The organism is Klebsiella sp. BIGb0399 (genome assembly GCF_003752615.1).
Lineage (GTDB): Bacteria > Pseudomonadota > Gammaproteobacteria > Enterobacterales > Enterobacteriaceae > Klebsiella > Klebsiella lignicola.
The window spans coordinates 776,807-834,477 of record NZ_RKHT01000006.1 but is presented as its reverse complement, the minus strand read 5'-3'; the positions used below and the strand labels follow the sequence as shown (position 1 = coordinate 834,477).

Genomic DNA, 57,671 nt, shown 5'->3' with positions numbered 1-57,671 from the left:
TCGCTGTCAGAATCCGAATCGCTGTCGGAATCCGAGTCGCTGTCAGAGTCCGAATCGCTGTCGGAATCCGAGTCACTGTCAGAGTCAGAGTCGCTGTCAGAGTCAGAGTCGCTGTCCGAGTCGGAATCACTGTCGGAATCCGAATCGCTGTCCGAGTCGGAATCGCTGTCAGAGTCGGAGTCACTGTCAGAATCCGAGTCGCTGTCCGAGTCGGAATCACTGTCAGAGTCCGAGTCACTGTCAGAATCGGAGTCGCTGTCAGAGTCGGAGTCGGAGTCACTGTCAGAATCCGAGTCACTGTCAGAATCAGAATCGCTGTCCGAATCAGAATCGCTGTCCGAATCCGAGTCGCTGTCAGAGTCCGAGTCACTGTCAGAGTCAGAATCACTGTCAGAATCCGAGTCACTGTCGGAATCCGAATCGCTGTCGGAGTCAGAGTCGGAGTCGGAGTCGGAGTCACTGTCTGAATCCGTGTCGCTATCGGAATCCGCATCCCCCTCTTTCACACCGCCATCTGTATCCGAGTCAGCATCTGAGTCACTGTCTGAATCAGAATCAGAGTCATCAGGAAATGAAGCTGCCGAATGATGATCTTTATCAGATGCGCCCGCAAACATCGCAGCAATGCCAAGCAACGCAGCCCCAGCCATTACCCAACCAGAAATACTGTTGCCAGCACTCCCCGCAGCTAAAACTTCAGAAAGGTCACTAATTAGTGAGTAATGGGCCTCATTAGTGCCAACCCCCTCCAGCCACCATAACGCCCCAGTATCATCCTGAAGAACTAAATCACTGTGTAATCCATGCTCGTCAACGACGAAGAAATTTTTGATAGTTAAGGTATTACCATCATTAAATTTCAGAACAAGATCATTACCTTCGCGGGTGTAAGAACTAACATCCTCTCGCTTAATGTGCAAAAGCACTACTGACTGCGAATTTAAACTCATTTGATCGCCATTGACGGTGTATTTAACACCTGTCTCTTTCACTGTCACATTTATGTTTTTCATCAAGAGGCACCCTTGAGATGAGTCGCAGTCAGATGTGTAGGATAATTCTTAATTATGCATCTTATTAGATATACCAGAACATGCAGGCTCGCAAGAATGGATTGACACAAAATAGTCACACTTGGAAATAAACATAACTAACTGATTTCAATGAAAACAAAATAACAAAGTTACATTTTGATATGTTTATTTTTTTAACAAAAACCTTCCGACGCAATAAATCCAGTCAAAATCTAAAAATCATGAATCATTAGATTTTCATATCTCAACCATGATAATTTTCATTGAAATTATAATATCCGTGATGTTCATCATAAAAATCACATCGAAAAAAACGAATTTTATTTTATCATTTAAAATTTTTTTTAAAATACCCATACCAACACTTTATGCATGGGTATAAGTTGTTAAATATATTCATTGCCGATTTTTTTGCTGCTATACAAAAAATGGTAGGTATTCTATTACAGGCATATATCCCCACCAGATGCATGGGTAAAATATTATTTACCCTCTCCTGTTGATTTATCTGTCGGAGCAAATGAAGAAATATTTCACCAGACATGAAATACGAAATGAGATGGGAGAGACGATAAAACAGCTCTTAGTCCATAAAACGTCAGACTGAGTAAGAGCTGTTTGGTAGGATGCGAATCTTTTATTTACCTCGACAAACCCAGGCGCGGAATTTCAATCGCCGGGCAGCGATCCATCACCACGTTTAGTCCCGCCTCACGCGCCAGCACGGCAGCCTGCTCGTTAATGACGCCCAGCTGTAACCACAGGGTTTTGGCGCCAATCGCGATGGCCTCTTGCGCGACGCCCAGGGCAGCATCTGAGTTACGGAATACATCAACCATATCCACCTTCTCCGGCACGTCGCCGAGCGTAGCATAGCCTTGCTGTCCCAGTAGCGTGGTGCCGGCGACTTTCGGTGAAACCGGGATCACGTGATACCCCTGCTCCAGAAGGTATTTCATCACCCGATAGCTGGGCCGGTCGGGTTTGTTACTCGCTCCCACCAGCGCAATCGTCTGTGTTGAGTTCAGAATGGCTGCGATATCGTTCTCTTTCATTTTATCCTCCCGCTATTTAGCCCAAGTGTAAGCTAATCCAGGCGAACGGGCCATCCATCCTAACTTACGGATGCGTCAAAATTTTTCGCCCAGACGCTTGCAGCAGCAGTCACTTCCAGTAATCTGTCTGCAGGTCAAAATGTGGAATGAAATTATGGAACTGACGACACGTACGTTACCGGCACGCAAACATATCGCGCTGGTTGCTCACGATCACTGTAAAGATATGCTGATGAAATGGGTTACGCGCCACCAGCCGCTGCTGGCCCAGCACGAACTCTATGCAACCGGCACCACCGGTAACCTGATTTCCCGGGCGACCGGGCTTGAGGTAAACGCGATGCTGAGCGGCCCGATGGGCGGCGATCAGCAGGTTGGCGCGCTGATCTCGGAAGGGAAAATCGATGTGCTGATTTTCTTCTGGGACCCGCTCAACGCGGTACCGCACGATCCGGACGTGAAAGCACTGCTGCGCCTGGCGACGGTCTGGAACATCCCTGTCGCTACCAATGCGTCAACGGCCGACTTTATTATTCTGTCGCCGACCTTCAATGAGCCGCTCGATATCCTGATCCCGGATTATCAACGTTACCTCGCCGAACGTCTTAAGTAAGTCCGGCTGGCGGCGAGTCCGCCAGCTTCTTACGGTTTTCTCGCCACCGGCACATCAAGCGCTTCTAACATTTCGACGAAAGGTGAAGGCTGGGCTTTGTTGAACAGCAGCCAGACGCGCAGCCGCGCGCGCGTCATCGCGACATACAACAGACGTCGTTCTTCGGCATCAGGGAAATCCTCCGGCTGCGGCAATAACGCCTGCTCCATGATCGATTCGCGGGCTGGTGCCGGAAACGCATCGTCGCCCTCCTGAAGCCCCAGAATAATCACGTAATCCGCCTGCTGGCCTTTGCTGGCATGAATAGTCATGAAATCAAGCTGCAGATGCGGCCAGCGCGTGGCGGCTTTTTCCAGCGCCTCGGGCTTCAGGTGATGGTAACGGGCCAACAATAGGATCCGCTGTTCCGGCTTTGCATAGCCGCTGAGCTTATCCAGCAGATCGTCGAGCTTGTCGTCTGCCAGCAGGGTCACCGCCTTTTTATCTCCGGCAGTCAGGCTGTTCAACGGTTTACTCATCTGGTGCGGGTTTTGCTGGATAAAGCCGTTCGCCACCTCGCCAATGCGACCGTTAAATCGGTAGGTAGTATCCAGCGCACAGCAATCGCCCTCACCAAAATAGTGGTTGAAGGCCGTTGTCAGAGAAAGCTGCGCTCCGCTAAAGCGGTAAATGGCCTGCCAGTCGTCGCCAACGGCAAACAGTGTGGTCTGGGCATTCTGGCGGCGTAAAGCGGCAAGCAGCGCGGCACGCTGGGGCGAGATATCCTGAAACTCATCCACCAGGATGTGCTTCCACGGACTGACAAACCGACCTTTATCCAGAATATTCACTGCCTGGTGTATCAGCCCGGAAAAGTCGACCGCATTTTCCTCTTTCAGCGCCGTTTTCCACGCTTTCAGCAGCGGTGCCATCAGCTTAACGCGCTTGCCGAACAGATCGCGCACCGCTTCTGGCGCCCCGGCGATCATCTCGGCTTGCGAACCTCCGTGCATGCGCATCAAACTGACCCAGCGATCGAGGCGGCTGGCCATCCGCCGTTGTATTTTCTTGTCCTGCCAGAATTCGCCGTCCGGCACCTGCCAGTCCATCTCTTCTTCCAGCCACTGGCGCCAGCCTTTTGCCTGTGCTTTTTTCTCCTGGCACTGCAGACGCCAGTTTTTTAACAGCAAGGTCTGACGCGCGGAGCTATCGCTCTCCAGCTTGCTGATGGCGGGTACTTTTTTGCTGCCTTGCTGAATAATATGCAGCGCCAGCGAGTGAAAGGTGCGTGCTGTAATATCGTCAGATCTCAACCGCTCGCGGATGCGCTCGTCCATTTCCTGGGCGGCCTGGCGACCAAACGCCAGCAGCAGGATCTGGTCGGGAGCGGCTTCGCCTCGCGTCAGCAACCAGCCCGCGCGGGCAACCAGGACAGACGTTTTTCCGCTTCCGGCACCGGCCAGTACCAACAGCGAGCGCTCGCCGTTTACCACCGCTCTGGCCTGCGCCGGGTTAAGCGGTGAGGATTCTATCCCGGCAAAAAAGCCGCTGTACTGTTCCAGCATCGCCTGAGTAAACGCCTGGTTATGGGCAAGGCGCGCGGTTTCGGTATCGGCCAGCCAGCCCTGGCACTCCTGCCACAGCTCACGGCAGTTATCAAAAGCATCGAGGCGGCTGGTCGGTATCGGCAGTCCGGCGAGCGCCCGACGAATTTTTCCCTGTACTTCAACAACCTGTTGACGAGTCAACCATTTGCCTTTTGCGCTGGCGCGACCCGCATCCACCAGCAGCTGGCGAAGAACATCGGCGGAAATGTTGCTCATTTCCGCACTCCACTGCTGCCAGAGCGTATTCAGGTGATGAAAGAAACGTTGCGTCTCATTCCATTCGGTTCCGTGCAAACGCACCACTTTGCTGTCCGGCAGAACGAACTCCAGCTCGCCCCACACCAGGCCTCGCTTGCAATGAATGGACAATAACTGATTGAAAGGTATGATATATTCATGGTTATCACCAGAAACCTTTACTCCGGCGTTGAGCAGTTGCACCCTGTCGTAAGGATGCTGTGCCATGCGCTTGCCTAATGTTGTCGCTTTAAGTTCCATATAATGCCGAATATCAATCAGGTTGGATGTTTTCAAGTTTAACCGCCTGCGACCAGGTGCTCCAGCGTAAAAAACGTTACAATGGTCGGGTCTTATACCCGGCATACTGCAAGTTGCAGCACAGCGGCAGGTGGGCGAACCCCGATGAGCGTACTCAGGTCAGTCGTTCCGGTAAGCGAGCATCGCCAGCGCACAGGCAGCCTGAAGTATGACGGGGATATTATCTCCAGGACTGAACTGAGGGTTTATGCGTACCATTCTGAATATTTTGAACTTTATCCTTGGTGGTTTCGCAACCACCCTGGGCTGGCTGCTGGCAACACTGGTCAGCATCATTCTGATCTTCACGCTGCCGTTAACCCGCTCCTGCTGGGAAATTACCCGACTGTCGCTTCTGCCTTATGGCAATGAAGCGATTCATGTTGATGAACTGGAACCGCAAAGAAAAAGCGCGCTGCTCAACACCGGCGGTACGCTGTTAAATATTCTGTGGTTTATCTTCTTTGGCTGGTGGCTTTGCCTGATGCATATCTTTAGCGGCATCGCACAATGTGTGACCATCATCGGGATCCCGGTTGGTATCGCCAATTTTAAAATCGCCGCCATTGCACTGTGGCCGGTAGGACGCAGAGTGGTTTCCGTCGAAACTGCCCGCGCTGCGCGTGAAGCCAATGCGCGCCGTCGCTTTCAGTAACCGGACGGAAGAACCCCATGCTTAGCCCCTTGCTACGTCGTTATACATGGAACAGCACCTGGCTATATAACGCCAGGATTTTTATCGCACTTTGCGGCACAACCGCCGTTCCGTGGTGGCTTGGCGAAGTTAAACTCACCATTCCTCTGACGCTGGGAGTGGTTGCTGCAGCCCTGACTGATCTCGATGACCGTTTGACCGGCCGACTGCGCAATCTGGCCATTACGCTGGTGTGCTTTTTTATTGCATCTGCGTCGGTGGAATTGCTTTTTCCGTGGCCGTGGCTGTTTGCGCTCGGCTTAACGGTCTCGACGACGGGATTTATTCTGCTCGGCGGTCTGGGGCAGCGTTACGCCACTATCGCATTTGGCGCGTTGCTGATTGCCATCTATACCATGCTGGGGACCACGCTCTACGACCGCTGGTACCTGCAGCCTCTGTTTTTGTTGACCGGTGCCGTCTGGTACAACGTGCTGACGCTCGCCGGACATATTATTTTCCCGATTCGTCCTCTCCAGGACAATCTGGCACGTAGTTATGAGCAACTGGCGCGCTATCTGGAACTCAAATCTCGCCTGTTTGACCCCGATATCGAAGATGAAAGTCAGGCGCCGTTATACGATCTAGCCATTGCGAATGGCCAGTTGGTCACCACCCTGAATCAGACAAAAGCCTCGCTGCTGACTCGTCTGCGGGGCGACCGTGGCCAACGCGGTACTCGCCGGACGTTGCAGTATTACTTCGTGGCCCAGGATATTCACGAACGCGCCAGCTCCTCCCATATCCAGTATCAAACGCTGCGCGACCATTTCCGCTATAGCGATGTGATGTTCCGCTTTCAGCGAATGCTGTCGATGCAGGCCCAGGCGTGTCAGAAATTATCCCGCGCTATTTTGTTACGTGAGCCCTATCAGCACGATGCCCATTTCGAACGTGCCTTTATGCATCTTGATTCCGCCCTCGATCGCGTACGTGCCAGTGGCGCCCCGGCCGAGCAAATCAAGGCGCTGGGCTTTCTGCTTAATAATTTACGGGCGATCGACGCCCAGCTGGCGACCATTGAGTCAGCGCAAACCATCGCACCTTCCAACAGCAATACCGAAAGTTTGCTGCTGGACGACAGGCTAAGCGGCTTCAGCGATATATGGCTGCGCCTGCGTCGTAATATGTCGCCTGAATCCGCGTTGTTCCGCCACGCGGTGCGAATGTCGCTGGTGCTCTGTGCAGGCTATGCGTTTATTCAGTTTACCGGGCTGAATCACGGCTACTGGATACTTCTGACCAGCCTGTTTGTCTGTCAGCCAAACTATAACGCCACGCGACACCGGCTCGCCCTGAGGATTATCGGCACCCTGATTGGCGTCGCCATCGGCCTGCCTTTATTACTGCTGGTGCCCTCCGTGGAAGGCCAACTGCTGTTGATTGTCCTGACTGGTGTCCTGTTCTTCGCTTTTCGCAATGTGCAGTATGCCCACGCGACCATGTTTATCACCCTGCTGGTCCTGCTCTGTTTTAATCTGTTGGGCGAAGGATTCGAAGTCGCGTTACCGCGTATCTTCGATACGTTAATGGGCTGTGCTATCGCCTGGGCGGCAGTGAGTTTCATCTGGCCTGACTGGAAGTTCCGTAATCTACCACGCGTGCTGGCTCAGGCAATCAACGCCAACTGCCGCTACCTGGATGCCATTCTTGAGCAGTATCACCAGGGACGCGACAATCGTCTGGCATATCGTGTCGCGCGTCGCGATGCCCATAGTCGGGATGGCGAACTTGCCTCAGTGGTATCTAACCTGTCCACAGAGCCACGGGCTGACGCCGCACTGCGCGAAACCGCATTCCGTCTGTTGTGCCTGAACCATACGTTTACCAGCTACATTTCCGCTCTGGGCGCACACCGGGAGAAACTCACTACCCCGGATATTCTGGCGCTGCTTGATGATGCCGTCTGCTACGTTGATGATGCGCTGCACCACAGGCCTTCCGACGAACATCGGGTGCAGCAGGCGCTCAATAGTTTGCAGACCCGGATCCAGCATCTTGAGCCCCAGCCTGACAGTAAAGAGCCGCTGGTGCTCCAGCAGGTTGGCCTGCTGCTGGCGCTGTTGCCGGAAATATGCCGCTTACAAAAACAGGTTGCGGTTCAACCGGAGTAGCCCTGGATATCACGGTGCTGGCCGCCAGCCCATTCTGCAAGCTCCCGCCGACGTTGCGCCGGGAGCGCTGCAGCATGCACACCGACAATCGCGCCCTCTAATGCATAAAGAAAATTCAGAGAGAGGGCTTTATTTGATTCGCGCAATTTTAGCCAGACGTCCTGAGCCCCCAAATTCCGCAGCGTCTGCTCATCGGTTACGCCGACATGAATTAGCATTAGCTCCATTTGGAAATTTATATTTGGCAGGTCTTTCAACCGCCCTGTTGCACGCAGCTGGTTTTTTTCATTTCGCGCGGTTTGCAATGAAAACACGGATAGTTTGAGCAACATTTTACTGTCACGCCAAAGCGCTTCATCAATTTGATAATATTTCAATAAAACCGGGCGACCGTTTTTTCGCATAATCAAAAGAGGGGCAGCCTTTACTACATGATAGCCCGCGCTTTGCTCACAGAGTTTGAGGTAGACTTCACCCTCTGTTGCCATGGCAAAAACAGTATTTTCTATCGCCAGACTATAACCACCAAAAAGCGGCCGGCAACGTATTTTCCCGAGTGATGATAAACATTCTTGAAATTGATGGAACCGTTGATGTGTGATTTTCTTCATGATTATTCCTTTGTTAATCATGTGAATGGAATTTATTTTTTAACGGAACCGTTAATACTGAAAATAAGTGACTTCGTTTATTGCAGCAAGATGATTTTTAGATTCTGTTCAATTAACGTATCGTTTTGCGAGGGGCTTTCAGAAAATTATCGCCAAAAATAGAGGATGCCATGAAGAATCTCCCCGTTCCCTGAAGCCTGCATCGCCCGGTAAGATCGCGTCAGGACACATGTACGATTTTCAACCACAAAAATGATAAATGAGGTTGATCTTTTCTTCAGGTAGATATACTGTACATTCATACAGTAACTCACAGGCGGGATAGACTATGTTCACTTCAGCTTACGCAAACCGTTCATCACTGACTTCTGCTTCCGTACGTCGCCATTCGCAAGACGTCACCGAACAACCAGCCAGCGGGCTGATTAGTGAAATTGTCTACCGCGAAGATCAGCCTATGATGACGCAGCTACTCCTGCTACCTTTATTACAGCAGTTGGGGCAGCAGTCTCGCTGGCAGCTCTGGCTCACGCCGAAACAGAAACTGAGCCGCGAGTGGGTACAGTCTTCCGGTTTACCGCTAACCAAGGTTATGCAGATCAGCCAACTGTCGCCGTGCAACACCGTAGAATCGATGATCCGCGCGCTCCGTACCGGCAATTACAGTGTCGTCATTGGCTGGTTGTCAGATGAGCTCACTGCAGAAGAACATGAACGTCTGGTCGTTGCTGCAGAGGAAGGCCATGCTATGGGTTTCATCATGCGCCCTGTTGGGAATATGAACCTGGGTGGCAGACAACACAGCGGGCTAAAAATTCACTCTAATTTGTATCATTAAGCCAAATTAGGATGAATCCTAGAATTTTTTTTGATCACACCAATCCCATACTCTGAACAGGGCCATTTTTGCTGGAATGCCTGTCTGATGCGGTTTCGCAGCTTTTTTTACCGAACGAAAATCAACCATATTTGTTAAATATTGTGTATACAACCCTTTTTTTTCATATGCCTGACGGAGTTCACACTTGTAAGTTTCGAACTAAGTTGTAGACTTTACATCGCCAGGGGTGATCGGCTTACGCTGCATGTATCAGCATAGTTAACAACAAGTCACGCCCCGGGTGAAGGATTTAACCGTGAGGTCTTTTGTACCTTCATGGCGAATTTTGGATGATAATGAGGCGCAAAAAATGAAAAAGACAGCTATCGCGATTGCAGTGGCACTGGCTGGCTTCGCTACCGTAGCGCAGGCCGCACCGAAAGATAACACCTGGTATGCAGGTGGTAAACTGGGTTGGTCCCAGTTTCACGATACCGGTTTCTACGGTAACGGTTTCCAGGGCAACAATGGTCCTACCCATAACAGCCAGCTTGGTGCTGGTGCGTTCGGTGGTTACCAGGTTAACCCGTACCTCGGTTTTGAAATGGGTTATGACTGGCTGGGTCGCGTTGCATACAAAGGCAGCGTAGACAACGGCGCATTCAAAGCTCAGGGCGTTCAGCTGACCGCTAAACTGGGTTACCCGATCACTGACGATCTGGATATCTATACCCGTCTGGGTGGTATGGTTTGGCGTGCAGACGCTGATGGCAACTACGGTTCTACCGGCGTTTCCCGCAGCGAACACGACACTGGCGTATCCCCGGTATTTGCTGGTGGTTTAGAGTGGGCTGTTACTCGTGACATCGCTACTCGTCTGGAATACCAGTGGGTTAACAACATCGGTGATGCAGGTACCGTTGGCGCGCGTCCGGATAACGGCATGCTGAGCCTGGGTGTTTCCTACCGTTTCGGTCAGGACGATGTAGCTCCAGTTGTAGCTCCGGCTCCGGCTCCGGCTCCAGAAGTTACTACCAAACACTTCACCCTGAAGTCTGACGTACTGTTCAACTTCAACAAATCTACCCTGAAACCGGAAGGTCAGCAGGCTCTGGATCAGCTGTACACCCAGCTGAGCAACATGGATCCGAAAGACGGTTCTGCAGTGGTTCTGGGCTATACCGACCGTATCGGTTCTGACGCTTACAACCAGCAGCTGTCCGAGAAACGTGCTCAGTCTGTTGTTGATTACCTGGTTTCTAAAGGTATCCCGGCTGGCAAAATCTCCGCACGTGGCATGGGTGAATCCAACCCGGTTACCGGCAATACCTGTGACAACGTGAAAGCTCGCGCTGCACTGATCGACTGCCTGGGCCCAGATCGTCGCGTAGAGATCGAAGTTAAAGGTTACAAAGACGTAGTATCTCAGCCGCAGGCTTAAGATTACTACCTATAAAAAACCCCGCTGATGCGGGGTTTTTTTTTACGCTAAATTCAGGTATCGAAGTAAACGGCCACCCGCCACGACACGACACGACACGACACGACACGAGCACACCCTACCCTTAACATCACTCTTTACCGAGCAGTACCTGCAAATCGTGCTTCAGGCTGGACATTTTGCTGGCATATTTCTCTTTATGCTCCGCGTCCTCGATCAACTGCACGATGGTTTCTGACAATGTTTTGCCACGTCGATGCGCTAACCCAGCCAGACGCTGCCAGACGATAAACTCCAGGTCGATCGACTTTTTGCGCGTATGTTGATGCTCCGCGTTAAAGTGACGCTTGCGACGCGCCCGGATAGTCTGCTTCATGCGGTTGGTTAATTCCGGATTCATATGCTGCTCAATCCAGGTATGCACCAGAACCGGTTCATTTTCGAGCGTCAGTAAGACATCGACCGCGGCTTTTGCTGCGCTGGCTTCAATATGGCGGGTAATCAGCTCACCTTCCCGGTGCTTCTTTACCAGATAATTCCATTTCCAGCCGCTTTCAAGATTTTCCAGTTGTTGATATTTCATTGCGATCTCAATGTGACCGTGTAACTCATTTCAGGATATCAGTTTTTTCCCGATGTGCTGAGAATAAATCATCATTCGTGATGCAGGTAACCCGCTTATCATCACTGCACATGTAATCCTCCGTGTGCTCGGACGCAGCATAAGGTATAATCGCGCGCTTTACATCTGACTAAAAACAGCGACTTTGACCATTACGAAACTGACCCGAAAAGACCTTGCTCCTGATACGGAAAGTTATCAGGCGCTGTTTGCACAAGCTGATTTAGCCCATGCTGAGGAATCCCTCGCAGGCGAGCTGCAGCCCCGTTTATTCTATGGTCTGGAACAACTTCTTGTGACCCCGACCATCTCGCCATTCATGCTGGTTAAAGCCCCTGAAGAAGCGGAATACCTGCAATGGCTGGCGACAGAAACCCGCACGCTGTTTGAACCGACGGACCCACTGTACGGCGTTCGCTACCAGGTCAACGGCGGAAACGTCACCCTGACACCGGCAACGCACGCTGACGATAATTTTGCCAGCACCGCCCCGGTTGAAACTGCCGATTGGGTCGAAGCAGAGCAGCTGTTTGGCTGCGTACGGCAATTTAACGGCGAAATCTCGCTGCAGCCGGGCCTGGTGCATCGCACAAATGGCGGCGTCTTAATTATTTCTCTGCGTGCATTACTGGCACAGCCACTGCTGTGGATGCGCCTGAAAAGCATGGTTATTCGCCAGCGCTTTGACTGGCTGTCCATTGACGAGTCCCGTCCTCTGCCGGTCAGCATTCCCTCAATGCCGCTCAACCTGAAGGTCATTCTGGTTGGTGAGCGTGAATCACTGGCTGATTTCCAGGAGATGGAGCCTGAGCTCTCTGCGCAGGCGATTTACAGCGAGTACGAAGACAACCTGCAAATTGCTGATGAAGACACCCTGAAGCAATGGTGTCAGTGGGTCTGGAAAAATGCGCAGCAGCTCGAGCTGCCTGGCCTGGCGGCGGACGCCTGGCCCTTGCTGATTCAGGAAGCGGCCCGCTATACCGGTGACCAGGAGATGCTGCCGCTGTGTCCGCAATGGATCGCTCGTCAGCTGCGTGAGGCCGCCGCCTTCTGTGAAGGTGAGCAGATCACCGCCGAAGAGATGCAAACCATGCTGGCACGCCGTGAGTGGCGTGAAGGCTATCTTGCCGAGCGTATCCAGGATGAAATCCTGCAGGAACAGATCCTGATTGAAACCGAAGGCGAATGCATTGGTCAGATCAACGCCCTGTCAGTTATCGAATTCCCGGGCCATCCTCGCGCATTTGGCGAGCCATCGCGCATTAGCTGCGTCGTACACATCGGTGACGGTGAGTTTATCGACGTGGAGCGCAAGGCGGAGCTGGGCGGTAATATTCATGCCAAAGGCATGATGATCATGCAGGCGTTTCTGATGTCCGAGCTGGAGCTCGAACAACAGCTGCCTTTCAGCGCCTCACTGACCTTCGAACAATCCTACAGTGAAGTGGACGGCGACAGCGCCTCAATGGCCGAGCTGTGCGCCTTAATCAGCGCACTGGCAGGAGTCCCTATCAATCAAAGCATCGCCATCACCGGTTCCGTAGACCAGTTTGGTCGCGTACAGCCGGTTGGCGGGCTCAATGAAAAAGTCGAAGGCTTCTTTACCATTTGCCAGCAGCGCGAGCTGACCGGCAAACAGGGTGTGATCATTCCTGCAGCGAACGTCCGCCATCTGAGCCTGTCCGCAGAGCTCCAGCAGGCCGTCGCCGATGAGCAGTTTTTCATCTGGGCAGTCGAAGATGTCACTGAAGCAATACCCATTTTGACCCAGTTGCTATGGGATGGCGAAGGGCAAACGTTACGGCAAACCATTCAGGAACGGATTGCACAGGCGACGCAGCAAGAGAGTCGCCACCGTTTTCCGTGGCCGCTACGCTGGTTAGGCGGTTCAGGTTCGAACTGATCGGACTTGTTCAGCTTACACGTGTTAGCTATCCTGCGTCCCGAACTCAAAATAAGGCTTACTGAAAACATGGTAGATAAACGCGAATCCTATACAAAAGAAGATCTTCTTGCCTCTGGCCGTGGTGAACTGTTTGGCGCGAAAGGCCCGCAGTTACCAGCGCCAAATATGCTGATGATGGACCGCGTCATCAAAATGACCGAAACCGGTGGTAACTACGATAAAGGTTTTGTTGAGGCAGAACTCGATATCAACCCGGACCTGTGGTTCTTCGGTTGCCACTTTATTGGCGATCCGGTGATGCCTGGCTGTCTGGGTCTGGATGCCATGTGGCAGCTGGTTGGTTTTTATCTGGGCTGGCTCGGCGGCGAAGGCAAAGGCCGCGCGCTGGGCGTAGGCGAAGTCAAATTCACCGGCCAGGTTCTGCCAACGGCGAAGAAAGTGACCTACCGTATTCACTTCAAACGTGTCGTTAACCGTCGTCTGATCATGGGCCTGGCGGATGGCGAAGTGCTGGTTGATGGTCGTCTGATCTACACCGCAAACGATCTGAAAGTGGGCCTGTTCCAGGACACATCTGCGTTCTGATAAGCAGAGATAAGTTATAAAAGGCGAAGCCCCCGCTCGGCGGAGGCTTCTTTTTTTAAAGAGACAGTCAGGCAGTTTGTACCCTGTCCTCCATGGCTTCTCGCCAGCCTCCTAGCCAGTAGGACCTTTGGTTCAAGGTCTGGTAGGGACACATTTCTTTCGATCTACCGGTGATGCCGGCCTGATATCCACGTTGATGTGCCCGTTCCAGGCGATCTCGTTTTTGTCTCTTCATGCCTCGTTTCCCTCATTATTTGATCTGGTGGAAAAGAAAACAGTGGTCACTAAATATGCAACCACGGTTAACGAATACCGCGAATCAGAGGTAACGTCAATGCGCAAAATTCACGCCATTGTCATAATTGTGAGCTATATGAAAGTTCATTTGTACAAAAAATGTGAACCGGCACAAGTAACGGCCTGACAAGGCAAATAAAAAAGCCGCGGGTGTTTTTCGACCTCCGCGGCTTTAAATCTGTATTCATTTTACTTATGGCAAGCGATTCAGCTCACTGGCAATTGCCGTCGCTTCCTGAGACCAGGCCTGCGCCATCGTCTTCACCATCGCGTCATAACCGTCCTGCTGCTGCTTCAGTTCGATATTGAACGGACGCTTGATCAGCTGTCCCTGATGCTTCAGCAACCACTCCCCGCTGACAATCACCCGTCCATCGTAACGCCCATGGAAACCATTTATTGCCACGTTGAGGGTATCCTGGTCGCTGCCCAGAGGCTGCGAAGAAACCACCCAACCCGGCAGTTGAATACTCAAATTGGCCACCAGCGTGGTTCGCAGCTGCTGATCAAGCGGGCTCGCCCACAGATTATTGCTCGCAATCACATACTGCACGTCCGTCGTCTGATAGACCACGCCGTTGCCCGCCAGATAATCCGGGATGCTCACCTGCTCAACCCACAGCAGGTTTTTGCTTTGGTGAGCGGCGCTTTGCGCGCCACCCTGTGCAACCGGAAGCTGATAGTAGGTTTTATTTTCCCCACTGCTGCTGCACGCCGCCAGCGCACATGTCGCGGCAACCACTAACCATTTTTTCATTATTTCGCTCCCTTCGGCTGAGGATCTTTTTTATCCTTGGCCTCAAATACCAGCGCGTTGCTCTTATCATTGAGCGTTTTCAGTACGGGTTGCAGTTCGCGAAGAACCTGATCCAGTCGCTGCATATCCGCAACCATCTTGTTGTATGCCGCAGAACCAGGCTGGAAGCCCTGCATACTCCGGTTGAGTTCACGCAACGTATTCTGCATATCTCCCGGCAGCTGCTGCATTGACGGGCTTGCCGCAATCTTATTCAGGCTATCCAGTGTCGTCTGAACACGCTGCATGGTTTTTTCACTCTGCGCCAGCGTGCTGGTCGCTTGCTCCAGCAGCGGGTTAATCGGCAGATTGTTGATCTTATCCAGAGCCTCCATCAGGCGCTGCTGGATCTGGGCCAGGCCACCGCTAATGGTAGGAATGATCGGATAACCGCCAAACTCCAGAATTTTGCCACGCGGCGGTGCTTTCTGATAGAAATCGAGATCGATGTACAGTGCGCCGGTCACCAGGTTACCGGTTTTCAGCGATCCGCGTAATCCGCGATTGATCAGATCGTCGATATGAGTGCGAATGTTAGGATCCCCGCCCAGTTGATTGATCAAGCGCTGCGGTTCAATTCGAATCTCCACCGGAATGCGATAGTCATCATTCAGACGCTGATGTAAGCCCGGAATAAAGAACGGAACTTTACCGACGGTACCTAAACGTATCCCACGGAACTCTACAGGTGCTCCAGGTTGCAGACCGCGTACGGAATCTTTAAAGAACATCACGTAATCGATGTGCTGGGTATAGATCGAATCCTGAATGCTCTTTTGATCGTCAAAAAGATGATAGCCGGTTTTATTGGCCGCCGGCTCACCGAGGTCGAGCCCTTCCGGGATATCAAAGCTGACGCCGCCGCCAAACAGGGTTGCTAATGACCCCATTTCTACCCGCATCCCCGCCGAGGTTAAGTCGACCGCAATGCCGCTGTCTTTCCAGAAGCGCACGTTGGTCGTTACCAGACGATCGTTAGGCGCGTTGATAAACAGCTGATAGGTGATGCTGCGTTTTTGCGGGTCGAAGGTGCTGGTTTCCACCGAACCGACGCGATAGCCACGGAACAGCACCGGGTCGCCCGGAGAGAGCTGTCCGGCTTTATCGCTTTCCAGCAGCACCCGAATACCTTTTGCATCCGGTGACGCCAGCGGCGGTGAATCCAGCAGCGGATATTGTGCGGAATCGCCGCCTTTGGTGCCCGGTTGAAGCTCAATATAGGCACCGGAAAGTAAGGTCCCCAGGCCGCTGATCCCTTCACGCCCAACCTGCGGCTTCACGACCCAAAAGACCGAATCTGTATGCAGGAGCTTTTTCATGCCGGAATTGAGGCGCGCCTTAATCTCAACGTGCGTCAGGTCATCCGTCAGGATAGCGCTTTCCACCACCCCGACGTCCACGCTACGGCTTTTAATCCGGGTTTTTCCCCCTTCTATACCTTCCGCGTTGGTGGTGATCAGCGTCACTTCCGGCCCTTGATGGCTGTAGTGATAAAAAAGGATCCACGCGCCGATTAGCACAGTGACGATGGGGAAGATCCACACGGGTGACCAGTTCTTCACCTTTTGCACCTTTGCTTCTCCGCTCTTATTTTCCATGCTGCTGCATTTCCTCATGGCTTGAATCTGGTTCACGGTCCCACAACAAACGAGGGTCAAAGGTCATGGCTGAGAACATTGTCATGACAACAACGAGCGCAAACATCACCGCCCCGATCGCAGGATAGATACTCATCAACCCTCCCATGCGCACCAGCGCCGAGAGTACCGCGATGACAAAAACATCAATCATTGACCAACGGCCAACAAACTCCACTACTTCATAAATCAGGTGCATGCGCTCTGAGTCACGTTGGCCGTTGCCATTGGCGTTCCAACAGAGCCAGGCAATCGCCATCATTTTTAGCGTCGGGACCATAATACTGGCAATAAAAATCACCAATGCCACCGGGTACGATCCTTCGCTCCAGAGCAATATCACCCCAGCCATAATCGTGGAGGGTAGCTTATCCCCGAGCAAATCGGTGATCATGATCGGCAGAATATTTGCCGGGAGATACAGGACGAAAGAGGTGATCAGCAGAGCCATGGTCCACTGCAGACTATGCTTACGCCGGGCCGTCCCTTTAGTCTGACAGCGCGGACAAACCGCCTCATCAGCAGGCAAAATGGCCGTACAGCACGAACAGGAACGCAGACCCTGGCGGATCCCCGTCTGGCCAATTTTCAGCGGCTGTCTGAGGGCGGGCATCGGTGCAATGTCATCCCATAGCCAGCGTCGGTCGACGCATTGCAGCGCCCGCAGCTGGAGCATACAGAACAAACACCAGGGCACAAAGCTTAGCCCCACGCCAATATCGCCATAGGCCATCAGTTTGACAAAGCTCACCAGCACGCCGGCGAGGAAAATCTCTGCCATTCCCCAGGTCTTAAGATGGAACAGAATCCGCGCCAGAAACGCCTTGAGTCGCGCCGGCAGATGCACCCGGTTGACCAGTAACAGGATCGTCACCAGGCAAAACGCCGGCACCAGCTGCACAAAGAGGAGAAAGAAGGTGCCCAGGCTGGCGTAATCTTCGCTGAACAGAACGTCAGGAATTTCCAGCAGCTTAATCTCGCTGCGCAGACCGCCAACGCTCATATCGACGAAGGGAAACAGATTCGCCAGCAGCAGCATAAACAGCGCCACCAGCGCATAGGCCGTGGGACGCTGCCGAGGCGCGTCCCACGTGGTTGTCAGCGTCGTACCGCAACGCGGACACGCGGCTTTCTGGCGATGCTCCAGCTGCGGCAAAGCCACCAGCAAATCACATTGTGGGCACAGGATATGCCGCGCAGCATGATGATGATCGCACATGAAAACTCCTCAGCTCAGGCGCCGTTTTTTAATCCTTCGAGATATTCCCAGCGTTCAAAGGCCGTTTCCAGCGCCTGTTCCGCTTCGGCCAGCTGAGCCAGCACTTGCTGCGTATGGTCATGGGACTGGCCAAAGAAAGAAGGATCGGCAACCTGCTCCTGCAGACTCTGCAGTTGGGTTTCCAGTTCTTCAAGTCGTTGTGGCAACTGTTCCAGTTCGCGCTGCAGGTTATAGCTTAGTTTGTTAGGCGCACGTTTGACACTTTCTGCTTTCGATTGAGCAACTTCTGCAGATTTTTTAGCAGCAGTCTGTTTTAGCGCCAGATGCTGCGATTGTTGACCGCGCGCATCATGATATCCGCCGACATACTGACCAATTTTTCCGCCGCCTTCGAAGATCCAGCACTCGGTAACGGTGTTATCGACAAACTGACGGTCGTGGCTGACCAGCATTACGCTGCCCTGATAGCCATCGACTAGCTCTTCCAGCAGTTCCAGCGTTTCCACATCCAGATCGTTTGTCGGTTCATCGAGAATCAACAGGTTGCTTGGCTTGAGGAACAGACGTGCCAGCAGCAGTCGGTTACGTTCCCCGCCAGACAGCGCCCGGACCGGCGTCATTGCGCGTTTTGGATGGAACAGGAAGTCCTGCAAATAGCCCAGCACATGGCGCGGCTTACCGTTCACCAGCACTTCCTGTTTGCCTTCGGCCAGGTTATCCATCACGGTTTTATCCGGATCCAGCTCGGCGCGGTGCTGATCGAAGTAGGCCACTTCCAGCTTGGTGCCGACATGAACCCGACCGCTATCAGCCTTCAGCTGACCGAGCATCAGTTTCAACAGCGTGGTTTTCCCACACCCGTTCGGACCGATCAGCGCAATTTTGTCACCGCGCTGGATTTGCGCCGTGAAATCTTTGACCAGCACCTTACCGTCAATCTGGTAGTTAACATCTTCCATTTCGAAGACGATTTTGCCTGAACGAGCCGCCTCTTCGACCTGCATCTTCGCGCTGCCCATCACTTCGCGACGCTCGCCACGTTCACGACGCATCGCTTTCAGGGCGCGAACGCGACCTTCGTTACGGGTACGACGCGCTTTAATGCCCTGGCGAATCCACACTTCTTCCTGGGCCAGCTTGCGGTCAAACTCGGCGTTTTGCAGCTCTTCAACACGCAGGGCTTCTTCTTTCTCCAGCAGATACTGATCGTAGCTGCCCGGATAGGTCACCAGCTTACCGCGATCGAGATCGACGATACGGGTGGCCATATTGCGAATGAAGGAACGGTCGTGCGAGATGAAAATGATGGTTCCTTTGAAGGTCTTGAGGAAGCCTTCCAGCCAGTCAATGGTTTCGATATCCAGGTGGTTGGTCGGTTCATCCAGCAGCAGCACGCGCGGGCCGCTGACCAGCGCACGCCCGAGAGCGGCTTTACGTAACCAGCCGCCGGAAAGAGACGCCAGCTCGGCGTTCGCATCCAGACCCAGCTGTTCCAGCACCTCGTTAATACGGTTTTCAAGCTGCCACAAGCCCAGGTTATCCAGCAGATCCTGCAGGCGCGCCAGCTCGTTTAAATTTTTGGTGCTTGGATCGGTCATCACCAGGCGAGAGACATCATGGTATCCCTTCAGATAAGCCGCCTGCTCGGCGATCCCTTCCGCCACAAAGTCGTATACCGTACCGGCAATATTGCGCGGCGGATCCTGCTGCAAACGAGCCACAACCAGATCCTGCTCATAGATGATCCGTCCATCGTCCAGCCCCTGCTCCCGGTTGAGGATCTTCATCAGGGTGGATTTGCCCGCACCGTTGCGCCCGACCAGACAGACGCGCTCGTTATCTTCGATATGCAACTCGGCGTTATCCAGCAGCGGTGAGTCGCTAAAGGAGAGCCAGGCACCATGCATACTAATTAATGACATTCTTTATTCCTTTCAGGCTGCGGTAATCAGCCAGCAGTTGTGAATCTGACGGTTACGGGCGAAATCCTGAGACAGCGTTTTTTGCGTAATTTCTTGCGCCTTCAGCCCCAGCTGTGCCAGTCCGTCATGATCCATACGGAAACCGCGTTTGTTGTTCGAGAACATAATGGTGCCGCCTTTGCGCAGCAGACGTTTAAGATCCGTCATCAGACGCAGGTGATCGCGCTGCACGTCGAAGGCATCATCCATACGTTTGGAGTTGGAGAACGTCGGCGGATCGATAAAGATCAGATCGAACTGTTCATCGCTTTCGCGCAGCCAGCCCAGCACGTCGGCCTGCATCAGACGATGCGCACGCCCGGTCAGCCCGTTGAGGCGCAAGTTGCGCTCCGCCCATTCAAGATAGGTGCGGGACATATCCACGGTGGTGGTGGAACGTGCGCCGCCGAGGCCGGCGTGGACGCTGGCGCTGCCGGTGTAGGCGAAGAGGTTCAGGAAGTCTTTCCCTTTGCTCATCTGGCCCAGCAGGCGACGGGCGATACGGTGGTCAAGGAACAGGCCGGTATCGAGATAATCCGTCAGGTTGACCCACAGACGGGCGTTATACTCCTGAACTTCCAGGAAATCGCCCTTCTCGGCCATTTTTTGGTACTGATTCTTACCTTTCTGCCGTTCACGGGTTTTCAGCACCAGCTTGTTCGGCGCAATGCCCAGCACGGAGATCGTCGCCGCGATGATGTCAAACAGACGCTGGCGCGCTTTGTGCGCATCAACCGTTTTCGGCGGCGCGTATTCCTGCACCACCACCCAATCGGCGTAGCGGTCGATCGCCACGTTGTATTCCGGCAGATCGGCATCATACAGGCGGTAGCATTCGATCCCTTCCTGACGTGCCCATTTCTCAAATTTCTTCAGGTTTTTACGCAGGCGGTTGGCGAAATCATCCGCCATGGATGCCACGCTGCTGCCATCGGTTTCCGCCAGATGGTAGTTTTTCTGCACGCAATCCAGCGGGCCGTTTTTCGCTTTAAACTGTTTGTCCGCACGCAACTGCAGGCAGCTGAGCAGCTCCGGCGAGGCGCTGAACAGTGACAGGTTCCAGCCGCCAAACTGCGTTTTCATCGCCCGACCAAGCAGACTGTGCAGGGCAATCAGCGCCGGCTCGCTTTCCAGACGTTCGCCGTATGGCGGGTTGCTGATAACGGTCCCGTAAGGGCCTTTCGGCAGCGGATTGCTCAACTGGGCCACATCTTTGGCTTCGAAAGCGATCAGCTCGCCTACCCCGGCGCGACGGGCGTTGCTGCGCGCACGCTCAATCACACGGGCATCCACGTCAGAGCCGTAAAAACGTGACTCATAGGCAGCCAGCCCTTTACGGGCGCGGGTCTGCGCTTCGGCTTTGACTTCTTTCCACACCTCGTCATCGTGCTGCAACCAGCCGTTAAAGCCCCAGTGTCCACGATGCAGACCCGGCGCGCGATCGGTTGCCAGCATCGCGGCTTCAATCAGCAGCGTACCGGAGCCACACATCGGATCGAGCAGCGGCGTACCCTGAACCCAGCCAGAACGCATAACAATCGCCGCCGCCAGGGTTTCTTTGATCGGCGCCATGCCGGTACCATCGCGGTAGCCGCGAAGATGCAGGCCTTCTCCGCTGAGATCCAGCGAGATGTGCGCGGTCTCTTTATTCAGCCAGACGTTAATGCGCAGATCGGGTTGTTCACGATCGACGTTTGGACGCGGCAGATTTTTACGCGTGAAGCTGTCAACGATCGCATCTTTGACCTTTAACGCGCCGTACTGGCTGTTACGAATCTCGTCGTTCAGCCCGCTAAAATGGACGGCAAAAGTGGCGTCTGGGGTGAAAATCTCCGTCCATGGAATGGACTGCACGCCGAGGTACAGATCCAAATCGCTGTACACGCTACACTGGCCCAGCGGCATCATGATGCGCGAAGCCAGCCGGCTCCACATCAGGCTTTGATAGCGTACTCGCGTATCTCCCTGAAAATGGACACCGCCCTGGACTACCTGGCAGTCCAGCGCGCCAAGCCCTTCCAGTTCAGTTTTTAACAGCTCTTCAAGGCCACGAGCCGTACTGGCAAACAGAGAATTCATATCGTCACTTTTACTAAAAGAAAATTGTTGCGCATTATAGCCAATATGCGCCCCATGTCATAAAGTTAAAGGCTTATTTTTAAGCCTGGAGGCAGCGCATGCTAACGCTATCGCGACTTTTTATTCATCCCGTCAAATCCATGCGTGGAATTGGCCTGACGCACGCGTTTGCCGATATCAGCGGTCTGGCCTTCGATCGTGCCTTCATGGTGACGGAAATCGATGGCACCTTTATTACTGCCCGCCAGTTTCCTCAGATGGTCAAGTTTACCCCCTCGCCTTTGCACGACGGGATTCACCTGGCGGCGGCCGACGGCAGCAGCGCGGTTATCCGCTTTGCGGATTTTGCCCCTCAGGGCGAGCCGACCGAAGTGTGGGGGAACCACTTCACCGCGCTGATCGCGCCCGCCTCGGTGAACCAGTGGCTCAGCGGCTTCTTTAATCGTGACGTGCAGCTCCGCTGGTTAGGGCCACAGCTGACCCGACGGGTGAAGCGCCATGACGCGGTTCCCCTGACCTTCGCCGACGGCTTTCCCTATTTATTAACCAATGAAGCCTCATTGCGCGATCTGCAAAGCCGCTGCCCGGCCAGCGTATGCATGGAACAGTTTCGCCCAAATCTGGTGGTGACCGGCGCCGCGGCCTGGGAAGAAGACAGCTGGAAAGTGATTCGTATCGGCGAGGTGGTGTTTGAGGTAGCAAAGCCCTGCAGCCGCTGCGTGCTGACCACCGTCAGCCCGGAACGTGGGCAAAAACACCCCTCCGGCGAACCGCTGGCCACCCTGCAGCGCTTCCGTACCGCGCTGGATAACGGCGACGTCGATTTCGGTCAGAACCTGATCGCCCGCAACAGCGGCGTCGTGCGGGTTGGCGATGAAGTGGAAGTGTTAACGCGTGGTCCGGCAAAAGCCTACGGCGCAGGCGAGAGCGACGAGACGCTGGCGGTAGATTCGCAGCAGGATTCCGTGGTGGAGATCGCATGGCAGGGGCAGAGTTTTAACGGCAATACGCAGCAGGTCCTGCTGGAGCAACTGGAGCAAAAGGGCATTCGCATTCCCTACTCCTGTCGGGCCGGCATCTGTGGCAGCTGCCGTATCCGGCTGGAAGAAGGTGAAGTCAGCCCGCTGAAGAAAAACGCGGTGGCGGCAGATGGCACCATTCTGTGCTGTAGCTGCGTACCTAAAACTGCTTTACGGCTGGCGCCTTAGCCAACGGCTGTTTACACCGCCTGACCCAGACTGTAGCTGGCGGCACCTGATGCCGGTTGCAGTCGGTCGTTCATAATTTTAATCACATCACCAAGCTGCAAAATACGTCCTGCGACCGTCACTCCCGGCTGGGCCAGCAAACACAGGGCCGCATTTTCCCCGGGTTCAACCACCAGCAAATTCACCTGTTGCCCGGTATCGCTGAGCCAGGCGCTGGCGGCATCACCGGTGACCGGCTGCCAGCTGGCGTCATGAGAAGTGAAATGCCAGCTTTTCGGCATTTGCGGTTTCAGGAAGCGAATCGCGACCAGCGCATTAAGGACTAATTCCGCGCGCTGCTCTTTCGATAATTCTATATCGCGACATTTCTCTTCGAAGGAAAAATAAAGCGCAGCATCGTCAACGCAGAATCCGGACGGCGCGAAGGCGTCCGGGGTTAACATCCGACGCGCAAAACGCGAACGGAACAACATACCATTGGCCAAATCGAGCATCATACGATCGTGCTCTTCATCGTAATACCAACGCCAGTTATCGTCAGGTTTAATTCGCATCGTCTACCAATCCTCTTTTGCGTCCAGCCCTATATCCGTCATACTTCAAGTTGCATAAACGTTGGCTGTATTCGTTCACCCCAGTCACTTACTTCAGTAAGCTCCTGGGGATGCCCTGCGTCGCCGCCTTCCTGCAACTCGAATTATTTTGGCTATAAATTCATGGCATCCTGCAACAAAATTATTTCCAAAATTAAGAAAAGACTAAAATGTCTAAATAAGCAACAATGAAGGAATATAAAACAACCAGGGCCGGAAATAAAGCCCTGGGTGGGATCAGAGGGGGAAAAGATTAGATATGGGTAACAATTTCTTTAATCAGGGGGGGCCCTTTAAAAATAAACCCGGAATAAATCTGGACCAGACTCGCCCCCGCAGCCATTTTTTCCCGCGCGGCGATCACCGAATCAATCCCGCCGACACCGATAATAGGTAACCGACCATTTAATTCCGCCGCCAGCATACGGATAATTTCTGTACTCTTCAGCTGCAACGGACGACCGCTAAGACCGCCGGTTTCATCACAGAATTTCATTCCCTGTACCAGCGAACGATCGAGGGTGGTATTGGTCGCGATGACGCCATCAATATTATGACGAACTAAACTATCGGCGACCTGGATCAATTCTTCGAGAGAAAGATCCGGCGCGATCTTCACCGCTACTGGAACATATTTTTGATGCTTCTGCTGAAGCTCCAGTTGCTTATTTTTAATACCGGAAAGCAGATCGTCGAGGGCCTCACCATATTGTAAGGTTCGCAGCCCTGGCGTATTCGGCGAGGAGATATTAATGGCGATATAACCGGCATAGGGATAGATTTTTTCCATACAAATCAGATAATCATCTTTACCCTGCTCGACCGGCGTATCTTTATTCTTGCCGATATTAATGCCGAGGATACCGTCAAAATGCGCCTTTTTGACGTTCTCAACCAGGTTATCAACGCCGTGGTTATTAAAGCCCATGCGGTTGATCAAACCTTCCGCATCGACCAGACGGAAGATCCTCGGCTTGTCGTTGCCCGGTTGCGGGCGTGGCGTCACGGTGCCAATTTCAATAGAGCCGAACCCCATGGCACCGAGCGCGTCGATGCACTCGCCATTCTTATCCAGCCCTGCGGCCAGACCCAGCGGATTCTTAAATGTGAGACCCATGCAGGTAACCGGTTTGGTCGGCACCTTCTGGCGAACCAGCATTTCCAGCGGCGTACCTGATACTCGGCGTAATTGTTGAAAAGTAACTTCATGAGCGCGCTCAGGATCGAGCTGAAAAAGGGCTTTACGAACGAAGGGGTAGTACATGAACTCTCCTGGATTCCCGGTGGCAAACCGGGGGCGTATTATGTTCGATCGGCGCCAGAAAGGGAATTGACCTACAACAAAAAATCTCGCATCCGACGCAAACGTTTTCTTCTCTTCCCTTCCATTATGCAAATTCTGACAAAACAAGGGTGGAAAAATCATTTAGGGAAATAAATCGCCTCTGTCACACTGCACGCAAATGTTATCAATTATAGATAAATGCAAACATTTAGTTATAAGGAGAGAGACGATGCGTGTCATTACACTTGCGGGCAGCCCGCGCTACCCTTCCCGTTCCAGTGCGCTTCTGGAATATGCCAGAGCAACACTCTCCGCGGCTGATGTTGAAGTTTGCCACTGGCACCTGCAAAACTTTGCCCCGGAAGACCTGCTTTATGCCCGTTTCGATAGCCCGGCGCTGCAGACCCTTAACGAACAACTGTCCGGCGCTGACGGGCTGATTATCGCCACCCCGGTCTATAAAGCATCATTTTCCGGCGCCCTGAAGACCCTGCTCGACCTGCTTCCGGAGCGGGCGCTGGAGGGGAAAATCGTCCTGCCGCTGGCCACCGGCGGCACTATCGCCCATATGCTGGCGGTGGATTATGCCCTGAAGCCGGTTCTCAACGCCCTGAAAGCCCAGGAGATCCTCCACGGCGTCTTTGCTGACGATAGCCAGATTACCGACTATCAGCACAAGCCGCAGTTTACGCCCAACCTGCAGGGCCGCCTCGATCAGGCGCTGGAAACATTCTGGCAAGCGCTGCACCGCACCGCCAGCCGGGCCCCTGGCCTCAAGAGCATTCGCGGGGTGGAGCATGCGTAAAATCCTGCGAACCCTGACCCTCAGCGGGTTACTGACGTTTTCTGCCCTGAGCCACGCGGCGGAAAGCGCGCCTGACGCGCTGCGCATCGGCTACCAAAAAGGCAGCGTCAGCATGGTGCTGGCCAAAAGCCACCAGCTGCTGGAAAAACGCTATCCGCATACCACCATCTCCTGGGTGGAATTCCCGGCGGGACCGCAGATGCTCGAAGCGTTAAATGTCGGCAGCATCGATCTGGGCAGTACCGGTGACATTCCGCCGATATTTGCCCAGGCCGCCGGAGCCGATCTGGTTTACGTCGGTGCCGAACCGCCGAAGCCCAAAGCGGAAGTGATTCTGGTGGCCCAGGACAGTCCGATAAAAAGCGTGGCGGAACTCAAAGGACGTAAAGTCGCGTTCCAGAAAGGTTCCAGCTCCCACAACCTGCTGCTGCGGGCCCTACAGCAAGCTGGCCTGAAAATCAGCGATATTCAACCGGTCTATCTGGCTCCTGCCGACGCTCGAGCGGCGTTCCAGCAGGGCAACGTGGATGCCTGGGCTATCTGGGATCCGTACTACTCTGCGGCGCTGCAGCAAACCCACGCCCGGGTGTTGAAAGATGGCAGCGACCTGAAACAAACCGGCTCTTTCTATCTCGCAGCGCGCCCCTATGCCGACAAAAACCCGGCCTTTATTACCGGCGTACTGGAAACATTCAGCCAGGCGGATGCCCTGACCCTGAGCCAGCGCCCGCAAAGCATTACCTTACTGGCGAAAACCATGGGTGTGCCGGAAGCGGTGATCGCCAGCTATCTTGACCATCGCCCGCCCACTACCATTACCCCGGTCAGTGCCGAAACGGCCGCTCGCCAGCAGCAAACCGCCGACCTGTTCTATGAGAACAAACTGGTACCGAAAAAAGTCGATATCCGCACCCGAATCTGGCAGCCCGCCGTGGCGCAAGGAGCAAAATCATGAGTTTAAATATGTTCTGGTTTTTACCGACCCACGGCGATGGCCGCTATCTTGGCACTGACGAAGGCGCTCGTCCGGTAGATCATGGTTATCTGCAACAGATCGCACAAACCGCCGACCGTCTTGGGTTTACCGGCGTGCTGATCCCGACCGGCCGCTCCTGCGAAGATGCCTGGCTGGTTGCCGCCTCGATGATCCCGGTGACGCAACGGCTGAAGTTTCTCGTGGCCCTGCGCCCCAGCGTGATGTCCCCGACGGTTGCCGCTCGCCAGGCCGCAACGCTCGACCGCCTGTCCAACGGCCGGGCGTTGTTTAACCTGGTAACAGGTAGCGATCCGCAGGAGCTGGCCGGCGACGGGGTATTCCTCGACCATACCGAGCGCTATGAAGCCTCCGCGGAATTTACCCATATCTGGCGCCGCCTGATGGAGGGAGAAACGGTCACTTATAACGGTAATCACCAGCGGGTGCGCGGCGCGAAGCTGCTGTTTCCCCCGATCCAGCAGCCGCGGCCGCCGCTCTACTTCGGCGGATCCTCTGACGTCGCGCAGGATCTGGCGGCGGAACAGGTCGACCTCTATCTGACCTGGGGAGAACCGCCGGAGCAGGTGGCGGAAAAAATTGCCCAGGTGCGGGAAAAAGCCGCGCGTCATGGTCGCCAGGTCCGCTTCGGGATCCGTCTGCATGTGATTGTCCGGGAAACCAATGAAGAGGCCTGGCAGGCGGCTGACAGCCTCATTTCGCACCTTGATGATGAGACCATTGCCCGCGCGCAGGCGGCCTTCGCCAAAACCGACTCGGTCGGCCAACAGCGGATGGCGGCGTTGCATAACGGTCAGCGTGACAAACTGGAAATCAGCCCCAACCTGTGGGCTGGCGTCGGGCTGGCACGTGGCGGCGCCGGAACCGCGCTGGTGGGCGATGCGGCCACCGTGGCCGAGCGCATCAATGAATACGCGGCACTGGGTATCGATAGCTTTATCTTCTCCGGCTACCCGCATCTTGAAGAAGCTTATCGCGTCGGGGAGCTGCTGTTCCCGCTGCTGGATGTCAATATTCCGTCGGTTCCGCAACCGCAGAGCCTGCGCCAACAGGGCGAAGCGGTCGCCAATGAGTTTATCCCGCGTAAAGTCGCGCAAAGCTAAGGAGCACACATCATGGCAAGGTCTGCGCAAAAACTGCTGATGCGGGTTGCTCCCTGGCTGCTGCCGGTGGGAACCGTCATCATCTGGCAACTCGCGTCGTCGGTCGGCTGGTTATCCACCCGCATTCTCCCCTCTCCGGAGGGGGTCCTGAAAGCCTTCTGGACGCTCTCCGCCAGCGGCGAGCTGTGGCAGCATCTGGCTATCAGCTCATGGCGTGCGCTGCTGGGCTTTGCCATCGGCGGCTCTATCGGGCTGGTGCTCGGGCTGATCAGTGGCCTCTCGCGCTGGGGCGAACGTCTGCTGGATACCTCGATTCAGATGCTGCGCAATGTGCCGCATCTGGCCCTGATTCCGCTGGTGATTTTATGGTTCGGCATTGACGAAAGCGCCAAAATTTTCCTCGTCGCGCTGGGGACCATGTTCCCTATTTACATCAACACCTGGCACGGCATTCGTAACATCGACCGTGGGCTGCTGGAGATGGCGCGGAGCTACGGCTTATCCGGCTTTGCCCTCTTCCGCCATGTGATTCTGCCAGGCGCCCTGCCCTCCATCATGGTCGGGATCCGCTTCGCCCTTGGCCTGATGTGGCTGACGCTGATCGTGGCCGAAACCATCTCCGCCAACGCCGGCATTGGTTATCTGGCCATGAACGCCCGCGAGTTTTTACAAACCGATGTGGTGGTGGTAGCCATCATTCTTTACGCCATTCTTGGCAAACTGGCCGACGTCAGCGCACAGCTGCTGGAGCGCGTGTGGTTACGCTGGAACCCGGCTTATCATCTTCAGGAGGCCAACGCATGACCACAGCCCGTCTCAACCCAGGGATCCCGCTGTTACTGAACGGCGTAAGTAAGCGCTACGGCGACAATACCATTCTGAACGCGCTGGATTTACATATTCCTACCGGGCAATTTGTCGCGGTAGTCGGGCGCAGCGGCGGCGGCAAAAGCACCCTGCTGCGTCTGCTCGCCGGGCTGGAAAAGCCCAATGATGGCGAACTGCTGGCCGGTGCCACCCCGCTGGCGCAGATCCAGGACGATACGCGAATGATGTTTCAGGATGCGCGATTGCTGCCATGGAAAACGGTGATCGACAACGTCGGACTGGGCCTGAAAGGCGCCTGGCACGACGCGGCCCGCCAGGCATTGGCCAGCGTGGGTCTGGAAAGCCGTGCCGGCGACTGGCCGGCGGCGCTCTCCGGCGGGCAAAAGCAGCGGGTGGCGTTGGCCCGCGCCTTGATTCACCGTCCGGGCCTGCTGCTGCTCGACGAGCCGCTGGGGGCGCTGGATGCGTTAACCCGCCTGGAAATGCAGGATTTGATTGTGTCGTTGTGGGAACAACATGGCTTCACCGTGCTGCTGGTGACGCATGACGTCAGCGAAGCGGTGGCGATGGCCGACCGGGTGCTGTTGATTGAAGACGGTAAAATTGGGCTGGATTTAGTGGTGGATATTCCACGTCCACGGCGGACCGGTTCGGCGCGCCTGGCCGAGCTGGAAGCCGAGGTGCTGGACCGGGTTATGCAGCGCGGCAAGAGCGAGTCTGCGCCGCGCTTATTGAATCACGGTTAACCACCGTTTTTGATCTCCCCGGTCGCGCTGCGCGTACCGGGGATCCCCTGACCGTTACGCCAGTGCTTTACTGATTTTTTCGAACAGATCCCCGGAGAGATTCTCCAGACCTTTCAGCTGCTCCAGCGCCCCACGCATCAGCGCCTGACGTTTGGCATCGTAACGTTTCAGACGAATCAACGGCTCAATCAGGCGAGACGCCACCTGCGGGTTACGGCTGTTGAGTTCAGTCAGCATTTCAACCAGGAACTGGTAGCCGCTGCCGTCTTCCGCATGGAACGCCGCCGGGTTGCTGCCGGCAAAGGCGCCAATCAGCGAACGAACGCGGTTCGGGTTGCTGATGCTGAAGGAGCGGTGATTCAGCAGGCCGCGCACCGTTTCCACGACATTCGCCGCCGGGCTGGTGGACTGCAGGATAAACCATTTATCCATCACCAGACCGTCCTGATGCCACTTATCGTCATACTCCTGCATCAGCGCATCGCGGCACGGCAGTTCCGCCGCCACCGCCGCCGACAGTGCCGCCAGCGCGTCGGTCATATTGTCCGCCTGATGATACTGCGCGACGACCAGTTTGTTTGCCAGCTCAACGTCGCCGAACGCCAGGTAACGTAGGCAGGTATTGCGCAGTGAACGTTTGCCGATATCGGCATGTTCCACGCGATAGCTCGCGAGCTTGTTGGCGTTGTAGATTGCCAGGAACTCGTCCGCCAGCTCTTTCGCCAGCGTGCGGGTCAGCGCTTCCCGTACCGCCGCAATGGCGATCGGATCGATGATGGCAAACAATTCCGCGATTTCGTTGGCGGAAGGCAGCGTCAGAATTTCTGCCGCCAGCGCCGGGTCAATCTTCTCATCCAGCAGGATCGCGCGGAACGCGTCGGCCACATGAATCGGCAGCGACAGCGGCTGACCCTGCTGATGGCGATTGACGTTCAGCTTGATGTAGGTTGCCAGCAGGCTCTGCGCAGCATCCCAGCGGGAGAAGTCGTTACGCGCATGGCGCATCAGGAACGTCAGCTGTTGATCGCTCCATTTATACTCCAGCTTCACCGGAGCGGAAAATTCGCACAGCAGCGCCGGTACCGGCTGGAAGTAGACGTTGTCGAACACAAACGTCTGCTCGGCCTGGGTCACGTTCAGCACATGATGCACCGGATGACCGCCCTTCTGCAGCGGGATCACCTTGCCTTCGTTGTCATACAGTTCGATGTCGAACGGAATGTGCAGCGGCTGTTTTTCCGGCTGTTCCGCGGTCGGCGGAGTACGCTGGCTGATGGTCAAAGTATACTGTTCGGTTTCCGGGTTGTAGTCATCATGGACGCTCACCACCGGCGTACCGGACTGGCTGTACCAGCGACGGAAATGGGACAGGTCGACATTGGACGCATCTTCCATCGCCTGGACAAAGTCGTCGCAGGTGGCGGCGCTGCCGTCATGACGTTCGAAGTACAGCTGCATCCCTTTCTGGAAGTTGGCTTCGCCCAACAAGGTGTGCAGCATGCGGATCACTTCCGCCCCTTTTTCATATACCGTCAGGGTGTAGAAGTTGTTCATCTCAATGACCATATCCGGGCGGATAGTATGGGCCATCGGGCTGGCATCTTCAGCGAACTGCATGCCGCGCATGGTGCGAACGTTACTAATCCGGTTGACCGCACGTGAACCGAGGTCGGAGCTGAACTCCTGATCGCGGAAGACGGTCAGCCCCTCTTTGAGGCTCAACTGGAACCAGTCGCGACAGGTGACGCGGTTACCGGTCCAGTTATGGAAATATTCGTGGCCAATCACCCGTTCGATATCGAGGTAGTCTTTATCGGTCGCGGTATCGGTACGGGCCAGCACGTATTTGGAGTTAAAGACGTTCAGTCCTTTGTTCTCCATGGCGCCCATATTGAAGAAGTCGACGGCGACAATCATATAGATGTCGAGGTCGTACTCGAGGCCGAAACGGGTTTCGTCCCATTTCATGGAGTTTTTCAGCGACGTCATCGCCCACGGCGCGCGATCGAGGTTGCCGCGGTCAACGAACAGCTCCAGCGCCACTTCACGCCCGGAGCGGGTTTTGAAGGTATCGCGCAGCACGTCGAAATCGCCGGCCACCAGCGCAAACAGATAGCACGGTTTCGGGAACGGGTCCTGCCACTGGATCCAGTGACGCCCCTGTTCCAGTTCCCCCTGCGCAACGCGGTTGCCGTTGGAGAGCAGGTACGGATACTTCGCTTTATCGGCGATAATTTTGGTGGTGAAACGCGCCAGGACATCCGGGCGATCCAGATACCAGGTAATATGTCGGAACCCTTCGGCTTCACATTGGGTGCACAGCGCTTCGCCGGACTGATACAGGCCTTCCAGCGCGGTATTGGCCGCCGGGCTGATTTCATTGACGATAGTCAGGGTGAAATGTTCCGGTAATCCTTCGATCACCAGTTGGTTATTTTCTTCTTTATAGTGGCTCCACGGCTGGCCATCCACGTTCAGGGAGACCAGCGTCAGGTCTTCGCCATCCAGACGCAACGGCACATCAGACGCCGCCGCGTGACGGGAGACTTTACTCTCTGCCGTAACAACGGTTTTCTCGGCATCCAGGTCAAAGGTCAAATCGATATCGCTAATCAGATAATCCGGCGCACGGTAATCGTGGCGGTATTTGGCTTGGGGCTGTTGTGTCATAAAAAACCTTTAGCATGTTCCATAAAGTGTCAAACCCAGTCTATTCCTGTTGTGTAGATCGCGCTACGCAGAATCTTCATCTTTTCAATGCCAAACACGAAAATTGCTACATATCGATAACATTAGAGGCACGAAATGCACTCGACCCGCTATAAAGCTTGTGGTGTGATCCCTGTTCAATATATTAAACTAGGCCTCGCAAATGACCGCCAGCGTCGCCATCGATCGCCACTGCGGGACAGAGTCGGGTAATAAAGGTATACTCCGCCTCCTTTTTTCTGCTTCGGTTTTGATGGAAACGCTCCAGTGAGAGGACGCTACTGCGCACCATGACACAATTCACTTCTCCTGTACTGCACTCGCTGCTTGATACGGATGCCTACAAGCTGCATATGCAGCAGGCTGTCTTCCACCGCTACGAAGATGTGCATGTTGCGGCGGAGTTCCGCTGCCGCGGCGACGATCTGCTTGGTATCTATGCCGATGCGATCCGCGAGCAGGTTGAGACCATGCGTGACCTGACGCTGCAGGACGATGAATATCACTGGTTGTCTACCCTACCGTTCTTTTCTCAGGATTACCTCGACTGGCTGCGTGACTTCCGTTACGACCCGAGCCAGGTCAGCGTCAGCAATGACAACGGCAAGTTGAATATTCGCCTGTCCGGCCCGTGGCGTGAAGTGATCATGTGGGAAGTCCCGCTGCTGGCAGTGATCAGCGAGCTGGTTCACCATTATCGCTCGCCGGAAATCAGCGTCGATTTGGCGTTGGACACGCTCGAACACAAGCTGGCCGATTTCAGGCAGATGACCGCCGACCTCGATCTCAGCGGCTTCCGCCTGATGGACTTCGGCACCCGCCGCCGTTTCTCGCGTGAGGTGCAGCAGGCCATCGTTGAACGCCTGCAGCAGGAGCCGTGGTTTGTCGGCACCAGCAACTACGATCTGGCCCGCCGCCTGAATCTGACGCCCATGGGCACCCAGGCACACGAATGGTTCCAGGCGCATCAGCAAATTAGCCCTAACCTCGCCAGCAGCCAGCGCGCGGCACTGGCCGCATGGCTGGAAGAGTACCCCGACCAGTTGGGGATCGCCCTGACCGACTGCATTACCATGGATGCGTTCCTGCGAGATTTCGGCCCGGAGTTTGCCACCCGCTATCAGGGCCTGCGCCATGATTCCGGCGATCCGGTTGAGTGGGGAGAGAAAGCCATCGCGCACTACCACAAGCTGGGGATCGACCCGCTGAGTAAAGTGCTGGTGTTCTCCGATAATCTCGATCTGGCCAAAGCGGTGGATTTATATCGCCACTTCGCGTCACGGGTTAATCTCAGCTTCGGAATTGGTACGCGCTTAACCTGCGACATTCCTCAGGTGAAACCGCTCAATATCGTCATCAAGCTCGTGGAGTGTAACGGTAAGCCCGTCGCCAAACTCTCTGACAGCCCCGGCAAAACCATCTGCCACGATAAAGCCTTTGTCCGGGCGCTGCGTAAAGCCTTCGATCTACCGCCGGTGAAAAAGGCCAGTTAATCATCATAAGGAGCCGTTCTGGCTCCTTTCCTTTATTTATTTCCGAATTCTCCCCTTCGCGGTGCGAAATCTACTTGTCTGATGGAAGATGACAGGTAACATAGATATCCCCCCATCACCGGGGGATACAGATTTTTTTATTGGACTACGAATAGAGAGACTATTATGAGCGTTGTGCCTGTAGCCGACGTACTCCAGGGCCGTGTTGCCGTTGACAGCGAAGTCACCGTGCGCGGATGGGTGCGTACTCGCCGAGATTCAAAAGCTGGCTTTTCCTTCCTGGCCGTCTATGACGGTTCCTGCTTTGATCCTGTACAGGCCGTCATTAGTAATTCTCTGCCCAATTACAATCAGGAAGTGCTGCGTCTGACTACCGGCTGTTCGGTCATCGTCACCGGTAAAGTCGTGGCATCTCAGGGCCAGGGCCAGAGCTTCGAAATTCAGGCCAGCAGCGTAGAAGTGACCGGCTGGGTCGAAGATCCGGATACCTATCCGATGGCCGCTAAGCGCCACAGCATTGAGTACCTGCGTGAAGTCGCGCACCTGCGCCCGCGTACCAACCTGATTGGCGCCGTTGCCCGTGTTCGTCATACCCTGGCGCAAGCACTGCATCGTTTCTTTGACGAGCAAGGTTTCTTCTGGGTATCGACGCCGCTGATCACCGCATCCGATACCGAAGGTGCCGGCGAAATGTTCCGCGTTTCCACCCTGGATCTGGAAAACCTGCCGCGCAACGATCAGGGCAAAGTGGATTTCGATAAAGACTTCTTCGGCAAAGAGTCGTTCCTGACCGTATCCGGCCAGCTGAACGGTGAAACGTATGCCTGCGCGCTGTCCAAAATCTACACCTTCGGCCCGACTTTCCGCGCCGAAAACTCCAACACCAGCCGCCACCTTGCGGAGTTCTGGATGCTGGAGCCGGAAGTGGCCTTCGCTAACCTGAACGACGTTGCCGGCCTGGCGGAAGCCATGCTGAAGTATGTCTTCAAAGCGGTGCTGGAAGAGCGTGCCGACGATATGAAATTCTTCGCCGAGCGCGTAGATAAAGAAGCCGTATCGCGTCTGGAACGCTTTATTGATGCCGATTTCGCCCAGGTCGATTACACCGATGCTGTCACCATTCTGGAAAACTGCGGCAAGCAGTTTGAAAACCCGGTGTACTGGGGCGTAGACCTCTCTTCCGAGCATGAGCGCTATCTGGCAGAAGAGCACTTCAAAGCACCGGTCGTCGTCAAAAACTACCCGAAAGACATCAAGGCGTTCTATATGCGCCTTAACGAAGACGGTAAAACCGTCGCGGCAATGGATGTTCTGGCACCGGGTATCGGCGAAATCATCGGCGGTTCTCAGCGTGAAGAGCGTCTGGACGTGCTGGATGCCCGCATGGCAGAAATGGGCCTGAATAAAGAAGACTACTGGTGGTACCGCGATCTGCGTCGTTATGGCACCGTTCCGCACTCTGGCTTCGGTCTGGGCTTTGAGCGTCTGATCGCCTATGTCACCGGCGTACAGAACGTGCGTGATGTGATTGCGTTCCCGCGGACCCCGCGTAGCGCCACATTCTGATTGTTTTTCCTTATTACCCGAAAGGCCAGCGTATGCTGGCCTTTTTTTATGTCAAGATTTGTTAACGAATCTTAATTAATCTAAACATCAACCCTTCCGCGTCACATTTATGTTACTCACTATTACGACTCCCTGAGTAAGGATAAATCGCATCTTATGTTCATTTCTCGGTGAAACACCTGATAATTTTGTTCATTTTTTAACCTCCCGCAGCACGAGATGCAAAGACAAACGCTGAGCGAAAAAAAAGCGAAATGCAGCCATAAAATGCACAATCGCGGCTTTATATAAATTAATCATAATTAATTCATATAGATATATATAGGTTGGCGATTTAACGCACAAAGTGGAACGGAATTTTGATTGAGTTCACAAAGTTCCCTAAAAAACACATTTTGTTACATACTCTTTCTTATTGTTACTCATATGCGACATTGGTAGCATTTTCCGGCTAGCGAAACGCTGGCGCGGATGGAAAGATGCCTTCAGACACCAAACTATCATCAATGGTTCTGTAAGTTTTTATTGACAGAATGTATTGGCGGCAGTGGCAAGTGTTCATATAAAAATATTAATGAGGGTAATAAATAATGATGAAGCGCAATATTCTGGCAGTGGTAATTCCTGCCCTGCTGGTAGCCGGCGCAGCGAATGCTGCAGAAATCTATAACAAAAACGGCAACAAACTGGATTTCTACGGCAAAATGGTTGGCGAGCACGTCTGGACCACCAACGGTGACACCAGCAGCGAAGACACCACCTACGCTCGTATCGGCCTGAAAGGCGAAACCCAGATCAACGACCAGCTGACCGGTTACGGCCAGTGGGAATACAACATGGACGCGTCCAACGTTGAAGGTTCCCAGGGGACTAAAACTCGTCTGGCATTCGCTGGTCTGAAAGCGGGTGAATACGGTTCATTCGACTACGGTCGTAACTACGGTGCGATCTACGACGTTGAAGCTGCAACCGATATGCTGGTTGAGTGGGGCGGCGACGGCTGGAACTACACCGACAACTTCATGACTGGCCGTACCAACGGCGTTGCAACCTATCGTAACTCTGACTTCTTCGGTCTGGTTGACGGCCTGAGCTTCGCGCTGCAGTACCAGGGCAAAAACGACGCAAGCACTCGTAACGTTCACAAACAGAACGGCGACGGCGTCAGCACCTCCGCAACCTACGCGTTTGACAACGGTATCGCGCTGTCTGCTGGCTACTCCAGCTCTAACCGTAGCGTAGATCAGAAAGCTGATGGCAACGGCGACAAAGCTGAAGCATGGGCAACTTCTGCGAAGTATGATGCGAACAACGTCTACGCTGCAGTGATGTACTCCCAGACTTACAACATGACCCCGGAAAACCAGGGTAACTACTTCGCCGGCAAAACTCAGAACTTTGAAGCCGTTGCTCAGTACCAGTTCGACTTCGGTCTGCGTCCGTCCGTTGGTTACGTACAGACCAAAGGTAAAGACCTGCAGGGCCGTGCTGGCTTCTCCGGCGGCGATGCTGACCTGGTTAAATACGTTGAACTGGGTACCTGGTACTACTTCAACAAGAACATGAACGTCTACGCAGCATACAAATTCAACCTGCTGGACGACAACGATTACACCAAAACTGCTGGCGTTGCTACCGACGACCAGGCAGCTGTTGGTATCGTTTACCAGTTCTAATCTGCAGTACACCCCTTCGTGATATGCCTAAAAAGCAGGACTTCGGTCCTGCTTTTCTCATTTAGTAAGATAAAGATCGTAACTTTCGAAAACCTTCTCGCTTTTTGTCGCAAACGGTTGGCAATTTGTAAATCTCCCGTTACCCTGATAGCGAAATTCCCTCAGTAATCACAATGGAACCTCGTCATGTTTGAGAACATTACTGCCGCCCCTGCTGACCCCATTTTAGGCCTGGCCGATCTGTTTCGTGCCGATGACCGTCCGACTAAAATTAACCTCGGAATTGGTGTTTACAAAGATGAAACGGGAAAAACCCCGGTCCTGACCAGTGTCAAAAAAGCAGAGCAATACCTGCTGGAAAATGAAACCACGAAAAACTATCTGGGTATCGACGGTATTCCGGAGTTTGGCCGCTGCACTCAGGAGCTGCTGTTTGGTAAAGGTAGCCCGATCGTCAGCGATAAGCGCGCACGTACCGCTCAGACGCCAGGTGGCACCGGTGCTCTGCGCGTTGCCGCAGACTTCCTGGCCAAAAATACCTCGGCAAAACGCGTCTGGGTAAGCAACCCAAGCTGGCCGAACCACAAGAGCGTGTTCAACTCCGCCGGCCTCGAAGTATGTGAATACACCTATTACGATGCGGCCAACCACGCGCTGGATTTTGACGGTCTGCTGGCAAGCCTCAGTGAAGCCCAGGCGGGTGACGTGGTTCTGTTCCACGGTTGCTGCCATAACCCAACCGGTATCGACCCGACGCTGGATCAGTGGCAACAGCTGGCACAGATGTCCGTCGAAAAAGGCTGGCTACCGCTGTTCGATTTCGCCTACCAGGGCTTTGCCCGTGGTCTGGAAGAAGATGCTGAAGGTCTGCGTGCATTCGTTGCGCTGCATAAAGAGCTGCTGGTTGCCAGCTCCTACTCGAAGAACTTCGGTCTGTATAACGAGCGTGTCGGTGCCTGTACGCTGGTGGCCGCCGATGCCGATACCGTTGACCGCGCGTTCAGCCAGATGAAGTCGGTGATCCGCGCCAACTACTCCAACCCGCCGGCTCACGGTGCTTCCGTGGTCGCCACGATCCTCAGCAATGACGCACTGCGTGCAATCTGGGAACAAGAGCTGACCGATATGCGCCAGCGCATTCAGCGCATGCGTCTGCTGTTTGTTAATACGCTGCAGGAAAAAGGCGCCAGCCGTGACTTCTCTTTCATCATCAAGCAAAACGGCATGTTCTCGTTTAGCGGCCTGACCAAAGAGCAGGTACTGCGTCTGCGTGAAGAGTTCGGCATCTACGCCGTGGCTTCCGGGCGTATCAACGTGGCGGGCATGACGCCAGATAACATGGCGCCGCTGTGTGAAGCGATCGTCGCCGTGCTGTAATCTCGCCGGCAGAAAAAATAAAGGCCGCTGACGCGGCCTTTATTACATTCCCCACACGATAAATTACCAGACCGGCATTTCATCCTGCAGGAAGGGGTTGTGCAGACGCTCATAGCCCAGCGTCGATATCGGACCGTGACCAGGAATAAACGTCACATCATCACCTAACGGCAATAATTTACGTTTAATCGCATCAATCAGCTGCCCATGATCGCCGCGTGGGAAATCGCTGCGCCCGACTCCCCCTTTAAAAATCACATCGCCGGAAATCAGCAAGCGTGAAGCATCATCAAAAAAGACAACGTGTCCAGGCGTATGCCCCGGGCAGTGCAGTACCTGCAGAGAGACATTCCCTACGCTGACCACATCGCCTTCATTGAGCCAGCGGTCCGGCTGCAGCGGCTGGCAATCTTCCAGACCGAACATCCGGCTTTGCGCTGGCAGCCCTTCCAGCCAGAACTCATCTTCTTTTTCCGGGCCGATAACCGGCACACCATAATGCTGTGCCAGTTCAGCCGCCGCACCAACGTGGTCGAGATGACCGTGGGTGAGCAAAATCTGCATCAGGCTAACGCCCGCTGCGGCCACTTCCTGTTTGATTCGCTCGGCGTCGCCGCCCGGATCGACCAATGCGGCGAGCCGGGTTTGTTCACACCAGATTAAAGAACAGTTCTGAGCGAACGCGGTGACCGGAATAATACGATAGTTCATGATGCTCCTTTCGTTACCAGTGCCTGACCGGACCGGTATCAATATGCACAAAATTGCTACGTGGGTAGTATCCTACACCACCTGCGCCCATAGATAACGCCGCTTTGCGAACATTGCTTAACGAAATGCCTTCAATATGAAAATCCATGGCCTGTCCCTTGGTGTGATAGCTATGTTTAGCCACACCACGGCTTCGTGCGCGAAGCTCGTCATTGGTATCGAGTGAACGATAGCCAGAGATGAGCTGGACAGGTTTATTCGTGCCAAGTAATCCCTGCAGACGATAGAGGTGATCAAACAAACTCGGATCGATAGTCTTAATTTTATTCGCGCGGAAATCGCGGAAGAAATGATTAAGTCTTGCTAATTCATCCTGAATATAGCCTCTGCCATCGAAAAACTCCGCCTTGAGTGATTCACCAGTATGCAGGTTATTCAACGTCAGAATACGCGGTCGGGGGGTCGAGAGGGTGGCAAATGCCGGCGCAGGCAGGATGGCTGCAGCACCGAGCGCAGCCCCGCCTAACGCCAGCAGTTTGCGGCGATTAGCGTCAAATTTGTCCATGATAATCAGGTCTACAAGTAAATGAATCGAATATATGCACTTCTGGCGCACGAAAGGCACCTTACCGGGCATTATTGCCAACGTCAAGGTAGCCTAACCCCAGTAAATACAGGCCCTGCAGACGCACAGAGCCTGTTTCCACCGAGAGTTAGGACAACAAATTTTGTTGAACTACTTCATTTACCTGATTAATTGTTCCGCTTTTGGCAGAATTTGTGCGCCAGATCGCGCGGTGAGATCGTAATTGTAAATATCTGTACGATATTGCATGCGGCCATCGGAGCCGACGAACGCGGTTAAATAGTAAAGATTGACCGGAATATTTTGACGGATATTCACATAACGGGTGTCGCCCTGCTTCAGCGCATCGGAAATCCGCGTATCGTTCCAGCCCGCATCCTGCAACAGCATATTCGCCAGTTCAGAGGCTTTATTCACCCGCACGCAGCCGGAGCTTAACGCCCGGACATCTTTCTGGAACAGGTTATGGTTCGGCGTATCATGCAGATAGATGGCATCGGAGCTTGGCATGTTGAACTTATAGCGACCCAGTGAATTACGCGCGCCTGGCGCCTGCTGGAAGCGGAACGGCAGATTGTTTTCGGTGATCGTCGACCAGTCAACCCGGTACGGATCGATCGCCTCTTTGCTGTTCCAGCCGCGCATCACGGTATAACCGTGCTGTTCAAGATAACCGGGGTCGTTACGCACCTTCGGCAGAATATCTTTGCGCGCCAGCGTCGGCGGAACGTTCCACGGCGGGTTAACCACCACGTTATTCAGCGCGCTGCTCATCATCGGCGTTTTACGATCCGGACGACCGACGATAACCCGCGATGCCAGAACCTGGCTGCCATCCTGGTAGTAGACCAGTGAGAATGCCGGGATATTCACCATGATACCGGTCGACAGTTTGCCCGGCAGCAAGCGTAAGCGTTGAATATTTAACGCCAGCACCCCGGCGCGTTGCGCCGCCGAGACATTCAACCAGTCGCGTGTGGATTGACCAATAACGCCATCGGCACCCAGTCCCTGCCAGGCCTGAAAACGCTTCACCGCGTCGACAAGCGGGCGATCATAGACCCCGCGTGCCGCGGCTTTCCCTTTCTTCACCGCCGACGGGCTGACGACATCCCCCGGCAGGGCAATGTTAGCGGCATCGTCGAGCATGCCGTTGCGCTGTAAAATTTCACGCAGCGCGCCAATATCGTTGCTCCACTCACCCGGTCGCAGCGAGGCCGTGCCGGTCAACTGCGGCCACGGACGCGAATCCGCCACCAGCGACAGCAGCGCGCGGTGCATCGCCTCATATTGCGGGTGCGTTGGCGTCAGTCCGGCAATAAACGGCACCAGCGCGCCGTTATCCAGCGCTAGCTGCCACTGATTAATCACCGACAGCGGCGGCGTCGCCATCGTGTACGGTTTGGTGCCATACAGCCAGCGATTCCCCTGTACCGGAATGCCGCTGATAAAATGCAGGTAGCCCATCATGGCGTCAGACAGCACGACATCGCGTGCCATACCGTTGACTGCCGGATCGGTCAGCAGGCTCACCCAGGTGGTGAACTGCGGTTGAAACCCGGCGATGGCGACCTCGGCCAGCTGCTGCTGGAAGGCCTGAACCGCCTCGCGGTTCTCCCACATCGGTTTCATGTCCCTGGCCGCATACAGCGCCACCAGCGGATTCATAAACACCGGCTGGTAGCCCGCTGGTAGCAGGGCTGTGATATCAGCGCGACTTTTCTCTACGGCTCCGGCAGCCTGAGGCTGCTCACCGGCCATTTTGGCCACCGCCGCCGACTGGCCGACGCTCTGGCTTAGCGCAGAAGACAGCTCTCCTAAGGTCGCGGAGCTGTCCGTTGGTACGACTTCAGGCTCTTCGGCCTGGGCATTGAACAGTGGAGCAAATGCCAGTGCCAGGCTCAAACTCAGCGCTGACAATGAACAACCATACCGTTTCTTTAGCAACATCCCTTGCCCCCCTGTTGACACATTGCTGCCCACAAATTAGGGCTTACTCTCAGTATATGAAGGCGAAAGCGCTTTTGCCTTCCCAAATGTAAAGAAGTTTAAAGATTATACAACGTTACGGTAGCAGATCCGACAACAAAAAGGGCGACATCATGTCGCCCTTCTAGCTATCAATCATCCCTCTCAGGAAGCATCCGCCGTTCCCGGCAGTGTTTCCGGCAGTTGGGCGGCAAAACCGCGCAGCCCGACCACGTGGACGTGTTCGTGATTATTAAACACTTTACGCACGAGTTTGTAGGTGGTGCCTTTTTCCGGACTGATGTTTTCCGGCGCCGCGATGATCAGCTGCATCTCGAGGCGTTCGCACAGCTCAAACAGCGTGGCGATAGAGCGGGCATCGAGACGCGCCGCTTCATCGAGGAACAGCAGGCGGCATGGCGACAGGTCTTTTCCGCGCAGGCGGCGAGACTCGTCTTCCCAGCTCTGCACAACCATCACCAGAATTGACATCCCGGTACCGATCGCTTCCCCGGTCGACAGCGCGCCGGATTCCGCACGCAGCCAGCCGTCGGAACCACGGTTGACTTCCACTTCCATCTCCAGATAGTTGCGGTAGTCGAGCAGCTCTTCGCCGATGGTCTGCGGCGTGCGCTGCCCCATATCAATCTGCGGATTCAGGCGTTGATACAGTTTCGCCAGCGCTTCGGAGAAGGTCAGACGGTTGCTGTTAAACAAGTCCTGATGCTGTTCATGCTGTTCAGACAACACGTCAAGCAGCGTCGAGTGGGTTTCCCGCACGTTGACATTCAGCCGCACGCTGTTGACCTGCCCGAAGGAGACGCTCTGCAGACCCTGGTTGAGCATACGGATACGGTTCTGCTCGCGCTGGATGGTCTTACGAATAATGTTGGCAACGCTGCGGGAGCTAATAGCCAGCTTCTGTTCGCGGTTAGTCAGCTCTTCGGTCAGACGGTTAAGCTCGATCTCCATCTGTTCAATCGCTTCAACCGGGTCATCGGTACGAATAATATCCTGACGGATACGCTCGCGCAGATGCTGATAAACGGCGACAAAGAACTGAATTTTACGTTCAGGACGTTTTGGATCTTCCGAGACGCGCAGCACATCGCGCAGGTGTTCGTTATCCGACACCGCCAGACGCAGCGCACCGAGGGCTTTATCCGACATCGAACGCAGTTCATCAGCAGAGAGATAGGCCAGCTCGCGACGGTGCAGGCGACGTTCGACGCCGTTGTCTTTCACCAGGCGCATGACCGCACACCAGCCCGCTTTGGCGCTCACCACCTGCTCACGCATTTCGCAGTAGTCACGCTCAAGCTTACGCAGTTTGCGGGTCAGGTTGTCCATTTCCGCTTCGCAGAAGGTCAACGCTTTCTCCAGCTGATTACGGCGGGCGCGGTTGTTGCTTAACTGCGTATGCAGCTCATCGCGACGCGAACGGGCGCGTTCTTCCGCACCGCTATCGGCACGAACGCCGATCTCCTGCAGCTCTTTATACAGATCGCCCAGCAGCTCTTTTTTGGTGTCATAAGAGCTTTTCAGCGAAGCCAGCACCTGATTGTACTGGTTCAGCTGCGCAGAATGGCTACGCATTGCCTCACGGGCGCGGCTACGTTCCGTTTCGGCCTGCTCCAGACGCTGGCGCAGTTTTTCGTTCAGATCGCTGTTGCCGCTCAGCATTTCCGCCGAGTCGGAGTAGCTGAAGTGGGCGCGACGCTGCACCACTTCGCTCAGCGCAAACGCCTGCTGACGCGCATCACGCTGCGTCTGCTGCGAATAGAGATAGTCTTCTTTCAGCTGTTCAAACTGTTCCGGATCGCTTTGCAGTACCGAAACGATCGGCTCCAGCTTCGCCAGTTGATTACCATGCTGCTGAATAAAGCGCGCGGCTTCCTGGGCTTCATCCAGACGTTCCTGAATTTCGTCCACCCGGTCAGCCAGGGTATCGTCCGCCAACAGGCTAAGACGCGGCAGCAGACGGTTAAGGGCCGAGACGCCCTCTTTCGCCTGTTCAAACTGTACCCGGTTCTGCTGGTTATCACTTTCGTGCGTCGTCAGCGCGCGCTCCAGCTCGCCACGGCGGCTGTTGAGCTTGCGGATTTCTTCTTCCGGATCGTCTTCAAAGGCGACCGCCAGATGACTGCCGATAAAGCGGCTGAAAGCCTGATGCTGACGCTGCGTTTTCTGAACATCAAAAGAGAGGGTCGCAAAACGCTCGGACAAATCTTCACGTTCGGCGTGCAGGCTCTCGATACGGCTTTCACGTGCGGCGCGGCCGAACAGCGGCAGCGTCGGGAAGCGTGAATAACGCCATTGACGATCGGCGACCTTCACCACCACCGCTTTTTCCATCTCATCGACGCTGAATACGCTGTCATCGAATGACTGCGGATCGCCCTCGATCAGATAGAGATCTTCCGGGCAATCTTCCAGCCCTTCAAGATGTTCGGTGATCTGCGACAGATCCGGCACCACGATCGCATGGCGCGACGGGCCGTACAGCGCGGAGAAGTACGGGGCATCTTCGAGGCTGACATCGTCATAAATTTCCGACAACAGCACGCCGCCAAAACGTTCCGCCAGCGCATTAAGACGCGGGTCTTCAGAACCGCCCGGCTGACTGAGACGTTCGATCTCTTCGTCAATGGCCCGTTTACGTGCGCCAACTTCGTCACGCTCAACAATCGCTTCGCGCTCGCGCTCCAGCAGCTGCTGCAGATATTCGGTGACGTCCTGGCTCGATTCAAACTGTTCGCCGCTCTGCTCGCAGAGCTGGTTGAGGCTGTTCTGTGCCGCCAGCCAGACCGGCGCACGACGCAGCAGAGACTGGGTGCGCGACTGCAGCTGTTCCAGCTCCTGGCGCAGGTTCATGCGCTGTTCGCTGGCGGAAGAGACGCTATCGGACAACGACGCAATACGCGCTTCCAGCTCCTGATGCAGGGCTTCCAGCTCGTCAAAGTCGTAGCGTTTACCCTGGCGCTTGCAGAAATCGCTCAGCTGACGTTCGGCATCCTGCTGTTCGCGCAGGCGCTGTTCCAGCTCGGTCAGGCGACTCCGCAGCCCTTGCGCTTGCTCGGCATGATGTCGCTGATTCACGCCATCACGCAGCAGTTCCCGCGCGATGTCCCAGGCTTCATTACGCGCCAGTGGGCCGTTAATCGCCGCGACCAGCTGATAAGCCTGTTCAAACTGACCGTGCGCCGTTTGCGCGACGCTCATTTTTTGTTCCAGCGACAGCATTTTCTCCGTCGCTTCTTGCTCTTTCGCCTGGAAGGTTTCCAGCCATTCGCCAGCGCTTTCCGGCGTTAAATCCGGCAAATGGCACAGCGCTTTCGCACGCTCTAGCGCCTGCAGCGCCTGGTTGTACTGAATTGCCCGGGTCTGCTGCACGTCCAGCGCCTGCTGATAGTCGGCAAGCTGGCTTTTCAGCTCATCCACTTCCAGTTCAGCGGCTTCTGCGCGGGCTTCGTTCTCTTCCTGCAGATCGGTCGCTTCTGCGACCACTTCATTCTGCTCTTCAAGACGAATCTGCAGCTCTTCGAGGTCCGCTTCATAGCGCTCGATTTTTTCCTGCTGGCGCAGCGCGGTTTGCACCAGATTCAGATGGTCGCTGGCCGCCTGATAATCAGCTTCCAGATCGCCCTCTGCGCCGTTATGCTCCTGCAGTTCGCGGGCCATATCGACGTGCTTATACTGCTCTGCCGCCAGCTGCGCCCGTGAGGTAAACAGGTCGCGACGGTACTCCAGCGCTTTGTCCAGATGCACCCGACGTTCGTTGGCGTGACGCATGTAGTCCGCCGCCACGTAGTTCGTCGCTTCGCTGATCAGGTGTTTAAACAGATCACGATCGGACTGCGTCACCCGGATCGCTTCAAGGGTCATGCGGTTTTCACGCAGCGCGGCTTCCATGTCCTGGAACGCCTTACGCACGCCGCTGTTTTCCGGCAACAGATAGTCGCGCAGCGAGCGGGTAATGGTGTTGGAGATGCCGCCATACAGCGAGGCTTCAATCAGGCGATAGTATTTACTACGATCCGAGGCCGAGCGTAAACGACGGGCGACGACGCCCAGATCGAACATCAGCGAGTGATAATCGGTGATCGAGTTGAACTGCTTGAACTGCACCCCTTCCATCGCTTCGAGCTTTTCTTTCAGCTCATTGAGGCTCAGAACACGCGCCTGGCGTTCGTTCAGGGTCTCGGTCAGCAGCTGGGTCGGCTGAATCGCCATCGGCAGCCCCTGGATCGCGAAGGGCTTGATATCCACTTTACGATCGCGACCGGCGATCTGCTGCAGGCGCACGCCCACGACCACGCGCTGATGATGGGAGTTGATAACGTCCAGCACCGAATAACAAACCCCGGCACGCAGCTTACCGTGCAGGCCTTTATCGCGCGAACCGCTGGTGGCGCCGGCCTCGGTGGTGTTACGGAAGTGCAGCAGGGTCAGGTCAGGGATCAACGCTGTGACGAAGGCCGCCATGGTGGTTGATTTCCCGGCCCCGTTACCGCCGGAGAGGGTCGTGACCAGCTCATCCAGATCGAAGGTTCGGGCAAAAAAGCCGTTCCAGTTAACCAGCGTTAGCGAGCGAAATTTACCGCGTTCAATCATTACTCTTCCTCCCCGCTATCCGGCTGATGCTCTTCATTTTCGTCATGAAGCTGCAGATGATTTTCCAGCGCCATCGCTTCGCCATCGCGAATCATGCGCAGCTGCGCTTCGCGCGGATCGTCGCCCACGCGCACGTCAGCGCCAAAGCGGAACACCGATTCGGTAATGCGGAATTTGCTGCTGTCATGGCCCATAAACCAGACCATGCCCAGACGGCGCAGACGGTTAAGCGAAGCGCGGACTTTTTCCTGCAGCTTCTGGCGGTCGAGATCCGACCCGGTGGAGCGGTTGTTCACCAGTTTCAGCAGCTTGGCTTCGTCGGCCAGGCTCAGCAGCTCATCGTACAGCTCCTGTTGGGTAAAGATCCCTTCATTGGCCAGACGTTCCGGGCTGAGGTAGAGATAGCAAAGAATTTTGCCCACCATCATATCCAGTTCGGACAGCACCGAACGCGGGATCAGCGTGGTGGAACGCGGGCGCAGATAGAAAAACCCTTCCGGCGCGCGAATCAGCTCAACGTTATAGCGAGCGTAAAATTCTTCCAGGTAGTCCTGGAAATCCATCAAAAATGCGTGATTATCCAGCTCGTCCAGACCCACATGGCGGCCTGCACGCAAGGCGCTATCCAGCGCCGGAAATAACGGATTGCCCAACGCCTGCGCCAGTTTAACTGGCATCACTTGTTCAATATTTGTCGATGACATGCGCCTGTACCTTGGCTCCGTAATCATTAATCGGCTGCCATTTTGCCGGCAGTCCGGTGAAATCTGCTTGTGCGACGCCCAGGCGAACGGCCTGGTCAACAACGATTCGCGCCACATCAAAATGGCGAGCCCGCGGATACTGCGCCAGATATTCGCGCACCACCAGACCCAGGTCCAGCGGCACACCTTTGTCTTTATAGACCACCAGCTGCGCTTCAATCAGCGCGGCAAGCTGTTCGCGAATTTCGTTAAACTCTTCGTACTCCAGATCGGCCGGAAGTTCCCCGGTGACCTCTTCGTCGCGCAGCGCCATCTCTTCATCACGCATATCCAGCAGACGATCGGCGCTGGCGTGGGTCAATGCCCACGGTGCATCAAAGTAGGTTTGAATCGACTGGCGCAGACGCTGGGCGAACACGCGGTTTTTATCCATATCGATGGCGGTACGGATAAATTTGTGGACGTGACGATCGTAGCCGATCCACAGGTCGATAGCCTGTTGGCCCCAGCTGACGATGCGGTCGAGTTTGCTTTGCAGATCGAAAACCAGACGGTCAACAAAATGCAAATCATCGCGCGCGATTGTCGCGTCCTGAATTCTCAACAGGTTTGCCTGAAGCTTGTCGCCCGCAGCGTCCAGCGTATCCTGCAGCTCACGCAGCGTGCCTGAGGTTTCTGACAGCAGCAGTTCACAGCTGGAGATCGCCGCACGCCAGTCTTTATTCAGCAACTGAGCAATATCATCTTTGACCAGCTGCTGCTGCTCATCCATGATGCGCTGCGTCAGGTCGATACTGTCGAAAATCTCAGCCACCGAGTATTTCAGCGGCGCAAAGACGTTGCGATGCCAGTGAAACTCATCGCCGCCCTCTTCAGCAGAATCGGCGGCGCGCTTAAGCTCACCGGCAACGATCGACAGCTGCATCGACAGGCGCAGAGTAGAAAATTCGCGTTGGCGAATATAGTAGTCGGTAATGCCGATACCCAACGGCGTCAGGCGATAAATCGCATTACCTTCCGTAATTTCGCTGGTAAAGCGGTTCAGCAGACGCTGGCGCACCATATCGTTGATCGCGTTATTGGCGCGCTGGCTGATGGTTTCGCTGGTCTGCTCAAACGCATCACTGACGTGGCGGAACGCATCCACCAGTTCTCCCTCAGTCATTTCCCCTTCGAGCCGCTCGCCGTTCAGCGTAGCAACCGCCAGCAGAAAAGAGAGTCTGTCCACCGGCAGCGAAATAGAAAAATCATTTTTTCTGGCCCAGGCAACCAGTTCGGGGACTGTCTGGGAAAATTCACTCATAGTTTATCCTTGCATCTGCGGCTTAAGCGCTGTGACATGAATGTAGCGACCCAGGCTGATATACGGCTCCTGGCGACAGTAGCGCGTCTCCAGCTCCAGCAGCGCCGCAAAATCGTCGCGCTGTTTGCGTTTTTCACGCAGATAATCATGAAACACCCGCACGCCGGTTTTCCCGGTAATGTGCCAGCCCTGCTCTTCCAGCCAGCCATAAACCTGCTGCGGTGAGCGCGGATAGTCCGGCGACAACGTGCGTTTTTTCTTTTTCGGCATACCTAGCTGTACGTAGTCGAAGTTTCCGACCACCATATTGTGCATCAGCAGACCGTTAGCATTGTAGAACATTAGCGACAATGCACCGCCGGGTCTGACAACGGACCACAGCACGCGCAGCATCTCCTGCGGTTCAGCCACCCACTCCAGTACCGCATGAAACAGTACCAGATCGACCGGGCTTTCCAAATGCTGCGCAATATCCTGAGCTGCGCATTGTACAAAATGCATGTTGTCGATCACACCTTTATCGACAGCCGCCTGACGGGCGCGAGCCACCATTTCGCCAGAGAGATCGCATAACGTCACATGATGACCCATTTCCGCCACTTTGACCGCCGTCTGGCCTTCCCCGCCGCCCGCATCGAGCACCCGAAGCGGCCCAGGGCCAAGCTGGCTCAGTAACGGGTGGAGATCCTGCCAGAGGATCGCCTGGCGCAGTTCGCCCTTGGTGGTGCCGTAGATATTGCGCGAAAACTTTTCAGCCATGTCATCGAAATTACGATCCTTCACCGGCGACTCCACCTGCCAAAACAAAACCGCTATTTTGTCATACCCACGCGGAGAATGTAGCGATCTGTTATAAGATCCGGGCATAACTTTGGTTATATGGTTAAAAAAGGAACCACCTGGCATGCTTTTTACTCTGAAAAAGTATTTAGGCGGCATGATGCTGCCGCTTCCCTTGCTGCTGTTGCTGATTGCCGCAGGCATCGCCCTGCTGTGGTTCAGCCGTTTCCAGCGAACCGGTAAAGTGTGCGTCAGCGTTGGCTGGCTGCTGTTGGTTGCGCTCAGCCTGCAACCGGTGGCCGATGGTTTACTCAAACCGATCGAGGACAAGTACCCAACATGGCGCGACAGCGAACGGGTTCAGTATGTGGTGGTACTCGGTGGCGGATATACCTGGAATCCGGACTGGGCGCCCAGCTCTAACCTGATCAATAACAGCCTGCCGCGCCTGGCTGAAGGGATCCGGCTGTGGCAGGAAAATCCGGGGGCGAAGATGATCTTTACCGGCGCTGCGGCGAAAACCAACCCGGTCAGCACCGCTGAGGCCGGCGCCAGGGTGGCGCAAAGCCTTGGCGTCCCGCGCAGCGAAATAATGGTTCTCGATAGCCCGAAAGATACGGAAGAGGAAGCCGCTGCGGTCAAACAGGCCATCGGCGATGCCCCTTTCCTGCTGGTGACCTCCGCGTCGCATTTGCCCAGAGCGATGATATTCTTCCGCCATGCCGGGCTTAATCCACTGCCGGCGCCGGCTAATCAGCTGGCGATTGAATCGCCGCTTAACCCGTGGGAGCGCGCGATCCCGTCGCCGGTATGGCTGATGCACAGCGATCGCGTCGGTTACGAAACGCTGGGGCGCCTCTGGCAGTGGCTAAAAGGGGTGTCAGGCGAGCCAGGGCAGGAGTGATTTAGCAGCCAGATCAAACCGGGTGCGGTCAAAGCGCCCGGTGTTGACCAGGTTGTCCACTTCATCCCACAGCAGATACAGCCAGCGCCGCCAGACGAATGATTCCGACACCGGTGCGCGGCGCAGATAGTGCCACAGCAGTTGCTCCCCCTGCCCGCCGTCCGACAGCCGGAACAGTTCGTACTCGCGGGGCGCCCAGAGCATCATGCCCGGCCCGACCATTGCCAGCAGCTGATCGCTACGCGCGTCTTTCAACATACTGCGCAGCGTGAAGCTCCCGTGCACCAGCACGCAGTTATCGCTGAAATCTTCAAATAGCGCCGGCAGGCACTCCCGGGAGCGGAACAGGATCCGTTTGTCCTGCATCGTCAGGCCGGTGTCCTGATACAGGTTTAGCGTACTCCATAGCATCTCTACCCGTTGGCGATACCAGTTCGACCACAGGTTTTCCTGGGTGCTGTCGACCATGCCAACGCAGCCGCCGCTGTCATGCCGATGCCAGGCCAGCAGGGCTTCCACGATCTGCTCCTGCAGCTGTTCCCAGCGTTGCGGCGTCCGGGCTGGCGCCTCCACGGACACGCCGCGCAGTCGTTCAATCAACAGCACATCGGGCCCGGGATGTTCCTCATGGGTTAACACGCCGTACACCACCGGCATCCGCGCGGTGCCGCTGCGCGCAAGCATCGAGATTTTCCAGGCCAGCTGACGGGCAATGCCGGGGGTGGTGAAGCTCCTCGCCAGCAGCGGTAACGGATTTCCTTGTGCATCGTAGAGCGACCATAGCGCCGACAAGGGCTTCTCGCTGACACACTCCACGCGGCTGAGTTTTTCACCCAGCAGGTGGCTCAGTTCGGTTCGCAACTGTTCCATTCAGATTACCCCTGTGAATACTACTGGTTTCATAATGAGCGCCAGCCGCAGGGATGTCATCGGGTAAGATCAAATTTGGGGCAAATAGTATGGAAAAACAGCGTGAGGATATCCCCTCGCGATGGAGGGGATGAGGAGATTATCGTAGCTCTGCGCGAACGCGGGCCAGATCTTCCGGCGTATCGACACCGGTGCCGGGAACCACTTCGGCTACCGCAACATGGATTTTTTCGCCGTACCACAGCACCCGCAGCTGCTCCAGCATTTCGATCTGCTCCAGCGGACCAGGCGCCCAGCTGACGTAGCGACGGATAAAGCCCGCGCGATACCCGTAAATCCCGATATGACGCAGCAGTGAATCGCCGATGGTTTCGCGGGACTGCGCAAAACGATCGCGATCCCATGGGATCGTGGCGCGGGAGAAATAGAGCGCATAGCCCTGCGCATCCATCACCACCTTCACCGCATTAGGGTTAAAAGCTTCGTCGGCATCATGAATCGGCACCGCCAGCGTCGCCATACCGCAGGTATTAGCCGCCAGATTCGCCGCCACCTGGCGCACAATCGCCGGCGGGATCATCGGCTCATCACCCTGAATATTGACGATGATGGTGTCGTCACTGAAGCCACATTTCTCAACGACTTCGGCCAGACGTTCAGTGCCGGACTGATGGTCAGCGCGCGTCATGCACACTTCGCCACCGGCGGCTTCTACCGCACGCGCCACTTCATCATGGTCCGTCGCGACGATAATCCGGTCGGCCCCGGACTCACGCGCGCGTTCGAGCACGTGCACGATCATCGGCTTACCGTTGATGTCCTGTAACGGTTTTCCGGGCAAACGTGTGGAGGCAAAACGGGCAGGAATAATGACCACGAAACTCATGAGTGGCTCTCTCCGACGGCTAATGCGCGGGCTTCGGTTTCCAGCAAGACGGGAATGCCGTCACGCAGCGGAAAGGCCAGGCTGTCAATTTTACAGATCAGCTCTTGCTTATCCTGGCTGTAGTAGAGTTTACCGTTGCAGACAGGACAGGCGATGATTTCTAATAAACGGTGATCCATAATTCCTCCTGATGGACCGAATAGATTCCGCAGCAGCATATCACATGATGACAAGCTCAGGGATCCGTTTGCGGCAATGGCTACGCGAGCCATCGCCAGGGGGTCAGGCTGAAGCGATTTCCCAGCCCTGACGCCGGTCAGCAAACAGCCCCGGCGGCAGACGACCCAGAGTGATGTGCTGCACCGACTGCCAGCGGGCAAAGGCTTCTATTGCACGTATCAGCCCTTTTTCCAGCCCGCCGCTAACCTTAACCCCCTCTTCCAGCCACAGCGAGATAATTTCCAGTACCCCGGTTTTACGATGCACTTTGCTGTCCATTCTGCCCACCAGTTTGCCCTGATGCAGCAGCGGTAGCACAAAGTAGCCATACTGACGTTTAGGCGCTGGGGTATAGCACTCAAGACGGTAGCTGAAATTGAATAGCTGTTCGGCGCGTTTACGGTCCCAGACCACCGGGTCAAACGGTGAGAGCACGGCGCTATGACTGGCGGTGAGTTTGCCTGCGGGCGCGGATTCAAGCTGCGCTCGCGCATCGTGATGCAGCCACATTTCACCGAGTTCTTCAACGTTCACCGGCGTCACCAGCCCCTCGTCCTGCCAGCGCTTGAGCAGCGCCGGCAATGCGGGCTGACGCAGCCGGTAGTAATCGGCCAGCCACTGGGGACGGAAGATACCGAGGCTGCGGGCGCTATTACGCAGCATCAGTGCTTCGGCGTCGGCCTGCGACAGCGCGTCGCGCGCATCATCCCAGAGCGGCATCACCCGATGCGTCAGATCGTACACCCGCTGGAAATTACGGCGTTCGACAACCATGACTTTCCCGGCGGTAAACAGCCCTTCCAGATGACGTTTATGCGGTTTCCACTCCCACCAGCCGCTGGTACCTTTGCGCGGGTGTTCAAAATCGGCGGAACGTACCGGGCCATTCTGGGTAATATGCTCCAGCAGCTGTTGAATATCGGTGGCGTGTTCAGCCATCCATCCTTTGTGGTACTTCCAGCCCATATTATCCGGCGTCAGCATGCGGTGGCGTACCAGGGCAAAATCGCTGCGGGGTAAAAAGCAGGCCTCATGGGCCCAGTACTCCATCAGCTCGCCGCTGCGCAGCGCCTCTTCCAGCCAGGCTGCCGAATAGCTACCGAGACGACTAAAAAGCACCAGATAGGGGCTGCGGGCGACGACGTTGATGGTATCGATTTGCAGCAGTGACATCTGCTGGATGGTGGGAAGAATATCGCTGGCACGAGCACGGCGCCGGGGCGTTTTCAGTAACCCCTGCGCCGCAAGATGGAGATGGCGGGCATCTTTAAGTGAAAGTTGTAATACCGACATGCAGGTTCTCCGTGAAGGACTCCGGCACAGCGTTATTGAGGCTTACGTTGCGCCAGCGCGACCAGTTCCGTCAGCAGTTGCTGAGCGCGTTCATCCGCCATTATGGCGTCGACGGGTAAATACCACCAGTTCGCGTCGGCAAAACCGCGGCATTTCACCGCGTCTTTTTCAGTCATCAGCAGCGTTTGCTGTGCCGTCACGAGAGCGGAAACGCTCGCCTGGGTCAGCGCCTGATGATCTGCCAGCGCCACGGTGTTCACCGGCTGTACGCCGCAGCTTTCCAGGGTGGCGAAGAACCGCGGAGGATGACCGATTCCGGCCATAGCGACAACATTGTCGAATGAGGCCACATCACGCCGTTCACCGCTGAGTAAATTCACCGCCAGCCCCGGACGCAATTGCATCGGCATTTCACCCGTTCGCGCCACGCCGCCGTTCACGATGATGGCGTCGACGCTCTGCAGGCGTGATGCGCGTTCGCGCATCGGCCCGGCCGGTAGCCACCAGCCATTGCCAAAACGACGCACGCCGTCAATCACCACGATTTCTTTGTCCCGCGCCAGCTTATAGTGCTGCAGGCCGTCATCGGTAACAATGAGCTGGAGGTCGTGGGCTGCAAGCAGAGCGCGTACCGCATCGCTGCGAACCGGCGAGACGGCAACCGGCGCTCCGGTTCGTTGGAAAATCAGCACCGGTTCGTCACCGGCTTCGGCGGTACTGGTGCTGGCGCCCAGCAGCAACGGATAGCTTGCCGCTTTCCCGCCATAGCCGCGGGACACCACGCCAACGCGAATGCCGCGCTGCTGGAGTTGTTCCACCAGCCAGATAACCACCGGGGTCTTACCGTTGCCCCCGGCGGTCAGGTTACCGACAACCACCACTGGTACCGGCGCGCGCCAGGCTTTCTTCAGCCCCAGCCGGTAGCTGAGGCGAATCAGCCCACTCACCAGGCCATACAGCCAGGAGAGCGGGAGCAACAGCCGCCATAACGGCGACTCACCGGACCAGATTCGGGCAATCATTGGCCAAACTGCATCTTATGCAGTTGGGCATAGACGCCACGATGCTCCAGCAGATCGGCATGGCTGCCACGTTCTACGATGCGGCCATCTTCTACCACGACGATTTCGTCGGCTTGCTCGATGGTAGACAGGCGGTGCGCAATCACCAGCGAAGTGCGGTTTTTTTGCAGTTCGTCCAGTGCCGCCTGGATGGCGCGTTCAGATTCGGTATCCAGCGCCGAGGTTGCTTCGTCGAGGATCAGAATCGGGCTGTTACGCAGCAGCGCTCGCGCGATGGCAATACGCTGGCGCTGACCGCCGGAGAGCAGGACGCCATTCTCACCAATAACGGTATCAAGGCCGTTATCCATTTTGCTGATAAAGTCCATCGCATAGGCCATCCGCGCGGCTTCTTCAATCTGCTCGCGGCTGTACTCGTCCGTACGGGCGTAGGCGATGTTGTTCGCCACGGTATCGTTGAACAGATGGACGTTTTGTGACACCAGCGCCACCTGATTACGCAGAGAGGCCAGGGTATATTCACGCAGATCGTGACCATCCAGCTTAATCTGGCCTTCATCGATATCATAAAAGCGGGTAATCAGGCTGGCGATGGTCGATTTGCCCGACCCGGAACGCCCGACCAGAGCAACCGTTTTACCTTCCTGAATGTTCAGGTCGATATTGCGCAGAGCCGGCGTTTCACGCCCTGGGTAGGTGAAGGTGACATTGTTGAACTCAAGGTTGCCCTTCGCACGCTCAATCACCAGCTTACCTTCGTCTTTTTCCTGCTCGGAATCGAGGATAGCAAACAGCGTCTGACAGGCCGCCATACCGCGCTGGAACTGGGCGTTGACGTTAGTCAGTGATTTCAGCGGACGCATCAGGGCAATCATCGAAGAGAACACCACGGTGATCGTACCGGCGGTCAACGTTTCCATCACGCTTGGGAAGCTCGCCGCATAGAGGACAAACGCCAGTGCCAGCGAGGCAATCAGCTGAATGATGGGATCAGAGATTGACGAGGCAGAGACCATTTTCATCCCCTGCAAACGCATCTTGTTGCTGACCTTATCAAAACGCTTGGTTTCTACGCCCTGGCCGCCAAACATCAGCACTTCTTTATGGCCTTTCAGCATCTGCTCAGCGCTGGTGGTCACCTGCCCCATCGTATTCTGCATATTTTTACTGATATTACGAAAACGCTTGGAGACCACACGAATCGCGATGGAGACGATAGGCGCCAGCACGATGAGGATCAGCGACAGCTGCCAGCTGTAATAGAACATCATCACAAACAGACCGATGATCGAGGCGCCTTCACGCACCACGGTAATCAACGCGCTGGAAGAGGATGACGCCACCTGTTCGGAGTCATAGGTAATACGTGACAGCAACGTCCCCGTGGACTGCTTATCGAAGAACGAGACCGGCATTCCCATCATATGGCTGAACAGACGACGACGCATCGTCATAACCACTTTTCCGGAAACCCAGGAGATACAATAGCTTGAAATGTAGCTGGTGACACCACGTAGCACCATCAGGCCGATCACCACCAGCGGCATCCATAGCAGCACTGAGCGATCCGTTTTACCAAAACCATCATCCAATAACGGTTTAAGAAGCGATAACATGAAAGTATCACTAGCTGCGTTAAAGACTAACGCAACTGCCGCGACGATCAGTCCGGGTTTAAATGGCGCTATAATCGGCCAGAGTCGGCGGAAGGTCTGCCACGTGGAGAGATCTTTATCGTTCTGCATTCAATAAACCAGCTTATGTTGAAATAGCCGCATATTCTACCCGTTATCCACGGTCTCGCCAAACCACTGATGATACCAACGCGGTAAAAGTTGATCTCGTAAGCCGTGGATTTGCCAGCTTTCTGCGGAAAAAATAACCGTTATTTGCCCCTGATGGGGCGTATCGAACCACCGGTAACCTTGCTGCCGGTAGCGCTGCACAACCTTATCCGCTGGCATGCGCCAGGCATTGTATCGCGACACCGACGCCAGCGCCGCCGCCCCGCCCACCCGCTGCAACAGCGCGAGGGAAGACGACGTATTGCTGCCATGATGCGGGACCTGGATAAGTGTAGACGCAAGATGCTGCCAGTAGTGACTCATCATCGCGCGTTCTGCTGGAATTTCAATATCTCCGGTTAACAGAATGCTGTGTTTGCCATCGTCAATGCGCACCACGCAGGAGCGATTATTGCCCGTCGTGTTTGCCTCCGGGAGCGGCCAGAGTGCGCGGAAGGTCAATCCCTGCCAGCGCCAGCTTTCGCCTCGCCGGCACGGGAGATGCCCCTGCCAGCCAAGCGGACTGCGGATCCACAGGCCGGGCCAGGCCTGCAACAACGAATTCAGACCGCCGCGATGATCGAGGTGTTCATGACTCAAAATAATCCCCTCAGGACGCAGGTTATGCCAGCGCAACCACGGGATAATAATCTGCTGCCCACTATCGCCACCGGGCCAGGCCAACCCGGTATCATAGAGAATCGCCGCCCCTTCACGTTCAATAACCAGCGCCAGCCCCTGCCCGACATCAAGCATCGTGACCCGCCACTCCCCCTGCGGCAACGGGCGCCATAACGGCCAGCTCAACAGCACGGTGCTGCTGAGGCACAGCGCCGGGAGCGAACGCCAGGCATGAAAGCGCCAGATAAGGAGCCACAGCCAGGGCAGCAGGCTCACCCCGGCCCAGCGGAAATCCAGGCTCAGCCACCCTGACGGTAACAGCCGTAAAAACCAGAATAATCCGACCAGCAGACGGTCAGCCAGCGGCCACAACGCCATCTCGAGAAACGTGGGACCACTGAGATGCAGCAACATGGCCAGCAGAATGCAGGGAACGATAACAAAGGTAACCAGCGGCACGGCAATAAGATTAGCCAACCAGGAGGTCAGGCTGATGCCATGGAAAATAACAATCTGAATGGGCAGCAGTAAAAACATCAGGCCCAGCTGCAGGTGACTTAATGCCAGTAGCTGCCGCAACGGCCAACGCCAGTTGTGCAACGACACGGGCACAACCTGATACCAGAAAATCAGCGTTGCGACTGCAAATACCGAAAGCCACAGGCTATCCGATAACACCGCCAGCGGGTCGGCAAGCAGAATCGCGCCAATACAGCATAACCACACCTGCCAGGGCGACCAGCGCTTGCCGGATAATCGCAAAGCGACCGCCGTGCCCAGCGCAATACAGGTCCGCAGGGCCGGCGGCTGCATGCCGGTCAACCAGGCGTAACCGAGGGCACAGATCAGTCCCGCGAGTAACGGCGTTTTCCAGTTGATCCATCGGCAGGGGAAAAAGAACTGCAGGCCACGTACTGCCAGCCCACCCAGCAGCGCACCTAGCGCGATATGCAAACCAGAGATCGCCATCAGATGGGAGGTTCCGGTCTCTTGCATCAGGCGTTTGATATCCCCGGGGATCACCAGGCGCTCCCCCATCCCGAGGCCGAGGATCACTGGCTGCCAGGGGAATGCCGCGAGAGTATGACCCAGCGAGGCCAGAAAGCGCGCCCGATAGCTGCATTCAGGGTCGAGCGCTTGTGCAGAGGTAAAGCGGCCGCTCAGAGAACGATGCTGCGATAGCGCGTAGCGCTGGCTGTCAAAGCCTCCGGCGTTAAGCTGGCTATGGACCGGACGAAGCCGGACCGCCATCTTCCAGCGCTGCCCGGCACAAGGCGCAATGGGAAGAGGATTGCCATACAGCGTAATCCCCGGGGCCGGAAACAGCCGCTGCCCGTTCAGGTGGGTGATAACCCCCTGATGGGTTGTCCCGGCGTCGGTCGCGGTCAGCGTTATCTCAACCGACGGGTGGCTACC

At 55.4% G+C, this 57,671-nt stretch carries 44 protein-coding genes and 2 pseudogenes (2 of these 46 running past the window's edge); 18 read left to right on the top strand and 28 right to left on the bottom strand.

What is annotated here, in order from left to right; translation table 11 throughout:
- Positions 1-1,013: pseudogene (locus EDF82_RS25460) on the bottom strand (lp_1303a family serine-rich repeat glycoprotein adhesin); its annotated part reaches 3,570 nt to the left of the window's first position; the annotation flags it as partial.
- A gap of 662 nt (positions 1,014-1,675) precedes the next feature.
- A complete protein-coding gene (locus tag EDF82_RS14510; protein ID WP_123756208.1) occupies positions 1,676-2,089 on the bottom strand; it encodes a CoA-binding protein in 414 nt (137 codons plus the stop codon).
- Positions 2,090-2,243: 154 nt separating this feature from the next.
- Here EDF82_RS14510 and mgsA point away from each other — a divergent pair, with 154 nt between their 5' ends.
- Positions 2,244-2,702, top strand: coding sequence for a methylglyoxal synthase (gene mgsA / locus EDF82_RS14505; RefSeq protein ID WP_123756253.1), 459 nt, complete (start codon positions 2,244-2,246; stop codon positions 2,700-2,702).
- Positions 2,703-2,731: 29 nt separating this feature from the next.
- On the opposite strand, the gene helD is transcribed toward mgsA, so the two are convergent.
- Positions 2,732-4,786 (bottom strand): DNA helicase IV, encoded by a 2,055-nt coding sequence (helD, locus tag EDF82_RS14500; protein ID WP_123756252.1) that lies wholly within the window; start codon positions 4,784-4,786, stop codon positions 2,732-2,734.
- A 247-nt stretch (positions 4,787-5,033) separates the two neighbouring features.
- Between helD and EDF82_RS14495 the strand changes: the two genes are divergently transcribed.
- Together EDF82_RS14495 and yccS are read left to right on the top strand one after the other, a co-directional pair.
- A complete protein-coding gene (locus tag EDF82_RS14495) occupies positions 5,034-5,480 on the top strand; it encodes a YccF domain-containing protein (protein ID WP_123756207.1) in 447 nt (148 codons plus the stop codon).
- A 17-nt stretch (positions 5,481-5,497) separates the two neighbouring features.
- Positions 5,498-7,633, top strand: coding sequence for a YccS family putative transporter (yccS, locus tag EDF82_RS14490; RefSeq protein ID WP_123756206.1), 2,136 nt, complete (start codon positions 5,498-5,500; stop codon positions 7,631-7,633).
- Here yccS and EDF82_RS14485 read toward each other — a convergent pair.
- Complete coding sequence (locus EDF82_RS14485) at positions 7,621-8,244, bottom strand: TfoX/Sxy family DNA transformation protein (RefSeq protein ID WP_123756205.1); 624 nt, start codon at positions 8,242-8,244, stop codon at positions 7,621-7,623. The genes yccS and EDF82_RS14485 overlap by 13 nt on opposite strands.
- Positions 8,245-8,572: 328 nt before the next feature.
- On the opposite strand from EDF82_RS14485, the gene sulA reads away from it, so the two are divergent.
- Positions 8,573-9,082 (top strand): SOS-induced cell division inhibitor SulA, encoded by a 510-nt coding sequence (gene sulA / locus EDF82_RS14480; RefSeq protein ID WP_123756204.1) that lies wholly within the window; start codon positions 8,573-8,575, stop codon positions 9,080-9,082.
- A gap of 352 nt (positions 9,083-9,434) precedes the next feature.
- Positions 9,435-10,505, top strand: coding sequence for a porin OmpA (gene ompA / locus EDF82_RS14475; RefSeq protein WP_123756251.1), 1,071 nt, complete (start codon positions 9,435-9,437; stop codon positions 10,503-10,505).
- 130 nt (positions 10,506-10,635) lie between these two features.
- On the opposite strand, the gene matP is transcribed toward ompA, so the two are convergent.
- A complete protein-coding gene (gene matP / locus EDF82_RS14470) occupies positions 10,636-11,088 on the bottom strand; it encodes a macrodomain Ter protein MatP (protein WP_123756203.1) in 453 nt (150 codons plus the stop codon).
- Between the two features lie 184 nt (positions 11,089-11,272).
- Between matP and EDF82_RS14465 the strand changes: the two genes are divergently transcribed.
- The gene (locus EDF82_RS14465; RefSeq protein WP_123756202.1) at positions 11,273-13,030 is read left to right on the top strand and encodes a Lon protease family protein; all 1,758 of its coding nucleotides are present in this window, start codon (positions 11,273-11,275) and stop codon (positions 13,028-13,030) included.
- Between the two features lie 69 nt (positions 13,031-13,099).
- Positions 13,100-13,618: a bifunctional 3-hydroxydecanoyl-ACP dehydratase/trans-2-decenoyl-ACP isomerase gene (fabA, locus tag EDF82_RS14460; RefSeq protein ID WP_123756201.1), complete on the top strand. Its 519-nt coding sequence runs from the start codon at positions 13,100-13,102 to the stop codon at positions 13,616-13,618.
- A 67-nt stretch (positions 13,619-13,685) separates the two neighbouring features.
- On the opposite strand, the gene rmf is transcribed toward fabA, so the two are convergent.
- The 6 genes from rmf to rlmKL form a co-directional block, all read right to left on the bottom strand.
- Positions 13,686-13,853, bottom strand: a complete 168-nt coding sequence (gene rmf / locus EDF82_RS14455) for a ribosome modulation factor (protein WP_004871568.1) — start codon at positions 13,851-13,853, stop codon at positions 13,686-13,688.
- A gap of 255 nt (positions 13,854-14,108) precedes the next feature.
- Positions 14,109-14,672 (bottom strand): membrane integrity-associated transporter subunit PqiC, encoded by a 564-nt coding sequence (gene pqiC / locus EDF82_RS14450; protein ID WP_123756200.1) that lies wholly within the window; start codon positions 14,670-14,672, stop codon positions 14,109-14,111.
- Positions 14,672-16,309: an intermembrane transport protein PqiB gene (gene pqiB, locus EDF82_RS14445; RefSeq protein ID WP_123756199.1), complete on the bottom strand. Its 1,638-nt coding sequence runs from the start codon at positions 16,307-16,309 to the stop codon at positions 14,672-14,674. Before pqiB ends, pqiC begins: the two co-directional genes overlap by 1 nt.
- Positions 16,299-17,567 (bottom strand): membrane integrity-associated transporter subunit PqiA, encoded by a 1,269-nt coding sequence (pqiA, locus tag EDF82_RS14440; protein ID WP_123756198.1) that lies wholly within the window; start codon positions 17,565-17,567, stop codon positions 16,299-16,301. Before pqiA ends, pqiB begins: the two co-directional genes overlap by 11 nt.
- A gap of 14 nt (positions 17,568-17,581) precedes the next feature.
- Complete coding sequence (locus EDF82_RS14435) at positions 17,582-19,489, bottom strand: ABC transporter ATP-binding protein (RefSeq protein ID WP_123756197.1); 1,908 nt, start codon at positions 19,487-19,489, stop codon at positions 17,582-17,584.
- Between the two features lie 12 nt (positions 19,490-19,501).
- On the bottom strand, positions 19,502-21,607 hold the full coding sequence (rlmKL, locus tag EDF82_RS14430; protein ID WP_123756196.1) for a bifunctional 23S rRNA (guanine(2069)-N(7))-methyltransferase RlmK/23S rRNA (guanine(2445)-N(2))-methyltransferase RlmL: 2,106 nt from the start codon (positions 21,605-21,607) through the stop codon (positions 19,502-19,504).
- Between the two features lie 98 nt (positions 21,608-21,705).
- On the opposite strand from rlmKL, the gene EDF82_RS14425 reads away from it, so the two are divergent.
- Positions 21,706-22,815 (top strand): YcbX family protein, encoded by a 1,110-nt coding sequence (locus tag EDF82_RS14425; protein WP_123756195.1) that lies wholly within the window; start codon positions 21,706-21,708, stop codon positions 22,813-22,815.
- 11 nt (positions 22,816-22,826) lie between these two features.
- On the opposite strand, the gene zapC is transcribed toward EDF82_RS14425, so the two are convergent.
- Together zapC and pyrD are read right to left on the bottom strand one after the other, a co-directional pair.
- The gene (zapC, locus tag EDF82_RS14420) at positions 22,827-23,369 is read right to left on the bottom strand and encodes a cell division protein ZapC (protein WP_123756194.1); all 543 of its coding nucleotides are present in this window, start codon (positions 23,367-23,369) and stop codon (positions 22,827-22,829) included.
- A 292-nt stretch (positions 23,370-23,661) separates the two neighbouring features.
- Complete coding sequence (pyrD, locus tag EDF82_RS14405; RefSeq protein WP_123756193.1) at positions 23,662-24,672, bottom strand: quinone-dependent dihydroorotate dehydrogenase; 1,011 nt, start codon at positions 24,670-24,672, stop codon at positions 23,662-23,664.
- A 250-nt stretch (positions 24,673-24,922) separates the two neighbouring features.
- Between pyrD and ssuE the strand changes: the two genes are divergently transcribed.
- From ssuE to ssuB, 5 genes and pseudogenes are all read left to right on the top strand, one after another.
- Entirely contained in the window at positions 24,923-25,498 is a 576-nt protein-coding gene (gene ssuE / locus EDF82_RS14400) for an NADPH-dependent FMN reductase (protein WP_123756192.1), read from the top strand.
- A pseudogene (locus tag EDF82_RS14395) lies at positions 25,491-26,511 on the top strand (sulfonate ABC transporter substrate-binding protein). Before ssuE ends, EDF82_RS14395 begins: the two are co-directional and overlap by 8 nt.
- A complete protein-coding gene (ssuD, locus tag EDF82_RS14390; protein ID WP_123756190.1) occupies positions 26,450-27,595 on the top strand; it encodes an FMNH2-dependent alkanesulfonate monooxygenase in 1,146 nt (381 codons plus the stop codon). The pseudogene EDF82_RS14395 and the gene ssuD overlap by 62 nt, the downstream one beginning before the upstream one ends.
- A 12-nt stretch (positions 27,596-27,607) precedes the next feature.
- Positions 27,608-28,399 (top strand): aliphatic sulfonate ABC transporter permease SsuC, encoded by a 792-nt coding sequence (gene ssuC / locus EDF82_RS14385; protein WP_123756189.1) that lies wholly within the window; start codon positions 27,608-27,610, stop codon positions 28,397-28,399.
- Entirely contained in the window at positions 28,396-29,169 is a 774-nt protein-coding gene (ssuB, locus tag EDF82_RS14380; protein ID WP_123756188.1) for an aliphatic sulfonates ABC transporter ATP-binding protein, read from the top strand. The genes ssuC and ssuB overlap by 4 nt, the downstream gene beginning before the upstream one ends.
- Positions 29,170-29,223: 54 nt before the next feature.
- On the opposite strand, the gene pepN is transcribed toward ssuB, so the two are convergent.
- A complete protein-coding gene (gene pepN / locus EDF82_RS14375; RefSeq protein WP_123756187.1) occupies positions 29,224-31,839 on the bottom strand; it encodes an aminopeptidase N in 2,616 nt (871 codons plus the stop codon).
- A 329-nt stretch (positions 31,840-32,168) separates the two neighbouring features.
- On the opposite strand from pepN, the gene pncB reads away from it, so the two are divergent.
- The 4 genes from pncB (at position 32,169) to EDF82_RS14355 (ending at position 37,990) form a co-directional block, all read left to right on the top strand.
- The gene (pncB, locus tag EDF82_RS14370; protein ID WP_123756186.1) at positions 32,169-33,371 is read left to right on the top strand and encodes a nicotinate phosphoribosyltransferase; all 1,203 of its coding nucleotides are present in this window, start codon (positions 32,169-32,171) and stop codon (positions 33,369-33,371) included.
- Positions 33,372-33,536: 165 nt separating this feature from the next.
- The gene (gene asnS, locus EDF82_RS14365) at positions 33,537-34,937 is read left to right on the top strand and encodes an asparagine--tRNA ligase (RefSeq protein ID WP_123756185.1); all 1,401 of its coding nucleotides are present in this window, start codon (positions 33,537-33,539) and stop codon (positions 34,935-34,937) included.
- A gap of 590 nt (positions 34,938-35,527) precedes the next feature.
- Positions 35,528-36,613 (top strand): porin, encoded by a 1,086-nt coding sequence (locus tag EDF82_RS14360; protein ID WP_123756184.1) that lies wholly within the window; start codon positions 35,528-35,530, stop codon positions 36,611-36,613.
- 186 nt (positions 36,614-36,799) lie between these two features.
- Positions 36,800-37,990 (top strand): amino acid aminotransferase, encoded by a 1,191-nt coding sequence (locus EDF82_RS14355; RefSeq protein WP_123756183.1) that lies wholly within the window; start codon positions 36,800-36,802, stop codon positions 37,988-37,990.
- A gap of 63 nt (positions 37,991-38,053) precedes the next feature.
- Here the strand turns inward: EDF82_RS14355 and EDF82_RS14350 are convergent, their stop codons facing one another.
- The 7 genes from EDF82_RS14350 to cmoM form a co-directional block, all read right to left on the bottom strand.
- Positions 38,054-38,701 carry an MBL fold metallo-hydrolase gene (locus EDF82_RS14350; RefSeq protein ID WP_123756182.1) on the bottom strand — a complete coding sequence of 216 codons (648 nt, stop codon included), beginning with the start codon at positions 38,699-38,701 and terminating at the stop codon, positions 38,054-38,056.
- Between the two features lie 13 nt (positions 38,702-38,714).
- On the bottom strand, positions 38,715-39,266 hold the full coding sequence (locus EDF82_RS14345; RefSeq protein WP_123756250.1) for a YcbK family protein: 552 nt from the start codon (positions 39,264-39,266) through the stop codon (positions 38,715-38,717).
- Between the two features lie 180 nt (positions 39,267-39,446).
- Entirely contained in the window at positions 39,447-41,237 is a 1,791-nt protein-coding gene (gene ldtD, locus EDF82_RS14340; RefSeq protein ID WP_123756181.1) for a L,D-transpeptidase, read from the bottom strand.
- A gap of 183 nt (positions 41,238-41,420) precedes the next feature.
- Positions 41,421-45,869 (bottom strand): chromosome partition protein MukB, encoded by a 4,449-nt coding sequence (gene mukB, locus EDF82_RS14335; RefSeq protein WP_123756180.1) that lies wholly within the window; start codon positions 45,867-45,869, stop codon positions 41,421-41,423.
- Positions 45,869-46,573, bottom strand: coding sequence for a chromosome partition protein MukE (gene mukE, locus EDF82_RS14330; protein ID WP_123756179.1), 705 nt, complete (start codon positions 46,571-46,573; stop codon positions 45,869-45,871). Before mukE ends, mukB begins: the two co-directional genes overlap by 1 nt.
- On the bottom strand, positions 46,554-47,876 hold the full coding sequence (mukF, locus tag EDF82_RS14325) for a chromosome partition protein MukF (RefSeq protein ID WP_032688584.1): 1,323 nt from the start codon (positions 47,874-47,876) through the stop codon (positions 46,554-46,556). The genes mukE and mukF overlap by 20 nt, the downstream gene beginning before the upstream one ends.
- A gap of 3 nt (positions 47,877-47,879) precedes the next feature.
- A complete protein-coding gene (gene cmoM, locus EDF82_RS14320; protein WP_123756178.1) occupies positions 47,880-48,659 on the bottom strand; it encodes a tRNA uridine 5-oxyacetic acid(34) methyltransferase CmoM in 780 nt (259 codons plus the stop codon).
- 121 nt (positions 48,660-48,780) lie between these two features.
- Between cmoM and elyC the strand changes: the two genes are divergently transcribed.
- On the top strand, positions 48,781-49,560 hold the full coding sequence (elyC, locus tag EDF82_RS14315) for an envelope biogenesis factor ElyC (RefSeq protein WP_123756177.1): 780 nt from the start codon (positions 48,781-48,783) through the stop codon (positions 49,558-49,560).
- Here elyC and EDF82_RS14310 read toward each other — a convergent pair.
- From EDF82_RS14310 to EDF82_RS14280, 7 genes are all read right to left on the bottom strand, one after another.
- Complete coding sequence (locus tag EDF82_RS14310) at positions 49,537-50,430, bottom strand: YcbJ family phosphotransferase (RefSeq protein WP_123756176.1); 894 nt, start codon at positions 50,428-50,430, stop codon at positions 49,537-49,539. The two genes, elyC and EDF82_RS14310, sit on opposite strands and share 24 nt — an antisense overlap.
- Before the next feature lie 139 nt (positions 50,431-50,569).
- Positions 50,570-51,316 (bottom strand): 3-deoxy-manno-octulosonate cytidylyltransferase, encoded by a 747-nt coding sequence (gene kdsB, locus EDF82_RS14305; protein WP_123756175.1) that lies wholly within the window; start codon positions 51,314-51,316, stop codon positions 50,570-50,572.
- Positions 51,313-51,495, bottom strand: coding sequence for a protein YcaR (gene ycaR, locus EDF82_RS14300; RefSeq protein WP_123756174.1), 183 nt, complete (start codon positions 51,493-51,495; stop codon positions 51,313-51,315). The genes kdsB and ycaR overlap by 4 nt, the downstream gene beginning before the upstream one ends.
- 103 nt (positions 51,496-51,598) lie before the next feature.
- Positions 51,599-52,828: a winged helix-turn-helix domain-containing protein gene (locus EDF82_RS14295; protein ID WP_123756173.1), complete on the bottom strand. Its 1,230-nt coding sequence runs from the start codon at positions 52,826-52,828 to the stop codon at positions 51,599-51,601.
- A 32-nt stretch (positions 52,829-52,860) separates the two neighbouring features.
- Positions 52,861-53,850: a tetraacyldisaccharide 4'-kinase gene (lpxK, locus tag EDF82_RS14290; RefSeq protein WP_123756172.1), complete on the bottom strand. Its 990-nt coding sequence runs from the start codon at positions 53,848-53,850 to the stop codon at positions 52,861-52,863.
- Positions 53,847-55,595 carry a lipid A ABC transporter ATP-binding protein/permease MsbA gene (msbA, locus tag EDF82_RS14285; RefSeq protein ID WP_123756171.1) on the bottom strand — a complete coding sequence of 583 codons (1,749 nt, stop codon included), beginning with the start codon at positions 55,593-55,595 and terminating at the stop codon, positions 53,847-53,849. The genes lpxK and msbA overlap by 4 nt, the downstream gene beginning before the upstream one ends.
- A gap of 36 nt (positions 55,596-55,631) precedes the next feature.
- A protein-coding gene (locus EDF82_RS14280; RefSeq protein WP_123756170.1) for a ComEC family protein crosses the window boundary here: on the bottom strand, positions 55,632-57,671 show its 3' portion. It continues 225 nt past the right edge of the window; the window shows 2,040 of its 2,265 coding nt (coding positions 226-2,265); the start codon falls outside the window, past its right edge; the stop codon is at positions 55,632-55,634.

Excerpts from the sequence above, each read along its gene's own strand:
- EDF82_RS14510 (WP_123756208.1), bottom strand. The coding sequence starts at position 2,089 with ATGAAAGAGAACGATATCGCAGCCATTCTGAACTCAACACAGACGATT.
- mgsA (WP_123756253.1), top strand. The coding sequence starts at position 2,244 with ATGGAACTGACGACACGTACGTTACCGGCACGCAAACATATCGCGCTG.
- helD (WP_123756252.1), bottom strand. The coding sequence starts at position 4,786 with ATGGAACTTAAAGCGACAACATTAGGCAAGCGCATGGCACAGCATCCT.
- EDF82_RS14495 (WP_123756207.1), top strand. The coding sequence starts at position 5,034 with ATGCGTACCATTCTGAATATTTTGAACTTTATCCTTGGTGGTTTCGCA.
- yccS (WP_123756206.1), top strand. The coding sequence starts at position 5,498 with ATGCTTAGCCCCTTGCTACGTCGTTATACATGGAACAGCACCTGGCTA.
- EDF82_RS14485 (WP_123756205.1), bottom strand. The coding sequence starts at position 8,244 with ATGAAGAAAATCACACATCAACGGTTCCATCAATTTCAAGAATGTTTA.
- sulA (WP_123756204.1), top strand. The coding sequence starts at position 8,573 with ATGTTCACTTCAGCTTACGCAAACCGTTCATCACTGACTTCTGCTTCC.
- ompA (WP_123756251.1), top strand. The coding sequence starts at position 9,435 with ATGAAAAAGACAGCTATCGCGATTGCAGTGGCACTGGCTGGCTTCGCT.
- matP (WP_123756203.1), bottom strand. The coding sequence starts at position 11,088 with ATGAAATATCAACAACTGGAAAATCTTGAAAGCGGCTGGAAATGGAAT.
- fabA (WP_123756201.1), top strand. The coding sequence starts at position 13,100 with ATGGTAGATAAACGCGAATCCTATACAAAAGAAGATCTTCTTGCCTCT.
- rmf (WP_004871568.1), bottom strand. The coding sequence starts at position 13,853 with ATGAAGAGACAAAAACGAGATCGCCTGGAACGGGCACATCAACGTGGA.
- pqiC (WP_123756200.1), bottom strand. The coding sequence starts at position 14,672 with ATGAAAAAATGGTTAGTGGTTGCCGCGACATGTGCGCTGGCGGCGTGC.
- pqiB (WP_123756199.1), bottom strand. The coding sequence starts at position 16,309 with ATGGAAAATAAGAGCGGAGAAGCAAAGGTGCAAAAGGTGAAGAACTGG.
- pqiA (WP_123756198.1), bottom strand. The coding sequence starts at position 17,567 with ATGTGCGATCATCATCATGCTGCGCGGCATATCCTGTGCCCACAATGT.
- EDF82_RS14435 (WP_123756197.1), bottom strand. The coding sequence starts at position 19,489 with ATGTCATTAATTAGTATGCATGGTGCCTGGCTCTCCTTTAGCGACTCA.
- rlmKL (WP_123756196.1), bottom strand. The coding sequence starts at position 21,607 with ATGAATTCTCTGTTTGCCAGTACGGCTCGTGGCCTTGAAGAGCTGTTA.
- EDF82_RS14425 (WP_123756195.1), top strand. The coding sequence starts at position 21,706 with ATGCTAACGCTATCGCGACTTTTTATTCATCCCGTCAAATCCATGCGT.
- zapC (WP_123756194.1), bottom strand. The coding sequence starts at position 23,369 with ATGCGAATTAAACCTGACGATAACTGGCGTTGGTATTACGATGAAGAG.
- pyrD (WP_123756193.1), bottom strand. The coding sequence starts at position 24,672 with ATGTACTACCCCTTCGTTCGTAAAGCCCTTTTTCAGCTCGATCCTGAG.
- ssuE (WP_123756192.1), top strand. The coding sequence starts at position 24,923 with ATGCGTGTCATTACACTTGCGGGCAGCCCGCGCTACCCTTCCCGTTCC.
- ssuD (WP_123756190.1), top strand. The coding sequence starts at position 26,450 with ATGAGTTTAAATATGTTCTGGTTTTTACCGACCCACGGCGATGGCCGC.
- ssuC (WP_123756189.1), top strand. The coding sequence starts at position 27,608 with ATGGCAAGGTCTGCGCAAAAACTGCTGATGCGGGTTGCTCCCTGGCTG.
- ssuB (WP_123756188.1), top strand. The coding sequence starts at position 28,396 with ATGACCACAGCCCGTCTCAACCCAGGGATCCCGCTGTTACTGAACGGC.
- pepN (WP_123756187.1), bottom strand. The coding sequence starts at position 31,839 with ATGACACAACAGCCCCAAGCCAAATACCGCCACGATTACCGTGCGCCG.
- pncB (WP_123756186.1), top strand. The coding sequence starts at position 32,169 with ATGACACAATTCACTTCTCCTGTACTGCACTCGCTGCTTGATACGGAT.
- asnS (WP_123756185.1), top strand. The coding sequence starts at position 33,537 with ATGAGCGTTGTGCCTGTAGCCGACGTACTCCAGGGCCGTGTTGCCGTT.
- EDF82_RS14360 (WP_123756184.1), top strand. The coding sequence starts at position 35,528 with ATGATGAAGCGCAATATTCTGGCAGTGGTAATTCCTGCCCTGCTGGTA.
- EDF82_RS14355 (WP_123756183.1), top strand. The coding sequence starts at position 36,800 with ATGTTTGAGAACATTACTGCCGCCCCTGCTGACCCCATTTTAGGCCTG.
- EDF82_RS14350 (WP_123756182.1), bottom strand. The coding sequence starts at position 38,701 with ATGAACTATCGTATTATTCCGGTCACCGCGTTCGCTCAGAACTGTTCT.
- EDF82_RS14345 (WP_123756250.1), bottom strand. The coding sequence starts at position 39,266 with ATGGACAAATTTGACGCTAATCGCCGCAAACTGCTGGCGTTAGGCGGG.
- ldtD (WP_123756181.1), bottom strand. The coding sequence starts at position 41,237 with ATGTTGCTAAAGAAACGGTATGGTTGTTCATTGTCAGCGCTGAGTTTG.
- mukB (WP_123756180.1), bottom strand. The coding sequence starts at position 45,869 with ATGATTGAACGCGGTAAATTTCGCTCGCTAACGCTGGTTAACTGGAAC.
- mukE (WP_123756179.1), bottom strand. The coding sequence starts at position 46,573 with ATGTCATCGACAAATATTGAACAAGTGATGCCAGTTAAACTGGCGCAG.
- mukF (WP_032688584.1), bottom strand. The coding sequence starts at position 47,876 with ATGAGTGAATTTTCCCAGACAGTCCCCGAACTGGTTGCCTGGGCCAGA.
- elyC (WP_123756177.1), top strand. The coding sequence starts at position 48,781 with ATGCTTTTTACTCTGAAAAAGTATTTAGGCGGCATGATGCTGCCGCTT.
- EDF82_RS14310 (WP_123756176.1), bottom strand. The coding sequence starts at position 50,430 with ATGGAACAGTTGCGAACCGAACTGAGCCACCTGCTGGGTGAAAAACTC.
- kdsB (WP_123756175.1), bottom strand. The coding sequence starts at position 51,316 with ATGAGTTTCGTGGTCATTATTCCTGCCCGTTTTGCCTCCACACGTTTG.
- ycaR (WP_123756174.1), bottom strand. The coding sequence starts at position 51,495 with ATGGATCACCGTTTATTAGAAATCATCGCCTGTCCTGTCTGCAACGGT.
- EDF82_RS14295 (WP_123756173.1), bottom strand. The coding sequence starts at position 52,828 with ATGTCGGTATTACAACTTTCACTTAAAGATGCCCGCCATCTCCATCTT.
- lpxK (WP_123756172.1), bottom strand. The coding sequence starts at position 53,850 with ATGATTGCCCGAATCTGGTCCGGTGAGTCGCCGTTATGGCGGCTGTTG.
- msbA (WP_123756171.1), bottom strand. The coding sequence starts at position 55,595 with ATGCAGAACGATAAAGATCTCTCCACGTGGCAGACCTTCCGCCGACTC.